The 43,164-nt window shown below is 41.2% G+C and carries 34 protein-coding genes, 1 tRNA gene and 1 pseudogene (1 of these 36 cut by a window edge); 21 read left to right on the forward strand and 15 right to left on the reverse strand.

Annotated elements, in window-relative coordinates; all coding sequences use genetic code 11:
• From BLR60_RS19145 to BLR60_RS19160, 4 genes are all read left to right on the forward strand, one after another.
• Positions 1–1,043 carry the 3' portion of a glycoside hydrolase family 32 protein gene (locus BLR60_RS19145; RefSeq protein WP_208600678.1) on the forward strand. The gene continues 511 nt to the left of window position 1, outside the view, so 1,043 of the gene's 1,554 nt are visible here — the last part of the coding sequence; the start codon falls outside the window, past its left edge; the stop codon is at positions 1,041–1,043.
• Positions 1,044–1,054: 11 nt separating this feature from the next.
• A complete protein-coding gene (locus BLR60_RS19150) occupies positions 1,055–3,013 on the forward strand; it encodes a glycoside hydrolase family 32 protein (protein ID WP_090502775.1) in 1,959 nt (652 codons plus the stop codon).
• A 36-nt stretch (positions 3,014–3,049) separates the two neighbouring features.
• Positions 3,050–4,570, forward strand: a complete 1,521-nt coding sequence (locus BLR60_RS19155) for a glycoside hydrolase family 32 protein (protein WP_208600679.1) — start codon at positions 3,050–3,052, stop codon at positions 4,568–4,570.
• A 243-nt stretch (positions 4,571–4,813) separates the two neighbouring features.
• Positions 4,814–5,137 carry an aldo/keto reductase gene (locus tag BLR60_RS19160; protein ID WP_208600680.1) on the forward strand — a complete coding sequence of 108 codons (324 nt, stop codon included), beginning with the start codon at positions 4,814–4,816 and terminating at the stop codon, positions 5,135–5,137.
• Between the two features lie 23 nt (positions 5,138–5,160).
• Here the strand turns inward: BLR60_RS19160 and BLR60_RS25345 are convergent, their stop codons facing one another.
• Positions 5,161–5,286: a hypothetical protein gene (locus BLR60_RS25345; protein ID WP_262502328.1), complete on the reverse strand. Its 126-nt coding sequence runs from the start codon at positions 5,284–5,286 to the stop codon at positions 5,161–5,163.
• A 1,232-nt stretch (positions 5,287–6,518) separates the two neighbouring features.
• Positions 6,519–7,658, reverse strand: a complete 1,140-nt coding sequence (locus BLR60_RS19165) for a sensor histidine kinase (protein ID WP_090502777.1) — start codon at positions 7,656–7,658, stop codon at positions 6,519–6,521.
• Between the two features lie 12 nt (positions 7,659–7,670).
• Here BLR60_RS19165 and BLR60_RS24930 point away from each other — a divergent pair, with 12 nt between their 5' ends.
• Positions 7,671–7,808, forward strand: coding sequence for a hypothetical protein (locus BLR60_RS24930; protein ID WP_167354781.1), 138 nt, complete (start codon positions 7,671–7,673; stop codon positions 7,806–7,808).
• Here BLR60_RS24930 and BLR60_RS19170 read toward each other — a convergent pair.
• Positions 7,805–8,530: a LytR/AlgR family response regulator transcription factor gene (locus BLR60_RS19170; protein WP_090502779.1), complete on the reverse strand. Its 726-nt coding sequence runs from the start codon at positions 8,528–8,530 to the stop codon at positions 7,805–7,807. The genes BLR60_RS24930 and BLR60_RS19170 overlap by 4 nt on opposite strands.
• Positions 8,531–8,694: 164 nt before the next feature.
• Between BLR60_RS19170 and BLR60_RS19175 the strand changes: the two genes are divergently transcribed.
• From BLR60_RS19175 to BLR60_RS19205, 11 genes are all read left to right on the forward strand, one after another.
• Positions 8,695–11,202 (forward strand): outer membrane beta-barrel family protein, encoded by a 2,508-nt coding sequence (locus tag BLR60_RS19175; protein ID WP_090502781.1) that lies wholly within the window; start codon positions 8,695–8,697, stop codon positions 11,200–11,202.
• Between the two features lie 48 nt (positions 11,203–11,250).
• Positions 11,251–11,424 (forward strand): hypothetical protein, encoded by a 174-nt coding sequence (locus BLR60_RS24935; protein WP_167354782.1) that lies wholly within the window; start codon positions 11,251–11,253, stop codon positions 11,422–11,424.
• Positions 11,425–11,476: 52 nt separating this feature from the next.
• Positions 11,477–11,647 (forward strand): hypothetical protein, encoded by a 171-nt coding sequence (locus tag BLR60_RS24940; protein ID WP_167354783.1) that lies wholly within the window; start codon positions 11,477–11,479, stop codon positions 11,645–11,647.
• Positions 11,631–11,810 (forward strand): hypothetical protein, encoded by a 180-nt coding sequence (locus tag BLR60_RS24945; protein WP_090502783.1) that lies wholly within the window; start codon positions 11,631–11,633, stop codon positions 11,808–11,810. Before BLR60_RS24940 ends, BLR60_RS24945 begins: the two co-directional genes overlap by 17 nt.
• Before the next feature lie 20 nt (positions 11,811–11,830).
• Positions 11,831–12,001 (forward strand): hypothetical protein, encoded by a 171-nt coding sequence (locus tag BLR60_RS24950; protein ID WP_167354784.1) that lies wholly within the window; start codon positions 11,831–11,833, stop codon positions 11,999–12,001.
• A gap of 125 nt (positions 12,002–12,126) precedes the next feature.
• Positions 12,127–12,315, forward strand: a complete 189-nt coding sequence (locus BLR60_RS19185) for a hypothetical protein (protein ID WP_143009115.1) — start codon at positions 12,127–12,129, stop codon at positions 12,313–12,315.
• A 10-nt stretch (positions 12,316–12,325) separates the two neighbouring features.
• Positions 12,326–12,484: a hypothetical protein gene (locus BLR60_RS24955; RefSeq protein WP_167354785.1), complete on the forward strand. Its 159-nt coding sequence runs from the start codon at positions 12,326–12,328 to the stop codon at positions 12,482–12,484.
• Positions 12,485–12,503: 19 nt separating this feature from the next.
• Positions 12,504–13,463, forward strand: coding sequence for an ATP-grasp domain-containing protein (locus tag BLR60_RS19190; protein ID WP_090502787.1), 960 nt, complete (start codon positions 12,504–12,506; stop codon positions 13,461–13,463).
• Entirely contained in the window at positions 13,460–13,699 is a 240-nt protein-coding gene (locus BLR60_RS19195; protein ID WP_090502790.1) for a hypothetical protein, read from the forward strand. The genes BLR60_RS19190 and BLR60_RS19195 overlap by 4 nt, the downstream gene beginning before the upstream one ends.
• The gene (locus BLR60_RS19200) at positions 13,692–14,660 is read left to right on the forward strand and encodes a hypothetical protein (RefSeq protein ID WP_090502791.1); all 969 of its coding nucleotides are present in this window, start codon (positions 13,692–13,694) and stop codon (positions 14,658–14,660) included. The genes BLR60_RS19195 and BLR60_RS19200 overlap by 8 nt, the downstream gene beginning before the upstream one ends.
• On the forward strand, positions 14,647–16,857 hold the full coding sequence (locus tag BLR60_RS19205) for a peptidase domain-containing ABC transporter (RefSeq protein WP_090502794.1): 2,211 nt from the start codon (positions 14,647–14,649) through the stop codon (positions 16,855–16,857). Before BLR60_RS19200 ends, BLR60_RS19205 begins: the two co-directional genes overlap by 14 nt.
• Positions 16,858–17,477: 620 nt before the next feature.
• Here the strand turns inward: BLR60_RS19205 and BLR60_RS19210 are convergent.
• Positions 17,478–19,526, reverse strand: coding sequence for an AAA domain-containing protein (locus tag BLR60_RS19210; protein ID WP_449421149.1), 2,049 nt, complete (start codon positions 19,524–19,526; stop codon positions 17,478–17,480).
• Positions 19,527–21,638: 2,112 nt separating this feature from the next.
• On the opposite strand from BLR60_RS19210, the gene BLR60_RS19225 reads away from it, so the two are divergent.
• From BLR60_RS19225 to BLR60_RS25225, 4 genes are all read left to right on the forward strand, one after another.
• Complete coding sequence (locus BLR60_RS19225) at positions 21,639–22,043, forward strand: hypothetical protein (protein WP_090502802.1); 405 nt, start codon at positions 21,639–21,641, stop codon at positions 22,041–22,043.
• A gap of 151 nt (positions 22,044–22,194) precedes the next feature.
• Complete coding sequence (locus BLR60_RS19230; protein ID WP_208600681.1) at positions 22,195–23,298, forward strand: efflux RND transporter periplasmic adaptor subunit; 1,104 nt, start codon at positions 22,195–22,197, stop codon at positions 23,296–23,298.
• Positions 23,299–23,370: 72 nt separating this feature from the next.
• Positions 23,371–26,484, forward strand: a complete 3,114-nt coding sequence (locus BLR60_RS19235; RefSeq protein ID WP_090502803.1) for an efflux RND transporter permease subunit — start codon at positions 23,371–23,373, stop codon at positions 26,482–26,484.
• 26 nt (positions 26,485–26,510) lie between these two features.
• Positions 26,511–27,947, forward strand: a complete 1,437-nt coding sequence (locus BLR60_RS25225) for a TolC family protein (RefSeq protein ID WP_090502805.1) — start codon at positions 26,511–26,513, stop codon at positions 27,945–27,947.
• 81 nt (positions 27,948–28,028) lie between these two features.
• On the opposite strand, the gene BLR60_RS19245 is transcribed toward BLR60_RS25225, so the two are convergent.
• Complete coding sequence (locus BLR60_RS19245) at positions 28,029–28,793, reverse strand: hypothetical protein (RefSeq protein WP_090502807.1); 765 nt, start codon at positions 28,791–28,793, stop codon at positions 28,029–28,031.
• A gap of 150 nt (positions 28,794–28,943) precedes the next feature.
• The gene (locus BLR60_RS19250; protein ID WP_090502809.1) at positions 28,944–30,821 is read right to left on the reverse strand and encodes a mechanosensitive ion channel family protein; all 1,878 of its coding nucleotides are present in this window, start codon (positions 30,819–30,821) and stop codon (positions 28,944–28,946) included.
• A gap of 163 nt (positions 30,822–30,984) precedes the next feature.
• Here BLR60_RS19250 and BLR60_RS25480 point away from each other — a divergent pair.
• Positions 30,985–31,182 (forward strand): annotated as a pseudogene (locus BLR60_RS25480) (PDZ domain-containing protein); the annotation flags it as partial.
• Positions 31,183–31,698: 516 nt separating this feature from the next.
• Here BLR60_RS25480 and BLR60_RS19265 read toward each other — a convergent pair.
• From BLR60_RS19265 to BLR60_RS19305, 9 genes are all read right to left on the reverse strand, one after another.
• A complete protein-coding gene (locus BLR60_RS19265; protein ID WP_167354786.1) occupies positions 31,699–32,217 on the reverse strand; it encodes a DUF2147 domain-containing protein in 519 nt (172 codons plus the stop codon).
• A complete protein-coding gene (locus BLR60_RS19270; protein WP_090502815.1) occupies positions 32,189–33,103 on the reverse strand; it encodes a universal stress protein in 915 nt (304 codons plus the stop codon). Before BLR60_RS19270 ends, BLR60_RS19265 begins: the two co-directional genes overlap by 29 nt.
• Before the next feature lie 313 nt (positions 33,104–33,416).
• Entirely contained in the window at positions 33,417–34,361 is a 945-nt protein-coding gene (locus BLR60_RS19275; protein WP_090502818.1) for a YihY/virulence factor BrkB family protein, read from the reverse strand.
• A 137-nt stretch (positions 34,362–34,498) separates the two neighbouring features.
• On the reverse strand, positions 34,499–34,849 hold the full coding sequence (locus BLR60_RS19280) for a DUF421 domain-containing protein (protein ID WP_208600682.1): 351 nt from the start codon (positions 34,847–34,849) through the stop codon (positions 34,499–34,501).
• A gap of 585 nt (positions 34,850–35,434) precedes the next feature.
• On the reverse strand, positions 35,435–36,931 hold the full coding sequence (locus BLR60_RS19285) for a L,D-transpeptidase family protein (RefSeq protein WP_167354787.1): 1,497 nt from the start codon (positions 36,929–36,931) through the stop codon (positions 35,435–35,437).
• Positions 36,932–37,272: 341 nt separating this feature from the next.
• Positions 37,273–37,968: a PRC-barrel domain-containing protein gene (locus tag BLR60_RS19290; protein ID WP_090502822.1), complete on the reverse strand. Its 696-nt coding sequence runs from the start codon at positions 37,966–37,968 to the stop codon at positions 37,273–37,275.
• A gap of 666 nt (positions 37,969–38,634) precedes the next feature.
• Complete coding sequence (locus tag BLR60_RS19295) at positions 38,635–38,994, reverse strand: response regulator transcription factor (RefSeq protein ID WP_090502824.1); 360 nt, start codon at positions 38,992–38,994, stop codon at positions 38,635–38,637.
• 67 nt (positions 38,995–39,061) lie between these two features.
• Complete coding sequence (locus tag BLR60_RS19300) at positions 39,062–41,809, reverse strand: PAS domain-containing protein (protein WP_090502826.1); 2,748 nt, start codon at positions 41,807–41,809, stop codon at positions 39,062–39,064.
• Between the two features lie 709 nt (positions 41,810–42,518).
• Positions 42,519–42,595: transfer RNA gene (locus BLR60_RS19305), tRNA-Met, on the reverse strand.
• Between the last annotated feature and the right edge of the window lie 569 nt (positions 42,596–43,164).

Here is a 43,164-nt window from a genome sequence, read left to right on the forward strand (position 1 = left end):
GCTGGACAAAGAAGGCTGGTTTTGCGCTGAAAGCGCCAGACGGTTATGCAACAACAGACTTTAGGGATCCTTATGTATTCTATAATACCGAGTTTTCCACCTATTGGATGATGGTGAGTGCTCAGAAAGACGGAAAGGGTGTGATTCTGGTTTACACCAGCACCGATCCGGCAACTGATAACTGGCAGTTAAGAGGACCTCTTTCTGTTGAAGGCGATTACCTGATGCTCGAATGTGCGGATGTTTTCAAAATTGATGACAAATATTTTATGCTTTTTGCAGAAGATTGGAGCACAAGCCCGGGAACCCATTACAGGGTTGCATCCTCTTCAGCAGGGCCATGGTTCAAACCAGCAGACGGAATGGATATGTTTGACGGGCATCAGTTTTATGCCGGTAAAACGGCAAGCAACGGTACTGAACGTTATGCTTTCGGCTGGGCACACCGCCGCAATCCGGAAAACGATAATGGTGTTCGTACGTGGGGAGGAAACCTCATCAGCCAGCAAATTACTAAGCTGGGCAATGATAAACTTGCGGTAAAAGCTCCAAGTAGCGTGAAAAGTTATTTCAGTAAAGATGCCGATGCTATCGTTAGCGCTCAAACCGGCACCGTTAGCGGATCGGCTGGTAACTATACCCTAACCGGAAGCTCTTCAGCTTCAGGATATAGGTTTGCAGCCCTTAACGGAACAACTATGATTAAAGGAAAACTAGCTTTAAGCAATCTTAACGGAACAGCCTCTATAAACTTTAATGCAAAAACTGACCTGAGCGGATCTTATCAGATCAGGTTCGAACCGGCATCAAAACGTATTGCAGGCTACAACAATGGCCAGGAGGTTACCCGTGTTCCATTTGTTTTCGAACAGGGAAAAACATACGACTTTAGTATTATCGTGGATGGATCGATCATCGTACTCTATCTTAACGATCAGGTGGCATTAACAAACAGAAGTTACAGTGCAAAAGGAACATCATGGTCGCTGACTGCGAATGGTTTAGAATTAAAAGTTACTAATCTGAAAGTATCAACCCATTAATCGTCAGGATAATGAATAATAAACCTCCTTATCGTTTTGATTTGAAGTGTATACTCGCACTGCTTTTATTGGTAAACAGTTATGTACACGGCCAGGAAATCGATAGAAAAACACAGGAATACCGGCCTATGTATCATTTCAGTCCGGCAAAAGGATGGATGGGCGACCCTGACGGATTGGTTCATTATCATAATACTTACCATCTTTTTTGGTGGGGCCATGCGGTTTCTAAGGATCTGGTTCACTGGCAGGAAATGCCAAGACCTATGAAAGAGGGAATGGGATTTTCTTACTTCAGCGGGTCGGTGGTTGTAGACAAAATGAACACCGGAGGATTTGGAAAGAATAGTATGGTCGCTTTCTATACCAAACACCTTCCCGGTGATTCACTTCCTGAAACACAAGCCATTTCCATTAGCAATAATGAGGGGCAAAGTTTCGAGTATTACCAAAAGAATCCAATTTTGGATATCAATAAAGTGTTTTTCAGGGATCCACAGGTTTTCTGGTATGAACAGGATAAAAGCTGGAAGATGGTTGTTTCCAGACCTGATGTTCAGCAAATTCATATCTATCAGTCCAAAGACCTTAAAAACTGGATTTTTTGCAGCAAATTTGAAGGTTTGGGTGCCAAAAACTCATTCTGGGAATGTCCTGATCTTTTCGAACTTCCGGTTGAAGGAAGTAAAAAAAAGAAATGGGTGCTCATCATCGGACGAGGTCCGAATAGGGTACAGTATTTTGTGGGCGATTTTAATGGAAAAACTTTTGTAACAGATAAAAAGATCGCGGATTACCTGAGTTTTGGACAAGGTGTTAAAGGAACTATTTTTGAGGATTTTGAAGGTGAAAATTCAAAATGGCCGAAGTTTTTGGAAGATAATGACAACAAAGCATCTGGCGCCACTGATTATTTAGGTAAACATTATCTCAGTACTGCAAACGTTAGTTCATCAGTTTTCCGGTCAAAATCTCAGGCTTTCACCATCAGCACTAAAGCCATCAATTTTTTGATCATGGGCGGAAATCATCAGGATAGTACCTGTGTGAACCTTTTGGTAGATGGTAAGGTAGTGAGGACAACTAGTGGTGATAATACTAAGGTATTTAAATGGAACGGATGGGATGTACGCCCCTGGATGGGTAAAAAAGCACAGCTGGAGCTAGTAGACTTGAGCAAAGATACCACTACCGGGTTCATCGCAATTGATCATGTTACTTTTTCTGACCAATTAAGCAATCAACATCTTGAACATGCTTTATGGCTGGATTATGGACCTGATTATTATGCTACCAGAACCTGGAGAGATTATGACAACAAAAATGGCCTGGCCGACACCGTTCATGCGATAGGCTGGATGGGAAACTGGGATTATGCAGGCAAGGCACCATCCAAATGGGGAAAGGGGTTTCAATCTATTCCAAGGGTGATGACTTTGAGAGAATCGCCATCCGGATTTAGGGTTTTTCAGCAGCCGATACCGCAGCTTACTCAGCTTCGCGACAGCGGCATTCGTCAACAGTTACAGCTGCAAGGTTTGCAGGCCATAAAAAACTTTAAGCCTGAGGTAAACTCTTATGAACTTGATGCCACGTTCACCGCTGGTACCGCTAAGGCATTTGGATTGAACCTATTCGTTGGTGAAGGGAGAAAATTAGAACTCAGGTATGATCCGCAGCTTGGTGAACTTACCTTAGACCGGCGCAACTGTACCAATTTCACTACCGATACGGCTTTTACAAAATCGTTTGCAAAAAAGTATGCCGTACCTTTAGCTTTGGATAATGAAAAACTTCGTTTACATATCTTTATTGATCGTTCCTCAATTGAAATATTCGCAAATGGCGGAGAAAAAGTGGTAAGTGCCACAACATTTGCTGCTGACACTCAACTTGGTCTGGAAACTTTTTCGGAGGGTGGTAATACAACATTAAATATCCAGGCTTGGAAACTCAAAAGCATATGGTAAGCACTAATAATTTAATTATATTCTAAACTTACAGAAATGGAAATAAAAAGAAATTTATACTTTGGTTTACTCATTGCATCTTTTTTTTATGGTTGCACATCGACGAGGATGGTGCATCAAAAAAGTGCAGATACCGAACCCTATCGCCCAGAATACCATTTTACACCTAAAGCCCATTGGATGAACGATCCAAATGGAATGGTCTATTTAAATGGAAAATACCATTTGTTTTTTCAGTACAATCCCGATTCCACTATTTGGGGTCCTATGCACTGGGCGCATGCAACCAGTAAGGATATGATCCACTGGGAGGAGCAACCAATCGCCCTGTATCCGGATAGCCTGGGCACAATATTCTCCGGAAGTGCAGTAATAGACAAAGATAATACTGCAGGTTTTGGAAAAAATGCCATGGTGGCGATATTTACGCATCACAATAAGAAAATTGAAGATCAGAAGACAGGACTTCACCAATATCAAAGTCTCGCTTATAGTCTTGATGAAGGCAAAACCTGGACGAAGTATAAAGGCAATCCGGTACTTCCAAATCCGGGCATCTGGGATTTCAGGGATCCGAAGGTGATGTGGCATGCCGCTACCGGGAAATGGATCATGACCTTAGCCACAAAAGACCGTATCACATTTTATTCCTCTCCCAATTTAAAGAAATGGACCAAGGAAAGTGAGTTTGGCGAAAAGCTGGGTGCCCACGGTGGCGTGTGGGAATGTCCGGACTTATTTCCACTTGAATTTAATGGTAAAACACATTGGGTTCTTTTAGTAAGTATCAACCCGGGCGGGCCTAATGGTGGTTCAGCCACACAGTATTTCACCGGTAATTTTGACGGAAAAACTTTTAAACCAGATGCTGAAAAGCAAAAATGGATGGATTATGGTACGGACAATTATGCGGGTGTAACGTTCTCCAATACAGGAACGAGAAAAATCCTGATGGGATGGATGAATAATTGGAACTACGCCAACGTGGTACCGACTAAGGCCTGGCGTGGCGCTATGACCATCCCGAGAGAATTATCACTTGAAAATGTTGGGGACGAGCTTTACCTTCGTTCGGTTCCTGTAAAGGAAATTTTGCCATTGTTAAAGCCTGTTTATAAAAAAGGAATGGTTACTATTGATCAGGAGATTGACCTTTCTGCATATGCCAGGCCTCTGGATGGAAAGTTTAAACTTGATATTAGCCTGGAAAATGCCAGCGACTTTAATGTTGTATTATCGAACGTTAGCGGACAAAAGCTGATTATAGGCTACGATAAAAAGAACAACAGTTACTTTATCGACCGGACACTATCTGGTGAAACATCATTTGAAAAAGGATTTGCCAAAAAACATATTGCACCCAGGTTACTGGCCAATAAGGAAATCCATATCAGCTTAATTCTGGATGTAGCATCCATTGAACTTTTTGCCGACAACGGATTAACCGTGATGACAGATATCTTCTTTCCGGATAGCGCTATTAACACGATCAAAATTCAAAGCAAAGCCGTTAATAAGTTAACCAGTCTATCGCTGTCAAAGATTGATAAGAAGTAATTAAAATAGTATAGGAGCCTGTGTGAATTTGATTTTTCTTCACAGGGATTTTATTAATAAAAGCTTAGTAAATCAACTAAAATAGTGCCTGTTCTTAGTGTTGCTATTTTAGTTATTCAGGCTAGCACTGCAATACTCATATCTTTAGCTTAAAGGAATTAAGCCTGGGTTTAATTCCTTTAATTAATCAGCCTTTTATGAAAAACTGCAGTTACCCGTGATATTGAGCATGAAATTGTACCCATGGCAAAAGATCATAACCTTGCTATTTTTCCATGGAGCCCGCTCGCCGGAGGTTTTTTATCAGGCAAGTATACCTGCGATGGGACAAAAGACAACAACTCAAGGCGCGCCACTTTTGATTTTCCCCCAATTGATAAGGATAAAGCTTATGACCTTGTTGATGTGATGAAAACGATCGGTGAGGCCTGCGAAGCAACCGTAGCGCAGGTTGCCCTGGCCTGGGTTAGGCAACAGCCTGGTGTAACCAGTACCCTTATTGGGTGCCAGGAGTGTAGAACAACTGCAAGTGAATGTTCATTCAACCACCCTGACCCTAAGTGCTGAAGATATATTAAAAATACAGATAATTAGCGCATTAACCAGTCAATATCCAGGTTGGATGATTGAGAACCAGAATAGTTAGAAAAGCTAATGATATCCACAGCCTGGATAAGTCCAAAACGTGACAAGTATTCCACTTTCTGATTATCCATTTTCATATTCTGCTTTTGGATTTGTCACAGCTCAAGATCGGCATTCTAAAAGTAGTTCAGGTTGGCGCCAGACGATTGCAAAAATTGAAAAATTGTTAATAAGCCTACCACCCGAATAGGGGGGATTACGTACTGTGATGAAGCCTCCAGGCAAAATCATGATGTAAACCTGGTATATGGTTGTCTTTAACATTGTCTAAAAACACTAATTTTAATAGGTATTTCTAATAATAAATCTAAAGTTTTTTGAGTTTTTGACAGTGTATTTCCCTCGGCTTCAGTCTGGGTTATAAATATGCTCCTGATACAGATTCGATGTTCACGCATCTGGAGTTTCTCTTAAATATGACGATCTCAACCTTGATTTTCTCGAGGCTGTGTTTCGTCATGTCAATGAAGCTGAACTGATGAACTTATATTTCAACCAGCCCAGCCGGGCGGTATAACCGAAAGTAGGGTTTATATACGAATGGCTTATGGCAAAAGAACTCCAACTAAATTTCGAGACTGGTGGTAACTATTAAAAATTACATAGAGAAATCATTGGCAAAGTTAGTCGTTTAGAACAGCGGTATATTGAAGAGGAGATCGAAAGCGAGTTGTGTAAGAAGTATAAAGTGAAGTATGACGAAGAAAGGGACAACATTGAGCAAGATTTGATGAAATTGACTTCACAAGTGTCGAACCTCGAAAAATGCGTCCACCTGGCCATCAAATTCGCCGCTGAATTGCCTTTAAAGTAGCATTCTGGAGACTATCATACGAAGCGACAACTGCAACAACATATGCTGTTTCCCTCAGGGATTACGTGCGACAAGAAAACGGACGAATGTCGAGCCAAGGAAATAAATTCTGTTTTTTTGTTTTGCTTATTTTCAGATTATTAACACAAAAAAAAGAAAAGCGGAATACCCGATTTGTGTATCGAATATTCCGCTTTTAATTACAGCAAATTACAAAAACAAACTATAAAAGTGGCAGGATAGGTAAAACAAATTGGTTTTTCCAAAATATATTGATATATCTGGAATATCTCAATATTCTTGAACAATTTGATCTTGAAAAGATTGTCAGGTCTTAATGGATTCTTCGCTAAAAGGAACTCTTCAATGCCGGATTAAAATGCCTTTAAGTCGATTGAAGATTGATTATTCGTTTTCAAGATTTTGTAATTTGATAAAAGTTATCCACCTGATTCAATACATAGCAAAGTAGATAAGTAAAATTTAACCCTACACCCTGACCAGATTGCTTTCAGAAACTACAGGAAAGGAAACAAAAACTTCAAACCACCTGTCTTCAACGGTTTTTGCGTAATAAATGTGCGACTTAGGAAAAATACTCTCCAATCTCGAAGAAATATTTTCCAATCCCTTTTTTGTACTCACAATAGATGCAGAACGCCCCGCAATTAAGTTTCTGGTACTGTAGCACACCATTCCGTTTTCAACACTTACCGCTATTGTAGCTTCATTACCCTCTGCGCTAAGATCACCATGTTTAAATACATTTTCAACCAAGGTCAGCAGGATTAGGGGCAATGTTCTGGTTTGTGTATCAAAATCCGAAATTTTAAAATTTATTTTTAGCTTATCAGCAAAACGCATCTGGTTCAGTCGGATGATATTTTCAGCTTGCTTGGTTTCTGCTAAAAGTAAACCATGCGCATCCATATTCTTATTCAAAGCAAAACTCATAATTTCAGATAAACGTAAAATAGCCTCTTCGGCAAGTGTCGCATCCTTCCGCGCTGCATACTTCACAAAATTAAGGGTATTGAAAAATAAATGCGGATTAATCTGTGAACGGAGAAAATCCCGCTCTAAGGTAACTAGCCTAACTTGCAGCCGCTCAATTTCTACTGCCTTCCTCATTTCATCATTTTTTCCTTTAAGAAATGTTAACAGGAAATAGTATCCGCTGCCAAAAATAATAAATAGCGTTGCCCTGTAAAAAGAACCTACATAATATAGCCAGCTTAGCTGGGCCGGATGTCGTTGTCCGCGAAGGAAGTTCAGGATATGACTAAAAAGAATCGTCAGCAGGAAATAAATTCCAATCTCGAGAAGTAGCAATAAAACGAAATACCATATCCGCCTTACGTTTGGAAGGAAGTTAGGCATTACGAAAATTGCATGTGTATAAAACAAAGAGATGTTTAATGCATAAAATAAAATATAATAATAGATGCTACTGAACTGGCCTTTCATTAAAGCAGATAGTATCACCTCATACAAAATATATACCCCCCAACAGATGAGATGCGTATTTATAATCTTTTTGTCTTCGGGTCTAATTTTCATATAATAAATGGGTCTGTTGCTATAATAAATCTGCAAGGAGCGGTAATCTGAAATATCATTGGTATTCATCTCAAAAAAATTATGAATACACAGAAAATTACCAAACTAAAAAAAAGAACAGTATTCTTTTTCAGCTCCAACAGCAAAGTTAAATCTAAAGAAACAGATCCGACAACAAATACATTAACAAGTGTAACGGTAACAGATATCTGGATTTAACCAGGATTAATTGAATGACGTTTCAGGAGGGCATAAAAGTCACTCCTGAACGTTTCCCCAACAGTAAAATTAGGTGCGTCGTGAAGCTTCAATACATTTCCTTCCACTTTTTCCAGGTAACGCATGGAAATGATCACCGAGCGGGATATTCTGATAAAACCCTGTTTCTGACCCAATATCTCCTCTACATCTTTCAATCCTACATAGGTAATAAAAAATTCTTTAGTCGTATAAATCTTAATATAATTCAGCAATGCCTCAATATAAACAATCTGACTAATCTCAATCTTGTTAAAGCTATTTTTGTTGGAACCTTTAGCCAAAATATATCCATCCTCGATTTCAGGCAAAGATTTCTGGCTTGTTCTTTTGCGAAGGTCATCAATCTTTTCTATCAGTGTTGCATGGCTTAAAGGCTTCATCAGATAGCCGGCAGCATTTACTCCAAATGCTTCAAGTGCATATTCCCGGTAAGCCGTTACGTAAATCAAAAACATGCATTTGCCGCTCAATATTTTACCTGCATCCAGTCCATTGATCTCCGGCATGCTGATATCGCAAAATATAATATCAACTTTTCCAAAATCATCCAGGAACTCAATAGCAGCGGATACATCATGAAAAGTTTTTTTGTTTTCTATTCCGGGAGTGCGGCCTATTAATAATTCCAATTCTTCCGCAGCATGAGGTTCATCATCAATTACCACACTCGTCAATTTCATATCACTGGATTTTAGCGTTGTTCAATGATATGTTTTTTTAGCTAAAAACACAAAACAAATTGATCATTCATATCTAAAAATACCGGATTCGTATAATATTTAGCGCCCTTGCTATAATAAAAATTACCTCAATACACAGAAAAAATAAATTAGTTCAACTAGTCATGAGAAATATCAGCGAACATATCCCAACTTGCTCCAATACTGCACCAATATACAATGGGCGCTCGTGTTCATCCTTTTCTTTTATAAGAAATGGAGCGTTTTATTCATTCCTGACGGTCATTTTACTCGCGTTTTATGCAAATGCCGGAATGGCACAAAGTGTAAAAGGAAGGTTAACATCGCCGGCTAATTTAGCGGTAGTGGGAGCAGAAGTGCAGCTCACCTCTACTAAACATCCTGCAGCCTACCGGATGGCACTCAGTGAGGATAACGGCAACTTCGAAATCAATCTTAAAGACATTAATATTCAGGATAGCCTGCAATATCAATTATGGATTCACGCAATTGGCTTCGAAGAAATGATAATTGACCTCAAAACGACGAGTTTGAAAGAAGGGCTTACCCTTCCAACAATAAACCTTGTTAGCCGATCACAGAATTTATCGGAAGTATCCGTAGTGGCAAAGAAAAAAATGCTTAGCAGACAGATTGATCGTTGGGTACTGGAACCTTATAAAAACCCTAATGCCGCTGGTATGAATGCTTTTGAAAGCTTCAGGCTCCTGCCAGGTGTAAATGCACTCGATGAAAAAATTTCCGTGAACGGCAAATCAGGGGTTAAATATCTAATCAACGGAAGGACAACGATCATGTCTGGAGCCAACATTGTTGACTTTCTAAAAGGCTTAAAACCTGATCAGATTGAAAAGATAGAACTACTTACCAGCCCGCCTGCAAAATACTCCGCTGAAGGTACAGCAGCGATTATCAATATCGAACTCAAAAAAAATGTGCTCAATGGATTTTCCGGCAAACTATCGACCCAATATGAACAGGGAAAATATGCCTCAAACCGAAACTCAGCAACACTGGGTTATAAAACACTAGGCTTTGAAGCTACATCATATCTAAATGGTAACCTTACCAATTCGCTTTCTGATGGACTGGAAAACCGTACCTATACCAACATAGGGGCAGCTGACACCAAACTCAATGCAGATTATTTTGAAAGGCACAAAGGGAGTACACTTTCATATTTTCAGTCGTTGGCGTTCAACCTCAATAAATCCAGTAACCTGAATATCGATTACCTATTAAGCTACGATCGTGATATTGAACCCGTTTCTTCCCGGGCAGACCTTAACAGTGGCGATGCAGCTTACACCCTGACCCAGAACGACACCAAGACAAAATCCTTTACTTATGGATTAACGGGTACTTACAGCGCTGATCTTGATACCTTAAAGAAAAACAAGCTTGAGGTCAGCGCATCCCTGTTTTCGAATCGCAATCCACGTCAATCTGTAGTTAATAATCAGTTCTTTCGCCAGGATGGTAGTAGCGCTCAAACTGCCGAACTGAATGACATTACCAATAATTTTAACGGTAATCTGTACGGACTTTCTGCAGATTATTCCAATAAATCAAAAAAAGGGGAGAGTCTGGAACTGGGACTGAAATACTCCAGGTTGGAAAACCGGTCTAACTTCGGATTTCTTTCCAATAACATCCCCAATCAAATCAACGAATTCCGCTATGGAGAGGATAACTTCGCGGCTTACTTAAGCTTTACATTCAAATTAAAAAAACTGGAGTTGAAGTTTGGACTTCGGGGAGAATACACCCGATACAATGGCGCAGATCCGAATGAAGGTGTTACGTTAGACTCCACCTATTTTAAACTTTTCCCAACTGCTTATATTGCCTATCAGATCAGCGAGAATATCGGATTTTCTGCAAATTACAGCAAACGCATCCTAAGACCCGACTTTCGTGATTTAAATCCCTTCCGTTACTATTTTGATCCCTATAGTTATACAGAAGGAAATCCTTTCCTGCGCCCATATTTTATCGATAACATCGAAACTGAATTAAGTTTCTGGGATTCGTTTTACCTTACAATGGGCTACAGTTTTGGGAGCAATGTAATTACTGACCTGACCAGAAGAAATGGTTCAGACCTTGCAGTAATCGTATTCAAGGGAAACCTAGCCCGCGAACGTAACCTTTATGCCAACCTGAGTGGGCAAAGTGATTTTTTCAAATGGTGGAATATGAGCTGGTCCATCAACTTCAACAGAAATATTTTCCAGGGCGACTATGCCCAATACCGGATTGACAACAAAATATCTTCCTGGAGCCTCAACATGTATCACAATTTTACCCTGAGCAAGAGTTTAAGTTTCAGTCTCGGCGGCTGGATTAATGGCCCATCATCTACAGGAATTGACCGTTACCGCACAATGGGAAGGTTAAACGCGTCATTTCAGAAAAAATACAAAGCTTTTGCTTTCCAATTTGGGGTAAACGACATATTCAATACACAACGCGAAAGGGTATCTACCAGCCTAAGCAATCAGTACATCTTCTTAGATCAGCGGCATGACTATCGTAGGGGATGGATACGCGTGGTGTGGAGCTTTGATAACAATAAGAAATGGATATCCAATAATAAAAACAGGACCAAGAAAAACTTCGATGATGATGAATCCCGTATACGGAATTAATCTTTTAGAAGCGTTAATTAATTATTTATTCACCAAAATTTTCAAAAAATGAAAAAACAAAATTTAGAGAAACTTGCAGCTTTCTCAATCAAAAATGGCGCAGCTCTGCGTTCTATTGTAGGCGGACTTCAGGTGCCGGCCGAGTCCTCCACAGATTCAAAGAAAAAAGATGTTGATTCTGAAAAACAGGATACAGCTTCAAACGACCATTACGACTCATAACCTGGGCTGTAAACGTAAATTAAAAACGTTCAATCTCAAACCTGAAAAGAACATGAAAAAGTCAAAGTTCGAAAAACTTGCCCCATTCATTATGAGGAGCAGCCAAATGCTGAGTTCACTTACTGGAGGTCTTGCAGCCATTGCTGAATCAAGCGTGGATACCAAGAAAAAAGACGTTGATTCGGAAAAACAGGATACAGCATCGAATGACCACTACGATTAAGCCTGAAAGAAAGCTGGAGAAACTCAACAGTTTCAAAATCCTTAACCATGGGCTTATAGCCAGGATCCAGGGCGGCCTGATTGAAGCACCGGTCACAGCGACCACCGACACCTCCAAAAAAGATGTCGATTCGACCAGCCAGGACTCTCAAAAAAATGATTAATCACCTAAAATTTCAAGAAAATGAAACAACCAAAATTTGAAAAACTAAACCAATACCTCATCAATAACAATGAGATGTTAAAATCTGTAGTTGGTGGAATTACCGCTCCGGTAGAATCAACTGTGGATAGTAAGAAAAAAGATGTGGATTCTACAAGTCAGGACACAGCTTCCAACGATCATTACGATTAAACCGGTTTACTACCAGCCCTTATGGAACGAGGACTGGTAATTTTCTGTAAGAGGGCCGGACTACACTCCGGTCACTCTTGATTAGTATAAATCTTTAACGCTAAATGCCGATTGGCAAAAATGACATGAAAAAACTCGAAAAATTGGAAGACTTCCGCCTTTCATTACAAAACTGCGGAAAAATCAAAGGCGGACTTGATAGTCTTTTGATCGATTCTGAAAAAAAGGACCAGGGGGACGGAGATACCATCTCTTCTGAAAAGAAAGATGTGGATACCGTTTCTCAAGATACTTATTGGAGGGATTACGAATAAAATACACCTTATGAAAAAACTTGAAAAACTTACAGTCTTCATTATGGATGGTGAAGCCTGCAAAAACATCTACGGCGGTCAGAACGACAAGAAAAAGAAAAAAAAGAAAGGTGCAGTATCTTCTGATAAAACAGATACCACAAAAGGCGACCATTTCAAAAAGAGTTAACCAGTTTAAAATCTCAAAGATGATTCTAGTACTTTCTTACGGAAGCTTTGAACAGGGGACAGATCCAGTAATCGACTGGCTCCTGTACTACAAAGCTGACTTTCTGAAAATCACCACCAAAGATCTTTATCGGCAGGATATGGATTTTTCAATCGACTACCTGAATAAAAAAATGATGGTGATGGGTACCGATTATTTCCCAAAGATCAATAGTGTTTGGTGCAGACGCTTTTCTGAAAAGACTGATTTCGTAAGGTACAACCAGTGGCCCTACACCCAGTCAATTTATGAACTTAATAGAGAACAGGATTCCTTTCAGGATTCTTTATATGATCTTTTGAGTGAAAAGAAGTGGCTAATGAACCCTAGGCTTGGCAGTATCAACAAAATAAATGTTCAGACCTGTGCGCATTCTATCGGACTTAAAACCCCAGAAACTATTGTCACCAATAGCAGGGAGGAATTGAAAGCCTTTCACAAACGAAGTGGCGCAGTCATTACCAAACCCATTGAATTCAGCGGTTTTTTCAGGGCCGGTTCGCAAACTTTTGCAACCTATACCACCACCATGGATCAGCAAATGATCGATCAGCTTCCACTGAATTTCAGTTACTCCTTTTTTCAGCAGAAAGTAGATGCACATTATGAGGTCAGGAGTTTTTACTTGGATGGTGAATTTTATTCTTCAGCTGCTGTATTTGATAGTGAAAGCCGTCCAGCCGATATCAAAATGAACTATTCAGAAGATTTTCTGCATTGGGTAAATTACCAATTACCAGCACCCATTGAGGATAAACTGAGGCAACTTATGCAAGGTGTGGGCCTAAATACCGGAAGTATAGACCTGCTTAGGTCTCACGATGGTGAATATTATTTTCTTGAAGTGAATCCTGGCGGGCAATATTCCGCGCCTTCAGAACGCAATAATTTAAATGTAGAAAAACACATTGCCGAATGGCTAATCAAAAACGACAAATGAGTGAAGAACAGACAAATCCATCAGCAGCCTATGTAACGATATTCGAAGAAGAGTTTCTTCAAAAACTGCCTGTTTTTTATCGCTACATGATTCTGACCGAAACCTCTTCCATTGGAGAGATGTATGCCCATACCAGATTTAGTAAGTCGGCCGCACACTTTTCAAAGGAGTACATTCAATATACGCCCGTAAATCCCTATTCAAATATCTTATTAGAAGAAAAAGAGCATGATTAACAACGGAAGCCACCTGATCCTTTATTCCCACAACCGAAATGTGAGGGGAAAGGAACGCAGCGTCATCTATAACTTTAAAAAAGGAACCTTATCTTTTATTCCAAACAGTTTAAGTGAGCTGCTTGATGAGTTAACTGATAAACCCGTCGCCACAGTAAGGGCAGAACTTGAAGGCGAAGACCGGGAAACTTTTGATGAATATGTGAGCTACCTCAGAACAAACCAACTGGCTTTTTACACCAATGAACCCCATGCTTTTCCGGAAATGCCAGGAGAATATTTCAGCCCTGAACACATCACCAACTGCGTGCTGGAGTTTAATCCGGCACGAGACTACAGCCATTTCAGTCATCAACTGAACGAAACGCTTTGCAAAAATCTGGAAATCAGGGTGCCCGCAGGATTCGGACAACTGAATACACTCAAGGAATTACTGGAACACCTGCGCAGTACCACCCTCCGTTCGATAGCCATTTATCTGGAAGCAGATGAACGCTTGCAATTATCTGCGCTTCAGGTACTCTATCATCAATTTACTAAATTGGATAAGATTACTGTGTTGGACTATAAGGAAGAAATTCCCACTGGCCATCAGGAAGATATTGAATTTTTCAAGGACTCAGCTGAATCAGTTTATTCTAAACCCTTCCCGCTTGACAAATACCTGGTAAACAGAAAATACTTTTTGCTTTCCAGTAATTATCACCCTTACTTTTATAAAAGAATAGAAGTTGGCTTTAATGGCGAGGTTAAGAACTGCCTGTTGCATCAGCAATCATTTGGAAACATTTTTCAACAAAACGTTTCGGAAATCATTAGCTGCGAGGACTTCATGAAATGGTGGAATGTATCCAATGACCAAATTGAAGACTTTAAAGGCAACGAATTGCGTTACGCCCTATTTACGCAACAACCCTTAAAACTCACATCTAAAGGAACTTACCAACTTGAAGCGTTTTAAATCCCATATCCAGGAAGAGTCATCCGATTGCGGGCACACCTGTATTCAAATGATTGCATCATACTACGGCGCGAACATACCGCTAGAGTTTATCCGTAAAAGCTGCGGCGAACAACGTGGCGGCGTAACTTTTTTGCACATCAGGAAAGCGGCAAACCTTATCGGATTGGAAACTGCGGAGATTCAGATTGATGTAGAAAATCTAAGGGAAGTAGTAGACCTCCCCTGCATCCTTCATTGGTCAGCTCGACATTATGTTGTACTGTACCGCATCTCTGTTTCCAGGGGAAAAACTTTTTATCACATCGCAGATCCTGCATATGGTAAAATCAAGCTCAAAGAGCAGGACTTTCTTGAAAAATGGTATCCTGGAGGCCAGGAATTCGGGTATGCTGTAGCCTTTGATATTGCTGATGAAGAAAAACTCTATCAAAAACACCAGAAATCCTCCCGTGGAGAAAACTACCTCTGGCAGCAAATACTCCAATTTAAGAATACCATAATTGCCACCACTTTTATTCTTTTTATCACTGGTTTGCTCAGTTATGGTACCGTTCGCACCAATCAATGGCTAATCGATCTGGGTATACTTAAAAAAGACCACATGCTTATCATCGGCATCGTGGCGTTTCTGTTCATTGCCTCAATCTCAAAGGTAATTTCCGAGGTGCTGCACCAATTTATCATACAGAAATCGGCCAACAAACTCTTCATTGCCAACCTGCGGAAATTTTTGAAAAGGTTGACTATCATTACCCCACGGTTTTTTGAGCAACATAAAATTTCAGAGCTGGTGCAAAAGATGGACGACCATAACAAAATAGAAGAATTTAATACACAGGTGTTCCCGCAACTGATCTTCAATTTCAGCATGTATATTTTTTATTCCATCATCTTATTCCCAATCAACACCTACCTGTTTTTTTGGATGCTGCTATACAGCTTTCTTAGCGCTGGATGGATGTCGATCTTCAATGAAAAGAAAAAACTCATCAATTACCAGCGCTACGATGTCGACGTTGACCAAACCAGTTTCCTGTATGAGTTCATCATTGGCATGCAGGAAATCAAGTTATATCAAGGTGTGGAGAACCGCCTGAACAGCTGGGAGGGAAAACAGCAAAAAGAATATGCAATCAACCTGCGGGCATTCAGACTTAATAGCATCGAAAGCCTGGGCTTTAAAACCCTTGGAATCTTAAATCTGTGCTGTTTCACTGCGATCGGTGCGATGATGGTTACCCGTAATGAACTCAGTTTAGGGCAATTCTTCAGTATCGCATTTATCGTGGGGCAATTAAGCGTACCCATCGAATTTTTGTCGACTTTTTTTAACTCTTATATCAATGCCCACATTAGTGGGAAACGGATTAATTCGATATACGCCAAAGAAAAGGAAACAGCTGCCAATGACTACAATCAAATTCAGAAATTGAATACAGTGGACACGCAGTCGCACTACATTTCATTCCGAAACATTAGTTTTTCCTACGATGCCCTCACAATGGCTCCTGTACTACAGCACTTCGACCTGGACCTGAAAATAGGAGAAGTTACCGCAATTGTTGGAGAGAGCGGCAGTGGTAAAAGCACCATCGCTAAGATACTGCTTCGTTTGCTCGCAGTAGATCAGGGTGAAATCTTTTATGGAAGCCAAGACCTCAGCGAAGTTGCCCCAGACCACTGGCGTAAAATCTGTGGTGCTGTATTTCAGGATGGCATGATCTTTTCCGATAGCATCATCAATAATATTTGTCTGGATCAATCAAGTGTTGACCTGGAAAGAGTGAAATGGGCCTGCGAAGTGGCAGAAATTAACAGTTATATCAATACGCTTGGCAGTGGTTATCGTACCAACCTTTCCCAATCCGGAATTAACCTAAGCAAAGGACAATACCAAAGACTACTCATTGCAAGGGCAGTATACAATACCCCTGAGATCTTGATATTTGATGAAGCCACCAGCGCGCTGGATGCCAAAACTGAATGCCGCGTGATGGAGAACCTTTGGAAACACTTCGAAGAGAAGACAGTGGTTATTATCGCTCATCGCCTAAGTACAATCATAAATGCCGACCAGATCATTTTTATGAAAAACGGTCAGGTTGCTGAAATGGGTACGCATAGGCAGCTTATGCAAATGAGAGGTGGCTATTTTGATCTTTTTAGTTACCAGGTATCCGAAGTTACCTGCTAAACTAGAACAATCCAATTTGAATTCCCGGGCTATCTTCCAGCAAAGCGTCAATAGTATTAAAGCCAGCTTGATTTTGAGTACAAGAGAATTAAGTCAGACATTGAAAGAAATATCCTTATTCTTGAAAATAGACTCATCGATTTATCCAGGGGAAAAAAAGAATATTGGTGAATTAATCAGAAAAGCAACCGGGTTGCTCAAAAACTTGTATGAAACCTATGTAGAGCAGATTCGGTGGGTAAGAGAAGATTAATCAGTTCGATCTATCCCAAAAACTCACTTTTGACGGAACTCAACATCGAACTGTCCGAATGAATGAGGCTGTACGAGTTCTAGGTACTTTAACGACCATTTTTGAGGGCAAAAAAAAAGGGGCAAACCTAACAAAAATTTGATTTACCCACTATGGTAGGGTCGACGTGCATCTTGACACTTTATGACCATTTTGAACCCATCGTGCACTTTGAAAATCAGTTATCAACCGAATTGAAGAACGGTAACGGAGCAAGAAAGATCGGATATAGGTATGCATACCTACTAGTTGGCGAATTCCATGGCTTTTGGATATAATCAAGTGACTATCAAAAAGCAGTATGAGATATTCTGTTAGTTTACTAGTATTATGAAAGTGTTTTGGACACTTCATCGAAGTAATTGCAGCTCTGCCAGAGACTTCTGTTGCCAATGATGTAGAATCGCCTTTTTGCCCTAGTTAGTGCTACGTTGAGCATGTTGGGCTTTTGAGATGCCCATGCTCTAGCTCCCGGTCTTTTTGGGTCGCTGCCAAGGATCAAAAATACGATGTCGGTTTCCTTACCCTGAAAAGTATGTATGGTCCCGCATTTTGCATTAGGGAAACTTCTGCTCAGTTCCAGCCTGCATCTATTGGCAACGGATTTGAAAGGGGAGATGACGAAGACTTCCTGTTCCTTTCCGAGGGCTTCCAGTTTTTCCTTGAGGAGAGTAATCTCTTCTATGACCACATGGCGGTCTTCGAGAGTTATGCCCTGTACATCGAACCATTGGCTTGGTCCGATGTGGTTTAAGGATTCTTTTTGTTCGGTTGCTTTGACCATCTGTCCGGAGTAGGCGATGGTATTGGCTAGGGTGAACATTGGATCTTCGCATCTTCTATGGGTGCGGAGGGGAAATCCTGTCCATATAGGGGCACCGTTGTTTTGTTGCATGAGCGTGCCATTGTCTGTGATGCGGTCGGCCAGTTTTTGTGCGGAGGTATCCAGTGGTGACCAGGTCTGTTCGTTCTGATAGGGCTGGTTGAGAATATGGATAAGCTTGTGCGGGGTGGTGAGTACGGGCTCGATCTGCAAGGGGTCGCCGATGATGATGTTGCGTTTTGATCTATTGATAATGCCTGTGGCGGATTGCGGTGTGGCCTGTCCGGCCTCGTCGAGCAGGAGGTATCCGATTGTGCTGGGCGAGAGGTTTCTAAATAATCTACTAACCGATGCGAGGGATGTAGATACAACGGGAATGAGGAAGAAAAGGGTTTTCCAGGCAGTTTCTGCGATCTTATTGCTGACCTCCACTTTGCTGTCCATTATTTCGAACAGCATGAATATGTTCGATCTGAACTGCCTGGCGTTGGCAAGGATGGCATATTGATGTAGCTCGAGGCTTTTCAGAAAGATGTTGCCACGCAAGGTGTTGAGCTGTTCTGAGGACCACGGGTTTGCCTTATGAAAGGTATCTCGGTCTTTGGTGTAGGCGCTGTACAGATTTTCATCCGGTATATTGGCATATGCGATGCCATACTGCTCATGGAGCTGTTGCTTCTGTTTGTTGTAATTGTTTATTGCCGCGATAATTGGCTGCAGGGTTGTGTTCAGTTTGCTGGATTCCTGCAGGTTTTCGCTGTGTTTCTGCTTAAGCTGTTCCTGTTTTTTTTCGCTACCCGAAATCTGTCGGTTGATCTGGTTTAATTCGTCAATATAGCGCTGGTAGGGGGCGTTCCAGTTTTTATAGGCTCTGGTGGAAAACCATTTTTGTATGATGAAGAATGACGGTTTGGAGGCCGTTTGAATTTTGATGTTTTCCTGCACCTGAGCTCTTTTGGTATTTAGCTCTTTATGGTTTCCGTCTTCGTGTTTCAGCTCCTGGCTTAATTTTTCTTTTTGCGTTTTAAGCAGATTGATCTGGATATTGAGGTTGTGTCTTTTGACAAGGTTTTTGATGTTCTGCACCAGCTGGCTATGGAAAATTTTAGCTTCGTTCCTAAACCGCTCGAATGTTTCGATCATTGATTGAAGCTCCTGTTTGGCGGTATCAAATTTTGCCCTATATTCAATGGTGAGGTCTTCGTTTTCGGCATTGACGTATAGCGATTTCAAATAGGCGTCAAATCCGGGTTTATTTTCCTTTCCGTACCAGAAGTTAGTTTTGAAGGCGTTCCTGTTTTCGGAATTGCCCAGTGCAGCTGAGAGCAGTCCCCAGCTTTCTTTCGAGATGAGTTCCTGGCTGTATTCGGCAAAATAATCCGCTTCTTTGAAGCTATGGTGGATTTTGCTTTTATCGGGAAGCTCTTTGGTAATATTTTCTACCGCTGCGTTATTGTTGCTAGCAACCACGATGCCCGTATCTTCGAATATGTTCTGTTTGATGGGGTAATACATAATGGTTCCAGCGGGTCTGGAAACGGTTTGCGAAGGCATGAAGATATTTACGTTATTGGATTCGGCGAGCTTTTTTGCGCGCTGAACAATCGCCTCTGCAATGATGTCGTTCAGAAGGGTGGTTTTGCCTGTTCCAGGAGGACCGTTGATCCCGATAAGGCCTTCGGTTTTCAGCTCTTTGAGTGCTGTATTCATTGCGCCAAGCTGGGCGGAATAGGCCCCGTAAGCCGGGTCGGATGGCCATTTGCCGATGGGCATGTTTTCTGGTGACAGCGTTTGAAAGAAGGCAGTGTCCGACTGAAGCAGGTCGATGCGGTCTGCTGCCCTTACTTTAGGTTTTAGGTATGACTGCAGAGCGGTGTTCCAATGCTTGGGATGCTCGATCAGGGAATTAAGGTCGTCCAGATAAAAGCTATTGAGGAATGCGGTGTCGGAATTTTTGATTTTTTTAGAAATGATAATGGTCTTGCAGAAGATGGTATTACCACAGGAAATTTCTTCGATGGCGTTATCATTCAGAACTTTTATTTCGTTTTTTAGTTCCTCCCAGGATAAGGGTTTGTCTGTTAATTGCTGGTTCTGTTCATGGGAAAAAGGATCATATTTATAGCGTTCCTTAAAATCTTCCTGTACACGCTGAAGCTTTTCCGGAACGGTATCCATGGGTGTGTTTTTCTTAAGGCAGGTGAGTCCATGGAGGTAGGATGCCTGAAGGTAGCCACCATCTTCGATCAACTGTCCGTTTTCTTCTAGTATCAGAACAGCCATGCATGAATTTCCGCTTACTTTCGCTGTCCAGTCCGGTTTCTCCCCAGTGTCATCGGTAAGCTTTTCAATTATAGATACCAGATCGGGTTTGGACTGTTTTCCGAAATATAGGATGTAGCGCCGTTTTGCCTCTTCCAGGGGCTCAAGTTTTTCTGTCCAGGGTAGTGGTTTTTGAGCTTGCAGGTAGCCAACATCATCTGGAAGGTCCGGGAGATTGAAAATTTCTATGTCCCGCCAGTATTTAAGTATGTTTTTCTGTGTGTTCAATGGAGCGATTAATAATTTTTGATGAAAGCAAATTAAGTTTTTTTTTGGGCTTTTAACCTAAATATTCTCTTTCTGGGGTTTGATTTTAATGTCAGGTATCGTGTGTTTTTCTTATCCTGTCCTTAAGGCGGATCAATTCACTACGGACCACCTGCTGAGGGTTTAAACTTGCAAAAATTTTCAATTAATCTCCTTTTTTATGGATCAAAATTTTACTGACGGTCTTTATTCTGCTCTGGAATCTAGATTGGGCTGAACTAAAAGATTTCACTGATTGCTACGCTGCCTCATTGCCCGAGGCCAACAGGGTTATGGGATTGCTGCGCGAAAGCGTGCATGAAGAAGGGTTTATAGGCGAAAATTCTGAGATCAATTTTTCAAGCACATCAAGCCTAGATTTTATTCGCTATTTATTGAGCTTATCGAAAAACACAACCTAAATGCGGGCGAACCGGTAGGGCCATTGAACGAAATATGAGGCTATTATGTCAATGAACTTTTATTCATCAGGCGTTTCTTTGAACAGCATGCTTTTCTCTATCAGTATTATCTTTTAGAGAAAAATGTAAGGATGAACAGTTCTTTCTATTCTATTTTATTTAGCTCGCGGTAGCCTCTTTCATTATCCTGTCTTCAATTCTTAGCGCCTCAGAGGTGATAAGCATAAAACCGGATACAAGAAGTACAAATGCCAAAAATCGCAATATTCTTTCTGTGTTTTTGGTGTTGACCATCCCGTCTGAGCAGGTGAATTCATTGATTCCAATTAGTGTCCTACGCTTGTTTCTTCGCCAGATGGCGAAGATGAAAATAAAGGTGCCGAAAATCAGAAGTAAGATGCCGATGACCAGGGGCATTGTTGTAAAATTAAACGTTTCCTGTGTTTCAGTTATATAAAATATGGCCAATAGAAAGCTAAAAAGTTTAAAAAAATATTTTTCTGGCATTTATATCAGAAGTTTTTCTGAATTTTCGCGTCAATTTTTAAGATGCTTTTCTTTGTGTTGTTTTAAAGCAGTTATTGTTAAAAAAAATTTAAGTTTCATATCTGTTACAGTAATGTACCTGGATTTTGTATTGTGATTTGTAGTTTTGCGTCCAAATCAGGGTGCATCAATGGTAAGAACAAGAGAAGATTCCTTTTTTAAAATCCGCTCTGCTGTTCCGGAACATTTTCCGTTACTGCTATTGCTTCTGCTGGCTTCGTTTTTTTTACGTCCTTCCCAACTAACCTGGGAATCGGCCCAGAGGGTTTCCTCTATTTCGACAAAGTTTACCAGTATTATGAGCCCCATTTCAGGGGATGGCCAGCAGCATGCTTCGCTGGCCACGGTAGATCAGCAGCAGCCAAAATTCCGTAAGAAATTCCAGCACATCAATGATGCCGCCAGTGATCTTCAGCCTTTTCAAAAGCGCCTGGAGACTCGCTACCATCTCCCTGTTTCAACCCCACCAGGTTATGAAACACCACATTTCTTTTGCGGGCAACACGCCTTCCTGTACAGGCTGACTTATTTCTAATTTTCCCAGAGTATGTGCTCCATTTGTCTGGAACACATATTGTTTACTGGAAAAATTTAAATATCAGATAAGCTGCTGTGTGCCAGCCTTTGGTTATGGCCACTGCATTAGAAAAAGAAATAAGGAAAACACACAGATGAAAATTAAATGGATGGCGATCCTTGTCCTTGCTGCCGCAATGCAGGCATGTACAGGGGAGACGGCCCAGAAAAAAGATAATGAGATTGCCGAGATACCGGTTTTAAAGCTAGCCCAGCAGGATACTTCGCTGTCTTTCGACTATGTAGCCGATATTCAGGCTTACAAGAACGTGGACATCAAATCCAGGATACATGGCTTTATCGAAAAGGTAATGGTAGATGAAGGAGAAAAAGTTCATAAGGGTCAGCTGCTCTTTCAGCTGAACGACCGCGAACATGTTATTTCGCTCAATAAAGCAAAAGCGAGCCTGGCAAGTGCACTCTCTGCAGCCAGCATCGCTCAGGTTGAACTGGAAAGGATTACTACCCTTGTGGATAAAAAAGTAATCTCCCCTTCTGAACTCTCACTTGGAAAAGCCAGGTTTTCGGAAGCTGAAGCGCAAATTAAAACGGCTAAAGCGATGATCGATGATGCCAACCAGAAACTTTCCTATTCGCGTATCCGTTCCCCTTTCGATGGAACCATAGACCGTATCCCTTTGAAAGCCGGGAGCCTCATTGATGAGGGTGCACTGCTCACCACCATTTCAGATACCAGAGAGATGTATGCCTATTTTGATATCTCAGAAAACGAGTACCTGCAGTTTACCCGAAACGGAAAAGGACGTTTCGAGCAAAATAAAGCTGTGAAACTTATCCTATCGGATGGGTCAGCCTATCCGGTAAAAGGAAAGATACAGACGCACGAAAATGCATTTTCGGGAAATACCGGGTCAATTGCCTTCAGGGCAGTGTTCGCTAACCCGAAAAATATTTTAAAGCATGGCGCCTCTGGAAAAGTGGAGCTAGAATCTAAACTCGCCGGCAGTATTCTCATTCCCCAGAAGTCCGTATTTGAAATTCAGGACAAAAATTACGTTTTCGTAGTGGGCAAAGGCAATATGGTTAAAATGAAAAGTTTCGTGCCTAAACTGCGTCTGCCAGGTTTTTTTGTCTGCGCGAGTGGTCTTGATGCAGGAGAGACCATCGTTTATGAAGGCATACAGAACATCCGGGATGGCGCTGTCATCAAACCGGTGTACACTTCGAATAAATCTTTGCTGGCCAGAAAGTAATTCTTTGTTTCATTTTCCATTCCTCCTGCTGAAATTTTTTCGGCGGAATAGGATTGGTATAACCCAAAATAAATGGTTGAGACCTTCATTAGAAGACCAGTACTTTCACTGGTTATTTCACTTATATTGATTTTATTGGGCGTCCTTGCCCTTTTTAAGCTCCCTATTACACAGTTTCCGGACATTGTTCCTCCATCTGTGGTGGTAACGGCAAACTACAATGGCGCCAATGCGGAAGTTTGTGCCAAGGCTGTGGCGACCCCTCTTGAACGTGCGATTAACGGCGTTCCTGGCATGACCTATATGAATACGGTCAGCAGCAATAACGGCGTAACCCTGGTGCAGGTATTTTTTAATGTAGGTACTGATCCTGATCGGGCTGCGGTAAATGTACAGAACCGAGTAACTACGGTTCTCGATGAACTTCCCGAAGAGGTAATAAAGGCCGGTGTAACTACTGAAAAAGAGGTGAACAGCATGCTGCTCTACCTAAATATTACCAGCAGCGATAAGGAAATGAACGAGGAGTTCATCTATAACTTTGCGGACATCAACGTGCTGCAGGAACTTAAAAGGATAGACGGCGTCGGTTTTGTAGAAATTATGGGAGCCAGGGACTATTCCATGAGGGTTTGGCTCAAACCGGATCGGATGCGCTCCTACAATATATCCGCAGAAGAGGTAATAGATAAGATGCGTGCGCAGAATATTGAGGCGGCGCCGGGTGTGGCAGGCGAGAATTCCGGCAAGGGCAAAGAAGTAAAGCAGTATGTGCTGCGGTATACCGGTAAGTTCAACAATAAGGAGGACTATGAGAATTTAGTACTCCGTGCCGAGCGTGACGGGGCCCTTGTGAGGCTAAAGGATATCGCCGATCTGGAATTCGGAACAGTCAGCTATGATATGGTTTCCAAAACTGACGGCAAACCTTCAGCCTCAATTATGATCAAGCAAAGGCCTGGTTCAAATGCTAGTGAGGTAATAGATAACATCAAGTCAAAAATGGCTAAACTTAAAGCCACCAGTTTTCCACCTGGGATGGAATATAATTATGCCTATGATGTTTCCCGCTTCCTTGATGCAAGTATCCATGAAGTTTTAAGGACACTTTTGGAAGCTTTCATACTCGTATTCATAGTGGTATTTATTTTTCTACAGGATTTCAGAAGTACGCTGATTCCCGCTCTTGCGGTTCCGGTAGCGCTGATTAGTACACTTGCCTTTCTCCAGATCATGGGTTTTTCCATTAACATTTTAACGCTATTTGCGCTCGTACTGGCCATCGGGATTGTAGTGGATAATGCAATTGTCGTAGTCGAGGCGGTCCACGTAAAAATGAGTGAAGAACACCTGCCGCCTATGGAAGCCACAATCGCCGCAATGAAAGAAATTAGCGGCGCAATTGTAGCCATTACCCTCGTCATGTCGGCTGTATTTGTCCCGGTTGCTTTTCTTTCCGGGCCAGTAGGGGTGTTTTACCGTCAGTTTTCACTTACTCTGGCCATTTCTATTGTGATATCGGGAATAAATGCATTAACGCTAACACCGGCGCTCTGTGCACTAATGCTTCGGCATAATGTTGAGACTGGTAAAAAAGGGATGCTCCAGCGGTTTTTTAGTCTTTTTAATAAAGGCTATGATAAGACAGAGAAAAAATTCGGCCGGTTGGTGCGGTTTATCATTTCCCGAAGGGTGGTCACTATGGGACTATTGCTGCTCTTTATTTTCCTGAGCTGGCTGGGCTCAAGCATTCTTCCTTCCGGGTTTATTCCAACTGAAGATCAGGGGATGATTTATGTGAACGTAACCACGCCTCCTGGTTCTACAGTAGAGCGGACCGAACAGGTTCTTGATCAGATCGAAAAGGTAACTGGTAGTATTAATTCTATTGAAAATGTCAGCACACTGGCCGGTTATTCTCTAATGAGCGATATTACAGGAGCTTCGTATGGAATGGCGATGATTAACCTTTCCCCATGGGAAGCGCGAAAGGAAAGTGTGGATGAGCTTATCGCGGCCCTTAAAGCCAGAACCAGGGGGATCAGTGATGCTTCTATTGAATTCTTTTCGCCGCCTACGGTGCCTGGATTTGGAAACGCCAGCGGTTTTGAGCTTAGACTTCTTGATAAAAATAAGAGCGAGGATATGGGGAAAACGGCGAAGGTAACCAATGACTTTCTTGCTGAACTCCGTAAAAGCAATGCCATTTCCGGGGCCTTCACTAGTTTTGACCCTAACTTTCCCCAATACATGATCCATGTCGATCAGGATATGGCGGCGCAAAAAGGGGTGACGATTGAGAATGCAATGGGTACCCTGCAGACCCTTGTCGGAAGTTACTACGCCACCAACTTCATCCGTTTCGGACAGATGTATAAAGTCATGCTCCAAGCCTATCCCCAATATCGGGGCAAGCCTACAGACCTGTTAAAACTCTATGTCAAAAATGACCGGGGCGAGATGATACCTTACTCGGCATTTATCACCATGGAAAGGGTTTATGGGCCAGAGCAGATCAACCGGTATAATATGTACCCATCCGCGATGATCAACGGTGATGCCGCGGCGGGTTATAGCAGTAGCGACGCGATTGCGACAGTTGAAAAAACTGCAAAGGAAAAGCTTCCGAGAGGTTTTAGCATTGAATGGTCCGGAATGACAAGGGAGCAGATCCTTTCGGGGAACCAGGCCATTTACATCTTCATCATCTGTCTGATATTTGTCTACCTGATTTTAGCCGCGCAATATGAGAGCTTTCTCTTGCCGCTGCCTGTCCTGCTCTCGCTTCCTGCCGGAATTGCCGGGGCATTTTTTACCCTAAAGCTGGCCGGCCTGGAGAACAATATCTACGCCCAGGTGGCACTGGTCATGCTTATCGGACTACTTGGAAAGAATGCGATTCTGATTATTGAGTTTGCCGAACAAAAACGCAAAGCAGGCTTTTCTGTTGCCAGGGCTGCAGCTCTGGGCGCTGTATCGCGTTTACGTCCGATACTGATGACTTCCTTCGCCTTTATTGCAGGCCTCATTCCGCTCTGTATAGCCTCAGGCGCGGGGGCGGTAGGTAACCGTTCGATTGGAATGACCGCAGTAGGAGGAATGCTCATCGGGACGCTCTTTGGCGTAATACTGATTCCGGGTTTATATGGGGTATTTGCAGCCCGCAAAAAAAAAACAGGCAGTTAAAAGTTCTACGCTTAACACAAATTAAAATGAAATTAAATATTAAAATAATTACTCCATTTATTATTATATCCTGCCTGATAGCTTTCATATCTTCCTGTAGCTCAGTTAGGCAGGCAAATCTTCCTGAACTCAAAAAGCTTCCTGATTCCTTTAGCCGGCTTTCTTCTGCGCCTGCTGAGGCTTTGAGCTGGAAGGCCGTCTTTACCCAGCCCGACCTTAAGGAGCTTATCGATACCGCACTTAAAAACAACCTTAGCATACAATCTGGAGTACAGCGGGTGTTGGTTGCAGGGCTGAATCTCCGCCTTAGCCGCTCAAAGCTCTATCCCACACTTAGTGCTGGCATATCTGCAGGGCTCGATCACTATGGAGACTATACAATGAATGGGGTAGGGAATTACGATACCAATTTTTCGGATAACCTGAATGACAAGCAGCGGATCCCCAGCCCGACGCCGGATTATTTTGCGGGTTTCAGGAGTTCATGGGAAATTGACATCTGGGGAAAGCTATCTGAGAAGAAAAGGGCCGCATATAATCGCTACCTTTCCAGCCAGGCAGGTTTGCAGTGGTATAAAACACAAATCATTAGTCAGGTTGCGGAACTTTACTATGAACTAACTGCTCTTGATAAACGCCTGGAAATTCTCCAGCGAAACATACTCCTGCAAAATAAGGGTCTGGAAATTGTGGAAGCCCAGATGGCCGGAGGCCGGGCAACCGCGCTGGCGGTTAGCCAATTTAAGGCCCAGCGCATGGCCACACAAGGCAGGCAGTTTGAAATTCGACAGGCAATCAACAGGATCGAGAACGAACTCAACCTGCTTATGGGCAGATACAAGGGGAACCTGGGACGTGACACCAGTGCAATAACCCAAGTTTTGCCCAGGGAAATTTATGCCGGGATTCCTGCAAAAGTGATTCTTGCCAGGCCGGACGTAAGAGAAGCGGAACTGCAACTCGCTGCCTCGAAGGCAGATGTGAATGCCGCAAGAAAGGCATTTCTGCCTTCGCTGACCCTTGATGCCTATGCTGGCTATAACTCCTTCAAGCTTCCGCTACTTTTCTCGCCTGCTTCAATGGCTGCAGGATTACTCGGCGGACTGAGCGCACCTTTGCTCAATAGGGCAGCGCTCAAAAACAGTAGCCTGGTGGCAAACTCCGCACAGCTTTCTGCCTTTTACAACTACCAGGGGCGGATCATCAAAGCCTACCAGGAAGTCTCTGTCCAGCTTTCGGCCATTGAAAACTATAAACAGGCATATCTTTTTAAATCAAATGAGGTAGAGGAACTAAAGAAAGCAGTTTCAACTGCCAACGACTTGTATCTTTCCGGATATGCCAGTTATCTGGAGGTCATTGTTGCGCAGCGCAGCGTGCTTGATGCAGAAATGCAACAGGTTAATCTAAAGCAGAAATCCTACTCTTCACTGATCAACCTTTTCAGAGCGCTGGGAGGATAAAAACTATTCGCTCTCAAACAAAATATATTGCCCCGGGATTTCTTTGATGGGGTCTCGGGGTTTCTTCCGAACTTTAAACACCTACAAAACCATTGCAAGCCCTACTCTCGCACCATAGAACGATGTGGATTCCCCTTTTCTAATCCAGCTTTCATAACGCAGACCCAGGTCGGCGCTAAAGCGATCATTTATCGGTATGCAGGCGCCCAGAGCAGGGGAATAGGTGAAGGCCTGGTAAGAATTTTCGCCAAGCGTGAAAGCTGATCCACCTAAAACCTCAGCATAATAGATTCCTCCAAAATAGTACCTCAAACCGACCTTTAGCGGTATAACCCCACTGATGTGGGTATCCTCGCCATAGTTTTCCAGACGTGCCCGCACATCTTTCCGGTACTGAAAATGCATATAGCCCAAGAAACCCACAGCATTGAAATTTCCTTTGAGGTTGTACTCGCCAACTAAAGAGCCACCGTAGCCCCGTCGGTATGTTTCTGCTGATTTCCCTGTCGGAAAAGCTAAAGCCGCACCCATGGAGATTTTGGTTTTTGCGCCCATTTCCTGGCCCGAGACATTTAACTTCGAACTGATCAACGTTAGTAACAAGGTAGCCTTGATTAAATTCCGGACCTTTAGATATCTTCTGAAAGGACTGTACATTTTATCTATAAGTTTTAGGAATTTTTTACGCAGATGTTTAGTTGTAACGAACCTCGAAAGCCCATAGGAAAGCATTCCGGCATCATGGCTGATACTGACCTTTAATTCAAGTCGCTCAATGATTGCTGTAGCCTCGGCCAGACTTCGGTGAATATCCTTCATTCTAAGTACTTCTCTCCCATACGCCATCACATTATATTTGGCAGGTTCAAATTGTATATGAATAGCTTAATGTCCTCACTTATGCCATTTTGCTATGGTGATGGCTATAATTTCCTGGGTGTTCATCTGAGATATTGCATATGCTTTTGATTTGTGATTTTAACGCGCTTATAACGCTTAATTTTTTGTTCCGTTTTTGCTCTCTTCCCTTTCAGTACGGAACCGTGGCGCGAGATAATCGCCGGGAAGGTATTCCTTTGGGATGGTAATTGCGTTACCGTCCCGCAGTGCCTTGTAATGAGGAGACATAATTTCTACGCCTGCACGGTTAAATTCATCCTGGATATTGGCATGAAGCGCAGAATAGATTACTGCCTGACGGTTTGGTGAATGGGTATGGGCATTCAGGCGGTAACTTACGTAATAATCATCCAGGCTGGTCTGCAAAACATAGGGTGCTGGCTCGGCCTCAATGAGCTCAGTGGCCTGGGCGGCCTCGATCAGCAGACGGTGAACTGTTCTCCAGGGCACGTCATATCCGATGGTGACTGTAGTATTTACGATCAGACCTTTTTCCGCTGCTTCGATGCTGTAATTAACCGTGTGGTTATTCATCACAGCTGAATTCGGGATCGAGACCACTTCATTCTGTATAGTCCTCACGCGGGTAACCAGAAGTGTTTTTTCTATAATATCACCTGTTACCTCGCCGATCTTAACCCGATCGCCAATCTTAAAGGCCCGCATATAAGTAAGCACCAGTCCTGCAACCACATTGCCAAGTGCACCCGCAGAACCGAAGGTAAACAATACACCGATGAACACCGATACGCCTTTGAATACGCCCGAATCAGACCCGGGGAGGTATGGAAAGATAACAATGAGCATAAAAGCCAGTATCAGTACGCGCACGATTTGATAAGTAGGGTTGGCCCAGTCCTTATAAAAACCGGGGATGGCCAGTTTGCCTCTTTCAATCTCTGTTTTTAAAAAACGCACAAATTTGATCACATATCGAAAGACTACTAACAGAACCAGTATGGTTATCAGGTTTGGCACATAGTCCCAAACGGAATTGCCAATTTTTTTTAGTGGTCTTAAAACATAGTTCAACAGGTTTTCTGAAAGGTCTCTGGTAAAAGGGAAAATTCCAAACAGTACCGGAAAAGCCAGATAGACCACCACCAGGATAACAAGATAGCGGATAACCTTTATCAGAACCTTTAAAGCCCCAAGCTGCCTTGAAGGATCCAGGAGCTCATAGTTTTTTATCTTTATCCCTTTTCCCAGGCGGCTTTCAGAAGAAAGAAACCGTCTGGAGATCATGGCAAAAAGTTTATTGATGAGGTAGATAAGGCCTATAACGACTCCAATCACAAGAAAGGTCAGCAGTATTTCTCTCAACAGTACCTGCCAGCTATTGTCTGAGCGATACTTTTTTAGAGATACCGCTATTTTTTGACTGATTTCTTTTGCATAGGCATTACGATCTTTTCTTGCCCATAAGGCATCCTGATCGGTAACCGAAAGGATAAGTGTTCCTCCATAAACCAGGTCTGTTGACTGTTCGGCATCACTAAGCCGAAGTGAATCGACCGAGAAGCCTGCGAGGTCGCCAATGCGCTCAAGCCTTTCTGAAATAGCTTTCGCACGTTCTGCAGCGCTAAAACTTCCCAGGCGTGCGTAAATGTTAAACAGCGTATCGGTGGAAAGAAGCACAGGGGTGGCTTTAATGATCCTCCGCAGGGAGTCTATCTGGGCAATCTGACGCGAAAGATGCACGGAATCCTTTTTACGCAGTAAAGAGAGTTCTTCCATCAACGCATTTTTCTCTATTCGGTCTTTATCGCCCAAAGTGCTCACCCGGCGTTCCAGTTCTGCACGCTTAAGCGAATCGGAGAGCCGCTCGGCAGATAGTTGACTAACCTTATCTAGTTCGCTGTTGAGTTTTTTGGTATTTAAGCTGTCAAGTTTTTTACCAATACTGTCTTGCAGAGGTATGTTCAGCTGGGCTGAGATGAGTAAGCCTATCGAAAGGGTAAAAATTTTGACCATATTCTTTTTTGATATTACAATGTAATAAAATAAAGCCTTTTAAGTTAAAAAGGTGGTGTTTTTGTTACCCAGAAGGCATTTAAATCATTTTTGCTAACGTTGCCGAAATCCCCGATCGAGCCGGAAATATTTTTGCTCCCTCTCTTGCGGGAACTCTGGCGCTTACATTACCGGAGTTCAAAGTGGCAGTGCGGCCGAGTCAGGTGGACTAAAGAAGGGCGATATTATTCAGTCAATCGATGACAATAAAATCACTTCTTCAGTCGAATGGTCCGAAAGGATAGCCAGGCACCAGCCAGGTGATGTGACCAAACTGGAGTATAAAAGAGGGAAGAATGTCTTGGGCGGTAATTCACCTTAAAAGGCCAGGAAGCAGAGCAAAAAATAGCAGATAACCTTGATGCCGAAGCAATTTCAAAAAAGCTAAGCGCTTATTTACCCCGTTGAACAGCCAGGTTAAACAATTTTACAGGATGAATTCGGGACTAGTCGTCTCCGCAGTAGATCCAAAAGACTTGTTCGCTCAGATCGGTATTCCGCGAGGAACTCTCATTTTAAGTATAAATGGTGGCCAAATCAACAGCGTTGGCGACATGATAGCAGCTTTAAATTCGGCAAGTAATGGAATTGCACGTTTCGAATGCCTAAGCCCAGAGGGGTCAAGGATTGTCTTTAACCTTTCTATGGGGCATAACACAAATGCTATGTTAAACAAAATTCAGCACCAGGAGATGGCCGCATGTGACTTAAAATGAGGGTCATTCACTATCTTGCATGCTATTCTAAGCAAGGTTTAAAACGGACTCAAGCTTATGGAGTTTCAGGTCAGAGTTATGGGATACCCCAGAGGAGATGCAAATCTGATTAATAAGGGTTTTTATCTTAAACGGTGAAAAACCATTGTTTTTCCAATCCATTTGAAATGCCAGTAACCTCTCACTTTTAATAAATCATTCTTGTCTATGGATGCTGCCGCATTCCATTCCCGCCCATGTTTGGAATCATATACTTTGCCATTCTCCCAAGTCCTATTTTTTTTATTATAGGTTAAATTACTCAAAATACTCATTCCCAGAATCGACCGGTTGCGCAATTTTGGATCAGGATTACGCTTGTCTTTCCAGTAAGACATCGGCTTCCCTTCTGTGTCACTGAACCAAACTACCTTCGCCTTAAACTCTTGCTTTTGCATAAAAATATGAATCCGCAAACTTTTATCCGTGTTTTCCCATAAACCACAAATACGTTGGCTCCCCGTAGCATTCTGGGCTAATACACCCTGCTGAAAAAATGTGAAGGAAAATAAAATAGTAAGTAGAATACAAAAAGACTTTTGGGAACGAGACATTCTGCTGATATTTTCAGTTTTAAAAGCCAAATTGCATTTTATTTTCATAATGCACATTTAGAGGGTTGGTATTTTCTGCCTTAACAGTCAAATCTTTTACAAATAGTACCGGAACTTCTGTATTCCGAATCATCTTCTGGGTAAAATTCCCAAAAAAGAATTCCTTAAGAGTTCTCTTTATGTCTGCCTCCACGATGATCAACTGTGCGTCCTCTTTTTTTGAAAGGGTGATAAGATCTTTAGTGCCATTTAAGGTATCTATAGACTGTTGGCTTAATGCGCTTTCAATCATCCTCAACCTGGACTTTAGCTTTCCAGAAAACTCACGAATGGAGTTCAATAGATTATTGTCTTTCTTATTGAAAAGGGCAATCATTGCTACTTCTGCATCATTTTTGTCAATTATACTTTTCGAAATCCGAAGTTTATTTATAGGGTTTTCCTGGCTAAATGCCAGCAGGATGATCTTCTTGAACCGGCTCACACTTTTACCGGCAGGAACAGTAAGCAAGTGACCGGCGGTTTCCTGTAGAACCTTATATGGCAGACTGTCGTTCAGATAAGTCTGCTCGCTTATATTTGGGTCAATGCCAAGCACAGTAATATCCGCTTGTAAGAGCGCCGAGTGTTTTACAATCACAGCAGGGCGATTACCTGCAACACTATGAAGGCTACAGTTGAGATTATGGCTTTTCATAATGGATGTAGCAAGTTTTTCGAGAAATACTTTGTCTTTCTCCCAAACCTCATCCATCATTGTTGTCACCTTTGCCACTTGCCCCATTCCGGGATAATGTGTTCCGATATCCTTAATATGAAGCAAATGTAGATTAGATTTATGCCGTTTTGCCATTTGAATAGCGGTATTCAATGCATTAATTTTCGCGTCGGATAGGTCAATAGGTATTAATATGTTTTTAATGTTCCTTTTCATAAAAGTTGGTTTTGATGATAAAAAATTAATGAAGTGCAGAAGAACTTACACTTGGAAGTACGATTAATATACGAAAAAAAAAACTTAATTCCAACAAACAACTCAAACTTCGATTAGTTAATTAAGCATATTGGTTTAGTGAGATCGGCAAGTTTTTCTGAAAGATGCGATTCTGCATAATCTTATCTCAGGTTATCGCTACTCATTACACATTTGTTGCACAAACCGCTGGTTAAGGCAGCTCAACGACCAGATTTACGCAAAAGATTCAACAAGGCTTTTATAAGCTTCGTTCGAAAAATGATCATGATAACTAGAGGCTTGAAGGCTTATTTGCGCTCAGATTTTGTTCCGGATCTTCTTTTATAGTGCTATGAACGACAACTGCATAGTTCTTAGGTTTTATTTTTTTGCCAAATTTCGTAGCATAGCATTTTGTGAATACTGCTCCAATATATAATATAATGGCGGAAAAGTAGATCCACAGCATTAAAATTATAATGGAGCCAGCGGTACCATATGCGCTGCCTGGATGGCTTTTGGAAATGTAAAAGCTAATGCCAAATTTACCTGTCATAAAAAGTAATGCAGTTAAGATTGCTCCTACTGCAACATCTCTCCACCGAATCAAAGCATCGGGAAGCACTTTAAAAATTATAGCAAATAGGCTTGAAGTAATAAAAAGTGTGATAACCAAGTTGACAATGTAAATCAAAATAATCCCTACATTAGGAAAAAGCTCCTGCAGCTTGTTCATAAATCCTTCTATTACTCCATTCACTATTAAAGATACCAGCAGCAGAAAAGCCAGACTGACCACCAAAGAAAAAGAAAGCAGGCGGTTTTTAAGGAAATTTAGCCACCCCCTTTTAACTCTTACCTCCAAATTCCATATCGAGTTGATAGTATCCTGTATCTCCGCGAAGACTGTTGTTGCACCTATAATAAGAGCGATAAAGCCTGTGGTTGCAGCCACCATATTATCACCTGTAATTGAGGCATTTTTGATGATCTCCTGAATTTGAAGGGCCGCTTTATTACCAACCAGTGATTTTATTTGCTCGTAGATGATGCCCTCTACCGCTTGTTCTTTTAAGAAGAATGAAGAAAGAAATATAATAACCATCAACATCGGCCCGATGGAGAAAATTGTATAAAAAGCCAGGGAAGCGCTAACCTTAAGCACTTTCTGAGCAATTACATCAGTGCCAATCTGCCTAAGCAAGCCCCATATATTTTTAGCCGTTATTTTGTCCATATTATTTTATTATGCTATAATTTTAGTTATTAGTTCCCTCGTCTGATTGGAGGATTTCTCTAATATTAAAAGTTTATCGTTTGATATCTTTAGGCTCTCCCGTATCATAAATAATATACCAGCTTAAATCGTCATACCTAAACTGGCAATTTTTTAACATTGAATAAAGGAGAATTTGGATCGGTCAGCGAGCCTTTCTTTACAACGCTAAACTGTCCATTTGATTCCATCACGACCGCATAAACATCATCAAGAGCATAAACATTCTGACTTCTCAAAACTGAGCGCACCTCAGCTTCCGTAACACGCTCTTTCATCAATGCTGCATGCAAAAAATCTCCTTTAAAAAATAGGAGTGTTGGGTCGGAGCTGATTATTCTTGAGAATCTCTTTGATCTTACTGAGCTTGCAGCCAAAATGTACTGCAATAAGATGAGTAAGGCAAGTGCGGTAACACCTGATGAAAGCGTAACATCCTTGCTAAGCAAGACTGTAGCTAATGTAGATCCTAAAGCAACAGTAACAATAAAATCAAACTCCTCATTTGTGAGAGCGTCCTCTTGCCTGAAATTCTGAGCATGAGAATTAGTGAAAGGTAGGTTAGTATGCCAATTGTCAAGGTTCTGAAAATGCTATCCCAGTTATCAAAAAACAATTTTTCCATATCTGTATTATTTAGGGTGTAAAAAAAGTGTATGACTAAAAAACATAGAAAGCCGGTAATTGTTAGATCGCATAGTTTTCAGCGGGCAAGTTTGACGATATTGAGCGGTTAGCATAAGAAGATTTAAACAGAACAGCTAATATATTAACTTGCGATGTTGCCAAAACACATTTGCAATTTCTATCGCAAATCCAAAGAAATCATTAGACTTACAGTGCAAAACAATTTTTGCTTATCTGATAGATTAGGTCTTGATAATAGAATAAGTTTCAAATACAGTTCTCTTCTTTAAATACCGGTTCGGAGATGGTGTTCATCAAATTTGATCGAGCAGTATTTATCATATATTAATCGGCGTCCTTACTGTTTTTATTCGGGTGGTATAGATCAGCAGTTTTGATAATATCCATTATGGCGTAAAAAGATGTTCCGCAAGTCGTCTGTCGTGGCCATAAATATCTTTCCTGAAATTCAGTTTACCTGATGAGTCTACCCACGAAGTAAAATAGGTGATGTATACAGGTACTGGACTATCCAAATTGACCCATTTTTCTGAGTTTTCATGCATTGCTTCGTTTATTTTGCTGGAAGTCCATTCTTTCTGGGGTGATAACAGGTTTGAAGCAAGTGCAAATGGATCTTCTACCCTAATGCAGCCATGACTAAATGCCCTGGTTGTCCGTTTAAATAATTGCCTTGATGGGGTGTCATGTAGATAGATGCTGTATTTGTTTGGAAAAATAAATTTAACTCTTCCAAGCGCATTTGCCGGTCCGGGCTTCTGCCTTACTATGGGTAAACCATTCTGTTCGCCCCGGATTTCCATGTTATGATCAGCGATATAATTTTTATTTCGTTCTAATCCGGGCACTACTTCGTTTTTGACAATACTCATGGGGAGATTCCAATAGGGGCTGAACACCACGTGCTTGATCTGATCTGAAAAGATAATTGTTCGCGTAGCTGCTTTTCCAACTACTACATCCATACTCAAAACATCTTCATTACCCTGGTAAACATGCATCCGGAACGATGGTATGTTGACTTCAACCCTTTTAGATTCATCGTGTTGTGGCATCCACCGCATTCTTTCCATATTGATCAGCATTTGTTTAAGTTTTTCCTTAATAGGAATGTTTAAGGTTTCTATAGTTTTGGGGCCAATAACAGCATCTACAGTTAAGCCGTGCCTCGCTTGAAAACTTTCTACGGCACTTACCAAATTCTCGTCATACAATGAGGTTGTATCTGTGGTCGTCAGGTCGCCAAGCCTAATCAATCTGTTTTTAATGGTTTTAATAATTTGTGAAGTATCACCTTGTCTCAATACTTCTCCTTTCATCAAAGTAATTTCAATCCAGTTTTCCTGATGTAGGGATTTTAAGCGTATTACCTGAGCGCTCATTGCGAGATACTCCTTGCTGATTGGTAACCAGGAGTTAACAGTAAGGTCATTAGCAGAAACCAATGTATTCATTATTTCCGCCATTTTAATTTTCTTTCGAGGGATATGCCATTGAAAATTTTCAGGATTTACTTTTCCGGAATAAGCGCGCTTTATAAAACGCATAAAAAAATCAGTTAACTGTAGCTCAAGCTCACCATAGCTTTTAACGGAGTCCAGTTTTATCCCTTCGCTTTGCAGAAGTTCAATCTGGGCGTTCAGTTTTGGATTTCTAAGTGTCGAATCCGCGGAGTAGAACTGATAGTTATCATATAGATTCAAAAATATCTGGGCATGTTCTGAAAGGCCCTCTTCTGTCACCCATGCATGCTGGTAATCCCTACTTTTATAGAATTGCCTGATCTGGTTAGACGCCGTGGGGGTAAACCGTTGATAAAGGATAAAATTCTCTATGCTAGTACTGTCTGTGTGAAAGCCGGTAACCAAGATAGTATCTTTCAAATCCTGATTTAGATAAGATAACGCACCTGCTTTTACAGGCTGGCATAGTATGCATAAAAGGAAAAGGGTGAAAAGGGACCTGATTACATTTCTCATAATTTCACTTCACAACAATACTGCCAGGTAGGAATCTACATTGGTATCCGCTACCCTTGGTTAGTATTTTCTGTTTAATTCTTAAATATCCATCCTAATGATGGTAAGTTGTAGTCTCACAACCGGCAGACTAATTAATGACCTCCGGTTCTGTAATTCACTTTTTTGAATCAATAATGTTTAGCGCTTAATTTTATTGGATTAAGCAGTTTGCCGGCTCGCATTGGTTCAATTAACACTTACCCTTACGTAAATGGCGGGTAGTCAATTTTGTCGGAAAAGAAATCTTTCGCATTGATTATTGGTGCTGAACGTAGCTCATCGTCGTTAAGAGAAATTTTGATACAATTATCGTCCCATGAAATGGAATTAATCTTATTTTTATCAAGTACAACCATTTCTTGATCGGAGGTAAATACATCGTCAAACAGCAAATATTCTATCTTCCAGCTACTTAAATCAATCATTAAATCTTTGGTCCGGCCGACCATACCATTCGAATTGTGTACCTCATAATCGGAAATATGCTTAAAACTACGCAGGTTGAGGTCATAATTGTTGTTATTTTTCAAATTTTGATTGCCAATGTATCTTGAATGATCCGAAACGATAATTCCTCCATATCCGGGCCATGAGTAATGGTTAAACAGGCTTAATTCCTGTTGTCTGGATACAGGCATATCGCTATCAATATTCGGACTTTCCTTGATTTGCATTCTTGTCAAATTAACTGGTAAGATATTCGCAGAGATATCTGTTGTTTCCTGTAAGGCACAAGGTGCAATCAGTACCCGACGTTGAAAAAGCCAGTTTCCTGTTTCAACAATAAGATAGCGAACCTCCCAGGTGTCATCATCAAAATAGATATCTTTTACTTTTCCTATCAGTCCATCAGACGCCTCAAGTGAAATTTCCAGAAGTGTAGTAGCGTATGTTTGCATAATTCTTAATTAATATTAGTACAACATTCCCCTTATGTTTATGTTTGCCCTTTTGGAGTTGAATAGATAAAATGGCAAAACGTCGTTTTCATTTCCTATATAGTGTAAACCAGGGTATATTGACCCCTGATCACCAGAAATGAATTTGCTGTAAAGTTTTGCTTGTCTGCATTTTAGAGAATTGGCGGATAGGCTTCAAATGAATTGGTTTATGCAGTGTATAATGCAAAATCGCAATAATCGCAATTGCTGATAACTGAAGCCTGGTCAGTGGTGTAAACTCAAACTTGTGATGCCATCCTTAATAACATATGATTTTGATTTCAGGACAGATTACTTTAATCAAAATGTTTAAGATACGTTCGTTTTTTTGATACAAATATAATGTTTCGAACTCTTGGCCACTTCAATAAATATTCATTTCCCAAGTCTTTTGTAATGAAGTGTTTAACAAAACTTCAAAAGGCTTACCACAATTTTCAAACTTAATTCCCATAACTTCAAAATTATATCGGTCAGTTATTTCTTAATAGTTCACTGCAGCAATAGATCTTTAACCTGTCTACGCTAGTTGGATCTATAAAATCTTTCAGTGGAATATTCTGGCCAATATATTTTCACCAGTCCTCAGTTTGTTAAAAGGTTCGGGATCTTAGATAAGACCTGCTAAGCTAACATTGCAGATTTTAGCCTTTCAAGCAATTCATTTATATCAAATGGTTTACTGATGAAATTTTCGGGTTCGCAGATTCCTTTAAGGTCACGGATGTTTGCATGTGCACTCATAATGATTACGGGTACATTATCATAGCGATCTTCATTTTTTATTTCCCGACATAAATCTATTCCCGATCCATCAGGCAACATGACATCAAATAAGTATAAATCAGGTATAATGGTAATATCCCTGTTTTTAAATTCCTTAATGCTTGCAAAACATTCAACCACGTAATTTTCTGATGTTAGAAGCATTTCCAGCACTTCCCTAATCCCCTGATCGTCTTCTAACAGAAATATTTTTCTCATTCTATTTTAATAAATACAGAACACAACCAGGGCGTATATGTTTTAAAAATCCTATATTCTTTCCTGTTTAAAGAACTGGCTGATCCTGTGTGGGAAGGCTAAACCAGAACGTACTTCCCTTGTCAATTTCGCTATCAACACCAATTTTTCCACCATGATTTTTTATAATTTCCGAACTTATATATAATCCCAGACCAAGACCGGTAAATTTTTTACCTTCATAATCGGCCCTGTAGTAACGGTCGAAAAGGTGCTTTAACTTTTCCTGTGGAATTCCGGGTCCAAAATCCTTTACACAAACCTTGACATCGCTGTCTCCATTTTGAATGGCGGTTATGATAATTTTATCAGTATCGGGAGCATATTTAATGGCATTCGTTATGAAATTAATAAGCACCTGGCCAATTTGCTGATTATCAGCAAAAAGTTTTAATTTTTTTTCCGCTTCAAACACAATCTGTTTTGTAGTGGTTTGTCTGAGCTGTGAACAGCAGTTTTCAACAAGCTCATATAACGAAAAAGTTGTCCGGTCAATCTTAAGATGCCCCTGTTCCATCCTGGTGGAATCCAATAGATCGTTTAATAATCTTGAAAGGTTGTCCAGACTTCGGATGGATTGATCTATCAGTTTCTGCCTTGATTCATCCGGTAATTTTGTATGTGCCCTTTCCAGTAATTGTAGAGAGGCTTTCAGGGATGTTACCGGGGTTTTAAGCTCGTGGCTGGCGATGTTGATAAAATCCTCTTTGCCCTGTGTAATAAGCCTTCTCGAAGTGACATCCATAAAAGTTCCGATACCACCAGTCAGGTTACCCTGGTCATCAAAAATCGGAGCAGCATTGATGGATATATAAATCCGATTCCCGTTTGGGGGCTGTACGCCAATCTCCACATCGAAAACCTGACGGCCGGTCGACATCATAATTGACATGGGATGCTCCTCATCGGGAAGAGGAGTTCCGTCCAGACGGAGATTTTGCCAGCGGGGGTCATCATATGTACGCTCTTCAATTTCGCTCAAGGTTAACCCCAGTATTTGTTGTGCCATTGGGTTGGCATATATAAGCTGTCCGTTTGTATCAATGATCCCGACCCCTTCAGCCATCGTCTCGAGTATACCCTGCAGCCGCTGTTCATTTTGTTTCAGCGTATCCTCCAATACTGTTTTTTCAGAGATGGTTTTATCCCGATCCCTGATTGCATATATCTGGTCTGATACTTCTAAAGCCATATTGATTACACCAGTCACTTTACCATTTTCTACATATGGCGCATAACTAAAATTAAAATAGCCCTCATTTAGATTTCCATTTCTTAAAAAGTTGACTGGGCTTGCTGATTCGGCTCGGGCAATGCCATCTCTGTAGGTAGCCATTAGTTTTTCAGCGGCCGGCTGGCCCAATAGTTCCGGGATCTCCTCGAACAAGGGTTTGCCAATAATAGTATCATCTTTTCCGATGAGCTCCAACATGGCTGCATTAATCATTGTAACAATAAAATCATTGCCCTTGACCAGCATTATGGCAACAGGTGACTGCGCTACAAGGTTTCTGAATCCCAGCTCGCTATCTTTGAATTGGTTATTGAGAGAATTTATCGCAAGATTGAGGGCAAGAAGCTCACCGTTATCATGGGTGAGTCCTTGATTTATAGCGCTTAAATTATGATTTTCGATATGCAGTTCCCCATTTGAATTATACAGTTTCGCGTTTTGGTCTTCAAGATTCGAATTGATGGTCTTGATGGCTCTATTGTACTCTTCAAGCTTTTCATTGGTTGCAGTATACTCTTCATTCATTGCGGCGAGCTCTTCGTTGGTGCTCTGAAGTTCTTCATTCATAACTGCCAGTTCCTCGATATATCCCTGAAGTTTGTGCTCGCTCTCCTTTAAAGCATTTTTGGCTAAAACCTGCTCGGTTGTATCCTGAACGGTACACATTATCGCATCAACCTTACCCGCAGGGTCGAGCATGGGGATAAGGTCAATATTGATATATTTGGGTTGGGCATTTTCAATTTCTCTTGAAGAGTCCAAAACGTCACTGAGCGAAACTTTTTTTGCAGATAGAAATACATTATCCAGTTCATCATTGAATTTTTGACCTTTTAATAACGGAAAAACTTCCAGCATTGGCCTTCCAATTACTTCTTCTTGCAAGTGGCCCCATATCTTCAGCATTTCGGGATTAGCGCTCTCAATGACCATATCCTTTCCTTTCAGAAGTGCCAGACCGATTGGTGAGAATTTAACCAACTGCTGCATACGGTGCTCAGTAAAAGCAAGTCGCCTGTGGGTCGCAACAAGCTCTTCGTTAACCTGGCTGAGTTCCTCATTGGAAGCCTGATACTCTTCGTTTGCAGCCTGTAATTGCTCAATAATCTGCTGTTCAAGTGCTTCTTTTTCCCTTACCAATTTCCAGGCATTCACACGTTCTGTTACATCAGTAGCTGTATTTATAATACAAAGTTGTGTTCCCGAAGAATCGAAAACCGGTTTATAGACAAAATCAAAATAAGAACTTACCAGCTGACCATTAATTTCCAGGGTTGCCTTGACATCTTTTCCTGTATACTGCTGGCCTGTTTTCCAGACCTCCTTAAGAAGTTGTTTGAAAGGCTGACCTTCCAGCTCAGGCAAAGCATCTTCAAACTTTTTTCCAATGACAGTATTATCTTTCCCCCAAAACTCAAGCATTTCCCTGCTTGCCATTTGGATAATGAGTTCGGGGCCAATGTATATCGCTGTAGCCTGGGTAGACTGATTTAGGATATCGAGCAAAGCGGGATTGCCTATAACAGATAGGAGGTTATGCATTTAAAATTTATTATAATTTTGAATAACTTCAAAGTTAATCAATAGAAGTCCGGTTAACAAGCTAAAATTGGCTCTTTCCTGTCCTGCAATTGTAAGCTCAGATTGATTGTTTGCCACATTACAAGTGTTTTATACATTGTGTTAATTTATTTATGGACTGTAAATATATTTTAAAATACTTTGAAATTAGTGTTGCTAAAGATCTTTTGCATTTGCTTAGCGAGCAGGTGGTAGCTACATTCAATCAAATGTCGATGGGGAAAAAGGATGCCTATCAAGAGCTTTCAGTTCAGCACAAAGAAATCCTGGCAAAAATTATTAGACTCGAAGAACGTTTTGTGGAAGAGGATATTGAAAGAGAATTATATAAGCGTTACAGATTGAAATATGATAATGAAAAGGAAGAAATAGAGAAGAATTTGCTCTTGCTATCTAAACAAGTGTCGGGCCTTGAAAAAGTAACTAATATTGCACTCAAATTCTGCATTGAATTGCCCAAGAAGTGGTTTTTCGCTGATTATCATACCAAGCAACAGCTTCAACAACTCCTGTTCCCTAGTGGCATTTTTTATGATAAGAAAAGTGATAAATGTCGAACTTTGAAAATTAATTCTGTGTTTTTTTATATTACTTATATTCAGCAAGTTATGATGAAAAAAGAAAAGCGGAATACCCGAATTATGTCTCGAATATTCCGCTTTTTCTGCTTTGGTAGCGGGGAGCAGGATCGAACTGCCGACCTCAGGGTTATGAATCCTGCGCTCTAACCATCTGAGCTACCCCGCCGGGCTTCATATTTACGGATAAATGTAAATACTGATGTGGTTATTTTTAAGAGTTGCAAATATAGAATAAATATACATTCTATTAAAAAGAAATGTGAAAAATAGTTTAAGGCGTTGGTAGTCAATAAAATTGATTGCTTTTTTTAAGTTTTCAGCGCTATACCAATCCTTTTACGAACGCTATTTTATACAAAACAAGGCTGACTATGTATAGATTTGAGGTGTGGTCGGTTAAAACTATTCTCTGCGCTTAGCATTTGCAGGTATAGGGTACATCAGATCCTATAAATGGATTCGGGTATTAACGACCCCTTGGAGTGATCATGTTAACTCCAACTGTACCACTTATTCGCTAATCCTTTACCTATTAGGTAATGAATTAGGTAACGCCAGAGTAAAGAATAGGTAAGCAAAAGGTAAAGAATAGGTAAACAAAGGGTAAGCATGGGGTTAACTTGGTGTACAGAACAGGTAAATGTCCTATACTGGAATAAGTTTACAGTAAAAAGTCTTATTACTGATTTGTGTTTACTATCGAATTTGTTTTTACTGTATTGGGTTTACAATGTT

This window comes from Pedobacter terrae (assembly GCF_900100705.1).
GTDB lineage: Bacteria > Bacteroidota > Bacteroidia > Sphingobacteriales > Sphingobacteriaceae > Pedobacter > Pedobacter terrae.

Excerpts from the sequence above, each read along its gene's own strand:
- BLR60_RS19150 (WP_090502775.1), top strand. The coding sequence starts at position 1,055 with ATGAATAATAAACCTCCTTATCGTTTTGATTTGAAGTGTATACTCGCA.
- BLR60_RS19155 (WP_208600679.1), top strand. The coding sequence starts at position 3,050 with ATGGAAATAAAAAGAAATTTATACTTTGGTTTACTCATTGCATCTTTT.
- BLR60_RS19160 (WP_208600680.1), top strand. The coding sequence starts at position 4,814 with ATGGCAAAAGATCATAACCTTGCTATTTTTCCATGGAGCCCGCTCGCC.
- BLR60_RS25345 (WP_262502328.1), bottom strand. The coding sequence starts at position 5,286 with ATGGATAATCAGAAAGTGGAATACTTGTCACGTTTTGGACTTATCCAG.
- BLR60_RS19165 (WP_090502777.1), bottom strand. The coding sequence starts at position 7,658 with ATGAATACCAATGATATTTCAGATTACCGCTCCTTGCAGATTTATTAT.
- BLR60_RS24930 (WP_167354781.1), top strand. The coding sequence starts at position 7,671 with ATGAATACACAGAAAATTACCAAACTAAAAAAAAGAACAGTATTCTTT.
- BLR60_RS19170 (WP_090502779.1), bottom strand. The coding sequence starts at position 8,530 with ATGAAATTGACGAGTGTGGTAATTGATGATGAACCTCATGCTGCGGAA.
- BLR60_RS19175 (WP_090502781.1), top strand. The coding sequence starts at position 8,695 with ATGAGAAATATCAGCGAACATATCCCAACTTGCTCCAATACTGCACCA.
- BLR60_RS24935 (WP_167354782.1), top strand. The coding sequence starts at position 11,251 with ATGAAAAAACAAAATTTAGAGAAACTTGCAGCTTTCTCAATCAAAAAT.
- BLR60_RS24940 (WP_167354783.1), top strand. The coding sequence starts at position 11,477 with ATGAAAAAGTCAAAGTTCGAAAAACTTGCCCCATTCATTATGAGGAGC.
- BLR60_RS24945 (WP_090502783.1), top strand. The coding sequence starts at position 11,631 with ATGACCACTACGATTAAGCCTGAAAGAAAGCTGGAGAAACTCAACAGT.
- BLR60_RS24950 (WP_167354784.1), top strand. The coding sequence starts at position 11,831 with ATGAAACAACCAAAATTTGAAAAACTAAACCAATACCTCATCAATAAC.
- BLR60_RS19185 (WP_143009115.1), top strand. The coding sequence starts at position 12,127 with ATGAAAAAACTCGAAAAATTGGAAGACTTCCGCCTTTCATTACAAAAC.
- BLR60_RS24955 (WP_167354785.1), top strand. The coding sequence starts at position 12,326 with ATGAAAAAACTTGAAAAACTTACAGTCTTCATTATGGATGGTGAAGCC.
- BLR60_RS19190 (WP_090502787.1), top strand. The coding sequence starts at position 12,504 with ATGATTCTAGTACTTTCTTACGGAAGCTTTGAACAGGGGACAGATCCA.
- BLR60_RS19195 (WP_090502790.1), top strand. The coding sequence starts at position 13,460 with ATGAGTGAAGAACAGACAAATCCATCAGCAGCCTATGTAACGATATTC.
- BLR60_RS19200 (WP_090502791.1), top strand. The coding sequence starts at position 13,692 with ATGATTAACAACGGAAGCCACCTGATCCTTTATTCCCACAACCGAAAT.
- BLR60_RS19210 (WP_449421149.1), bottom strand. The coding sequence starts at position 19,526 with ATGCCTTCGCAAACCGTTTCCAGACCCGCTGGAACCATTATGTATTAC.
- BLR60_RS19225 (WP_090502802.1), top strand. The coding sequence starts at position 21,639 with ATGGTAAGAACAAGAGAAGATTCCTTTTTTAAAATCCGCTCTGCTGTT.
- BLR60_RS19230 (WP_208600681.1), top strand. The coding sequence starts at position 22,195 with ATGGCGATCCTTGTCCTTGCTGCCGCAATGCAGGCATGTACAGGGGAG.
- BLR60_RS19235 (WP_090502803.1), top strand. The coding sequence starts at position 23,371 with ATGGTTGAGACCTTCATTAGAAGACCAGTACTTTCACTGGTTATTTCA.
- BLR60_RS25225 (WP_090502805.1), top strand. The coding sequence starts at position 26,511 with ATGAAATTAAATATTAAAATAATTACTCCATTTATTATTATATCCTGC.
- BLR60_RS19245 (WP_090502807.1), bottom strand. The coding sequence starts at position 28,793 with ATGGCGTATGGGAGAGAAGTACTTAGAATGAAGGATATTCACCGAAGT.
- BLR60_RS19250 (WP_090502809.1), bottom strand. The coding sequence starts at position 30,821 with ATGGTCAAAATTTTTACCCTTTCGATAGGCTTACTCATCTCAGCCCAG.
- BLR60_RS19265 (WP_167354786.1), bottom strand. The coding sequence starts at position 32,217 with ATGAAAATAAAATGCAATTTGGCTTTTAAAACTGAAAATATCAGCAGA.
- BLR60_RS19270 (WP_090502815.1), bottom strand. The coding sequence starts at position 33,103 with ATGAAAAGGAACATTAAAAACATATTAATACCTATTGACCTATCCGAC.
- BLR60_RS19275 (WP_090502818.1), bottom strand. The coding sequence starts at position 34,361 with ATGGACAAAATAACGGCTAAAAATATATGGGGCTTGCTTAGGCAGATT.
- BLR60_RS19290 (WP_090502822.1), bottom strand. The coding sequence starts at position 37,968 with ATGCAAACATACGCTACTACACTTCTGGAAATTTCACTTGAGGCGTCT.
- BLR60_RS19295 (WP_090502824.1), bottom strand. The coding sequence starts at position 38,994 with ATGAGAAAAATATTTCTGTTAGAAGACGATCAGGGGATTAGGGAAGTG.
- BLR60_RS19300 (WP_090502826.1), bottom strand. The coding sequence starts at position 41,809 with ATGCATAACCTCCTATCTGTTATAGGCAATCCCGCTTTGCTCGATATC.